The 54,624-nt window shown below is 68.0% G+C and carries 56 protein-coding genes and 3 pseudogenes (1 of these 59 only partly in view); 25 read left to right on the top strand and 34 right to left on the bottom strand.

The features are described from left to right. From AruCF_RS21845 to rsmD, 4 genes are all read right to left on the bottom strand, one after another. Positions 1-193, bottom strand: the 5' end (the start) of a protein-coding gene (locus tag AruCF_RS21845; protein ID WP_049076138.1) for a benzoate/H(+) symporter BenE family transporter. The gene continues 1,028 nt to the left of window position 1, outside the view; only the first 193 of its 1,221 coding nucleotides appear in the window; the start codon lies at positions 191-193; its stop codon lies beyond the left edge, outside the window. After that, the gene (locus AruCF_RS21840; RefSeq protein WP_049076136.1) at positions 190-441 is read right to left on the bottom strand and encodes a YfhL family 4Fe-4S dicluster ferredoxin; all 252 of its coding nucleotides are present in this window, start codon (positions 439-441) and stop codon (positions 190-192) included. The genes AruCF_RS21845 and AruCF_RS21840 overlap by 4 nt, the downstream gene beginning before the upstream one ends. Before the next feature lie 177 nt (positions 442-618). Beyond that, positions 619-1,122, bottom strand: coding sequence for a pantetheine-phosphate adenylyltransferase (coaD, locus tag AruCF_RS21835; protein ID WP_006385942.1), 504 nt, complete (start codon positions 1,120-1,122; stop codon positions 619-621). Between the two features lie 58 nt (positions 1,123-1,180). Then, complete coding sequence (rsmD, locus tag AruCF_RS21830) at positions 1,181-1,747, bottom strand: 16S rRNA (guanine(966)-N(2))-methyltransferase RsmD (protein ID WP_049076134.1); 567 nt, start codon at positions 1,745-1,747, stop codon at positions 1,181-1,183. Between the two features lie 358 nt (positions 1,748-2,105). On the opposite strand from rsmD, the gene ftsY reads away from it, so the two are divergent. Further along, positions 2,106-3,176 carry a signal recognition particle-docking protein FtsY gene (ftsY, locus tag AruCF_RS21825; RefSeq protein WP_416232632.1) on the top strand — a complete coding sequence of 357 codons (1,071 nt, stop codon included), beginning with the start codon at positions 2,106-2,108 and terminating at the stop codon, positions 3,174-3,176. Between the two features lie 133 nt (positions 3,177-3,309). Here the strand turns inward: ftsY and AruCF_RS21820 are convergent, their stop codons facing one another. The 7 genes from AruCF_RS21820 to AruCF_RS21790 all read right to left on the bottom strand — a co-directional run bounded on the left by AruCF_RS21820 (position 3,310) and on the right by AruCF_RS21790 (position 10,667). Then, positions 3,310-4,968 carry a CYTH and CHAD domain-containing protein gene (locus AruCF_RS21820; protein WP_049076132.1) on the bottom strand — a complete coding sequence of 553 codons (1,659 nt, stop codon included), beginning with the start codon at positions 4,966-4,968 and terminating at the stop codon, positions 3,310-3,312. Positions 4,969-5,317: 349 nt separating this feature from the next. After that, on the bottom strand, positions 5,318-6,142 hold the full coding sequence (gene phnE / locus AruCF_RS21815; protein ID WP_049076129.1) for a phosphonate ABC transporter, permease protein PhnE: 825 nt from the start codon (positions 6,140-6,142) through the stop codon (positions 5,318-5,320). Beyond that, entirely contained in the window at positions 6,139-7,038 is a 900-nt protein-coding gene (gene phnE, locus AruCF_RS21810; protein WP_026384726.1) for a phosphonate ABC transporter, permease protein PhnE, read from the bottom strand. The genes phnE (AruCF_RS21815) and phnE (AruCF_RS21810) overlap by 4 nt, the downstream gene beginning before the upstream one ends. Then, entirely contained in the window at positions 7,038-7,808 is a 771-nt protein-coding gene (gene phnC / locus AruCF_RS21805; protein WP_049076126.1) for a phosphonate ABC transporter ATP-binding protein, read from the bottom strand. The genes phnE (AruCF_RS21810) and phnC overlap by 1 nt, the downstream gene beginning before the upstream one ends. Positions 7,809-7,813: 5 nt before the next feature. Then, the gene (gene phnD, locus AruCF_RS21800; protein WP_049076124.1) at positions 7,814-8,821 is read right to left on the bottom strand and encodes a phosphate/phosphite/phosphonate ABC transporter substrate-binding protein; all 1,008 of its coding nucleotides are present in this window, start codon (positions 8,819-8,821) and stop codon (positions 7,814-7,816) included. Positions 8,822-9,034: 213 nt separating this feature from the next. Beyond that, positions 9,035-9,850: an IclR family transcriptional regulator gene (locus AruCF_RS21795; protein ID WP_049076122.1), complete on the bottom strand. Its 816-nt coding sequence runs from the start codon at positions 9,848-9,850 to the stop codon at positions 9,035-9,037. 10 nt (positions 9,851-9,860) lie between these two features. Next, the gene (locus AruCF_RS21790) at positions 9,861-10,667 is read right to left on the bottom strand and encodes an HAD-IIB family hydrolase (RefSeq protein WP_049076120.1); all 807 of its coding nucleotides are present in this window, start codon (positions 10,665-10,667) and stop codon (positions 9,861-9,863) included. Positions 10,668-10,814: 147 nt separating this feature from the next. Between AruCF_RS21790 and ribBA the strand changes: the two genes are divergently transcribed. The 6 genes from ribBA to AruCF_RS21760 all read left to right on the top strand — a co-directional run bounded on the left by ribBA (position 10,815) and on the right by AruCF_RS21760 (position 15,407). After that, the gene (gene ribBA / locus AruCF_RS21785) at positions 10,815-11,990 is read left to right on the top strand and encodes a bifunctional 3,4-dihydroxy-2-butanone-4-phosphate synthase/GTP cyclohydrolase II (RefSeq protein WP_049076118.1); all 1,176 of its coding nucleotides are present in this window, start codon (positions 10,815-10,817) and stop codon (positions 11,988-11,990) included. Positions 11,991-12,000: 10 nt separating this feature from the next. Then, positions 12,001-12,531, top strand: a complete 531-nt coding sequence (gene ribH / locus AruCF_RS21780) for a 6,7-dimethyl-8-ribityllumazine synthase (RefSeq protein WP_006391339.1) — start codon at positions 12,001-12,003, stop codon at positions 12,529-12,531. Further along, positions 12,500-12,991: a transcription antitermination factor NusB gene (nusB, locus tag AruCF_RS21775; protein WP_049076116.1), complete on the top strand. Its 492-nt coding sequence runs from the start codon at positions 12,500-12,502 to the stop codon at positions 12,989-12,991. Before ribH ends, nusB begins: the two co-directional genes overlap by 32 nt. A gap of 235 nt (positions 12,992-13,226) precedes the next feature. Then, on the top strand, positions 13,227-14,192 hold the full coding sequence (gene thiL / locus AruCF_RS21770; protein WP_049076111.1) for a thiamine-phosphate kinase: 966 nt from the start codon (positions 13,227-13,229) through the stop codon (positions 14,190-14,192). A 145-nt stretch (positions 14,193-14,337) separates the two neighbouring features. Then, a complete protein-coding gene (locus AruCF_RS21765) occupies positions 14,338-14,844 on the top strand; it encodes a phosphatidylglycerophosphatase A family protein (protein WP_049076110.1) in 507 nt (168 codons plus the stop codon). After that, positions 14,841-15,407, top strand: a complete 567-nt coding sequence (locus AruCF_RS21760; RefSeq protein ID WP_049076108.1) for a CinA family protein — start codon at positions 14,841-14,843, stop codon at positions 15,405-15,407. Before AruCF_RS21765 ends, AruCF_RS21760 begins: the two co-directional genes overlap by 4 nt. 69 nt (positions 15,408-15,476) lie before the next feature. On the opposite strand, the gene pyrF is transcribed toward AruCF_RS21760, so the two are convergent. Genes pyrF through AruCF_RS21745 form a run of 3 tightly spaced genes read right to left on the bottom strand, consistent with a single transcriptional unit; the run spans position 15,477 to position 18,075 of the window. Continuing rightward, positions 15,477-16,295, bottom strand: coding sequence for an orotidine-5'-phosphate decarboxylase (pyrF, locus tag AruCF_RS21755; RefSeq protein ID WP_049076107.1), 819 nt, complete (start codon positions 16,293-16,295; stop codon positions 15,477-15,479). 8 nt (positions 16,296-16,303) lie between these two features. Then, a complete protein-coding gene (locus AruCF_RS21750; RefSeq protein WP_049076105.1) occupies positions 16,304-17,623 on the bottom strand; it encodes an NAD(P)/FAD-dependent oxidoreductase in 1,320 nt (439 codons plus the stop codon). A 53-nt stretch (positions 17,624-17,676) separates the two neighbouring features. Then, a complete protein-coding gene (locus AruCF_RS21745) occupies positions 17,677-18,075 on the bottom strand; it encodes a diacylglycerol kinase (RefSeq protein ID WP_006385962.1) in 399 nt (132 codons plus the stop codon). Positions 18,076-18,343: 268 nt separating this feature from the next. Here AruCF_RS21745 and AruCF_RS21740 point away from each other — a divergent pair, with 268 nt between their 5' ends. Continuing rightward, positions 18,344-19,972, top strand: a complete 1,629-nt coding sequence (locus AruCF_RS21740) for a mannitol dehydrogenase family protein (RefSeq protein WP_049076103.1) — start codon at positions 18,344-18,346, stop codon at positions 19,970-19,972. A gap of 25 nt (positions 19,973-19,997) precedes the next feature. Here AruCF_RS21740 and AruCF_RS21735 read toward each other — a convergent pair whose 3' ends face one another. The 11 genes and pseudogenes from AruCF_RS21735 to AruCF_RS21690 all read right to left on the bottom strand — a co-directional run bounded on the left by AruCF_RS21735 (position 19,998) and on the right by AruCF_RS21690 (position 29,368). Next, entirely contained in the window at positions 19,998-20,708 is a 711-nt protein-coding gene (locus tag AruCF_RS21735; RefSeq protein ID WP_049076101.1) for an ABC transporter ATP-binding protein, read from the bottom strand. Then, positions 20,705-20,872 carry an ABC transporter ATP-binding protein C-terminal domain-containing protein gene (locus AruCF_RS30255; RefSeq protein WP_369817049.1) on the bottom strand — a complete coding sequence of 56 codons (168 nt, stop codon included), beginning with the start codon at positions 20,870-20,872 and terminating at the stop codon, positions 20,705-20,707. The genes AruCF_RS21735 and AruCF_RS30255 overlap by 4 nt, the downstream gene beginning before the upstream one ends. A 147-nt stretch (positions 20,873-21,019) precedes the next feature. Beyond that, a pseudogene (locus AruCF_RS30250) lies at positions 21,020-21,418 on the bottom strand (ATP-binding cassette domain-containing protein); the annotation flags it as partial. 62 nt (positions 21,419-21,480) lie between these two features. Further along, complete coding sequence (locus AruCF_RS21725; RefSeq protein ID WP_049076098.1) at positions 21,481-22,467, bottom strand: branched-chain amino acid ABC transporter permease; 987 nt, start codon at positions 22,465-22,467, stop codon at positions 21,481-21,483. A gap of 19 nt (positions 22,468-22,486) precedes the next feature. Continuing rightward, positions 22,487-23,407 (bottom strand): branched-chain amino acid ABC transporter permease, encoded by a 921-nt coding sequence (locus AruCF_RS21720; protein WP_049076096.1) that lies wholly within the window; start codon positions 23,405-23,407, stop codon positions 22,487-22,489. A gap of 35 nt (positions 23,408-23,442) precedes the next feature. Further along, the gene (locus tag AruCF_RS21715; RefSeq protein ID WP_049076095.1) at positions 23,443-24,618 is read right to left on the bottom strand and encodes an ABC transporter substrate-binding protein; all 1,176 of its coding nucleotides are present in this window, start codon (positions 24,616-24,618) and stop codon (positions 23,443-23,445) included. 50 nt (positions 24,619-24,668) lie between these two features. Further along, a complete protein-coding gene (locus AruCF_RS21710) occupies positions 24,669-25,670 on the bottom strand; it encodes an amidohydrolase family protein (protein WP_049076094.1) in 1,002 nt (333 codons plus the stop codon). Between the two features lie 28 nt (positions 25,671-25,698). Next, positions 25,699-26,250, bottom strand: a complete 552-nt coding sequence (locus tag AruCF_RS21705) for a 3-hydroxyanthranilate 3,4-dioxygenase (protein ID WP_049076093.1) — start codon at positions 26,248-26,250, stop codon at positions 25,699-25,701. Between the two features lie 152 nt (positions 26,251-26,402). Beyond that, positions 26,403-27,368 (bottom strand): LysR substrate-binding domain-containing protein, encoded by a 966-nt coding sequence (locus tag AruCF_RS21700; protein ID WP_063569904.1) that lies wholly within the window; start codon positions 27,366-27,368, stop codon positions 26,403-26,405. An 84-nt stretch (positions 27,369-27,452) separates the two neighbouring features. Next, positions 27,453-27,884, bottom strand: coding sequence for a RidA family protein (locus AruCF_RS21695; RefSeq protein ID WP_049078098.1), 432 nt, complete (start codon positions 27,882-27,884; stop codon positions 27,453-27,455). A gap of 26 nt (positions 27,885-27,910) precedes the next feature. After that, on the bottom strand, positions 27,911-29,368 hold the full coding sequence (locus tag AruCF_RS21690; RefSeq protein ID WP_083036850.1) for a 2-hydroxymuconic semialdehyde dehydrogenase: 1,458 nt from the start codon (positions 29,366-29,368) through the stop codon (positions 27,911-27,913). Positions 29,369-29,600: 232 nt separating this feature from the next. Between AruCF_RS21690 and AruCF_RS21685 the strand changes: the two genes are divergently transcribed. Further along, entirely contained in the window at positions 29,601-30,086 is a 486-nt protein-coding gene (locus AruCF_RS21685) for a MarR family winged helix-turn-helix transcriptional regulator (RefSeq protein WP_235432701.1), read from the top strand. A 60-nt stretch (positions 30,087-30,146) separates the two neighbouring features. Here the strand turns inward: AruCF_RS21685 and AruCF_RS21680 are convergent, their stop codons facing one another. Together AruCF_RS21680 and AruCF_RS21675 are read right to left on the bottom strand one after the other, a co-directional pair. Then, positions 30,147-31,145, bottom strand: a complete 999-nt coding sequence (locus AruCF_RS21680) for a YihY/virulence factor BrkB family protein (protein WP_049076086.1) — start codon at positions 31,143-31,145, stop codon at positions 30,147-30,149. 113 nt (positions 31,146-31,258) lie between these two features. After that, on the bottom strand, positions 31,259-32,518 hold the full coding sequence (locus AruCF_RS21675) for a flavin-containing monooxygenase (RefSeq protein ID WP_049076083.1): 1,260 nt from the start codon (positions 32,516-32,518) through the stop codon (positions 31,259-31,261). A 350-nt stretch (positions 32,519-32,868) separates the two neighbouring features. On the opposite strand from AruCF_RS21675, the gene AruCF_RS21670 reads away from it, so the two are divergent. Genes AruCF_RS21670 through AruCF_RS21650 form a run of 5 tightly spaced genes read left to right on the top strand, consistent with a single transcriptional unit; the run spans position 32,869 to position 37,105 of the window. Continuing rightward, complete coding sequence (locus tag AruCF_RS21670; RefSeq protein ID WP_231891659.1) at positions 32,869-33,972, top strand: ABC transporter ATP-binding protein; 1,104 nt, start codon at positions 32,869-32,871, stop codon at positions 33,970-33,972. 5 nt (positions 33,973-33,977) lie between these two features. Further along, complete coding sequence (locus AruCF_RS21665) at positions 33,978-34,976, top strand: NAD(P)H-quinone oxidoreductase (protein WP_049078097.1); 999 nt, start codon at positions 33,978-33,980, stop codon at positions 34,974-34,976. 50 nt (positions 34,977-35,026) lie between these two features. Beyond that, positions 35,027-35,647 (top strand): glutathione S-transferase, encoded by a 621-nt coding sequence (locus tag AruCF_RS21660; RefSeq protein ID WP_080977489.1) that lies wholly within the window; start codon positions 35,027-35,029, stop codon positions 35,645-35,647. Between the two features lie 11 nt (positions 35,648-35,658). Further along, positions 35,659-36,138, top strand: coding sequence for a type II 3-dehydroquinate dehydratase (locus tag AruCF_RS21655; protein ID WP_049076081.1), 480 nt, complete (start codon positions 35,659-35,661; stop codon positions 36,136-36,138). 4 nt (positions 36,139-36,142) lie between these two features. Further along, positions 36,143-37,105 carry a 2-hydroxyacid dehydrogenase gene (locus tag AruCF_RS21650; RefSeq protein ID WP_049076079.1) on the top strand — a complete coding sequence of 321 codons (963 nt, stop codon included), beginning with the start codon at positions 36,143-36,145 and terminating at the stop codon, positions 37,103-37,105. Positions 37,106-37,170: 65 nt separating this feature from the next. Here AruCF_RS21650 and AruCF_RS21645 read toward each other — a convergent pair whose 3' ends face one another. From AruCF_RS21645 to AruCF_RS21635, 3 genes are all read right to left on the bottom strand, one after another. Then, complete coding sequence (locus AruCF_RS21645; RefSeq protein ID WP_049076077.1) at positions 37,171-37,986, bottom strand: ABC transporter permease; 816 nt, start codon at positions 37,984-37,986, stop codon at positions 37,171-37,173. 1 nt (position 37,987) lies between these two features. Beyond that, positions 37,988-38,842: an ABC transporter permease gene (locus AruCF_RS21640; protein ID WP_049076076.1), complete on the bottom strand. Its 855-nt coding sequence runs from the start codon at positions 38,840-38,842 to the stop codon at positions 37,988-37,990. 102 nt (positions 38,843-38,944) lie between these two features. Further along, on the bottom strand, positions 38,945-39,970 hold the full coding sequence (locus tag AruCF_RS21635; protein ID WP_049076075.1) for an ABC transporter substrate-binding protein: 1,026 nt from the start codon (positions 39,968-39,970) through the stop codon (positions 38,945-38,947). Between the two features lie 303 nt (positions 39,971-40,273). Here AruCF_RS21635 and AruCF_RS21630 point away from each other — a divergent pair, with 303 nt between their 5' ends. The 4 genes from AruCF_RS21630 (at position 40,274) to argE (ending at position 43,658) form a co-directional block, all read left to right on the top strand. Continuing rightward, complete coding sequence (locus AruCF_RS21630) at positions 40,274-40,687, top strand: RidA family protein (RefSeq protein WP_049076073.1); 414 nt, start codon at positions 40,274-40,276, stop codon at positions 40,685-40,687. Positions 40,688-40,707: 20 nt separating this feature from the next. After that, positions 40,708-41,379, top strand: coding sequence for a DUF1028 domain-containing protein (locus tag AruCF_RS21625; protein ID WP_049076071.1), 672 nt, complete (start codon positions 40,708-40,710; stop codon positions 41,377-41,379). 115 nt (positions 41,380-41,494) lie between these two features. Continuing rightward, entirely contained in the window at positions 41,495-42,475 is a 981-nt protein-coding gene (locus tag AruCF_RS21620) for a LysR substrate-binding domain-containing protein (protein WP_049076070.1), read from the top strand. A gap of 7 nt (positions 42,476-42,482) precedes the next feature. Next, a complete protein-coding gene (argE, locus tag AruCF_RS21615; RefSeq protein ID WP_049076068.1) occupies positions 42,483-43,658 on the top strand; it encodes an acetylornithine deacetylase in 1,176 nt (391 codons plus the stop codon). A 103-nt stretch (positions 43,659-43,761) separates the two neighbouring features. Here argE and groL read toward each other — a convergent pair whose 3' ends face one another. Then, on the bottom strand, positions 43,762-45,402 hold the full coding sequence (gene groL / locus AruCF_RS21610; protein WP_006385976.1) for a chaperonin GroEL: 1,641 nt from the start codon (positions 45,400-45,402) through the stop codon (positions 43,762-43,764). Between the two features lie 37 nt (positions 45,403-45,439). Beyond that, positions 45,440-45,727: a co-chaperone GroES gene (gene groES / locus AruCF_RS21605; RefSeq protein WP_006385977.1), complete on the bottom strand. Its 288-nt coding sequence runs from the start codon at positions 45,725-45,727 to the stop codon at positions 45,440-45,442. A 251-nt stretch (positions 45,728-45,978) separates the two neighbouring features. Here groES and AruCF_RS21600 point away from each other — a divergent pair. From AruCF_RS21600 to AruCF_RS21590, 3 genes and pseudogenes are all read left to right on the top strand, one after another. Continuing rightward, positions 45,979-46,083 (top strand): annotated as a pseudogene (locus AruCF_RS21600) (O-acetyl-ADP-ribose deacetylase); the annotation flags it as partial. Positions 46,084-46,282: 199 nt separating this feature from the next. Continuing rightward, positions 46,283-47,029, top strand: coding sequence for a lysozyme inhibitor LprI family protein (locus AruCF_RS21595; RefSeq protein ID WP_253827142.1), 747 nt, complete (start codon positions 46,283-46,285; stop codon positions 47,027-47,029). Between the two features lie 115 nt (positions 47,030-47,144). Next, positions 47,145-47,380: pseudogene (locus tag AruCF_RS21590) on the top strand (DUF2000 family protein); the annotation flags it as partial. On the opposite strand, the gene AruCF_RS21585 reads toward AruCF_RS21590, so the two are convergent. Continuing rightward, positions 47,355-48,176: a hypothetical protein gene (locus AruCF_RS21585; RefSeq protein ID WP_174655164.1), complete on the bottom strand. Its 822-nt coding sequence runs from the start codon at positions 48,174-48,176 to the stop codon at positions 47,355-47,357. The pseudogene AruCF_RS21590 and the gene AruCF_RS21585 overlap by 26 nt on opposite strands. Positions 48,177-48,478: 302 nt before the next feature. Here AruCF_RS21585 and AruCF_RS21580 point away from each other — a divergent pair, with 302 nt between their 5' ends. After that, positions 48,479-49,129 carry an imm11 family protein gene (locus AruCF_RS21580; protein ID WP_235432698.1) on the top strand — a complete coding sequence of 217 codons (651 nt, stop codon included), beginning with the start codon at positions 48,479-48,481 and terminating at the stop codon, positions 49,127-49,129. A 168-nt stretch (positions 49,130-49,297) separates the two neighbouring features. Further along, the gene (locus AruCF_RS21575) at positions 49,298-49,879 is read left to right on the top strand and encodes a hypothetical protein (protein WP_049076063.1); all 582 of its coding nucleotides are present in this window, start codon (positions 49,298-49,300) and stop codon (positions 49,877-49,879) included. A gap of 58 nt (positions 49,880-49,937) precedes the next feature. Here AruCF_RS21575 and AruCF_RS21570 read toward each other — a convergent pair whose 3' ends face one another. Then, entirely contained in the window at positions 49,938-53,210 is a 3,273-nt protein-coding gene (locus tag AruCF_RS21570; RefSeq protein ID WP_144419165.1) for a hypothetical protein, read from the bottom strand. 205 nt (positions 53,211-53,415) lie between these two features. Here AruCF_RS21570 and AruCF_RS21565 point away from each other — a divergent pair, with 205 nt between their 5' ends. Beyond that, on the top strand, positions 53,416-53,805 hold the full coding sequence (locus AruCF_RS21565; RefSeq protein ID WP_054415121.1) for a BlaI/MecI/CopY family transcriptional regulator: 390 nt from the start codon (positions 53,416-53,418) through the stop codon (positions 53,803-53,805). Continuing rightward, on the top strand, positions 53,802-54,624 hold an 823-nt coding region (locus AruCF_RS29590), incomplete at its 3' end, for a M56 family metallopeptidase (RefSeq protein WP_167385888.1). The genes AruCF_RS21565 and AruCF_RS29590, both read left to right, overlap by 4 nt.

Genomic DNA, 54,624 nt, shown 5'->3' with positions numbered 1-54,624 from the left:
AACCGATCCAGGAGCCGATGCGGGCGGCGTCCAGGCCGGCGGCATGGCCGGCCTGCACCATCAGCACGGCGGTGCCGCCGAAGCTGACCAGCACGGCGACCAGGCCGGCCGCGATCGCGGAGGCGGACAGGTCGCGGCGGGCGTTGGGGCGGGTGGCGGGGGGATCGAAGACGGGTTGCGCGGTGTCGCTCATGCGGCACCGGTCAGGCGGCGGTACTTGGCCATCAGTTGTTCCTGGCCTTCATTCCATTGCGGGTGCAGCTCGATGCACTCCACCGGGCAGACCACCTTGCATTGCGGCTCGTCGTGATGGCCGACGCATTCCGTGCAGCGGTCAGGGTCGATGACGTAGTATTCCTCGCCCATGGAAATCGCGTCGTTCGGGCACTGGGGCTCGCAAACGTCGCAATTGATGCATTCTTCGGTGATGGTCAGGGCCATGATGGGGAGGCTACGGAATCCGGCAGGGATGATGCAATTGTACTGCCGGGCCCGACGGGCGCCCGGCATGCCCCTGGCGTCGACCTGCCCATCCTGGCGATCGCGGGCCGCCAAAACGCAGGGAGGGCGCGCAAGGCGCCCTCCGGGAGGGTTCGGTGAGGCGGGGAGCCGGGGCGCTCAGCCCGGCCAGGATTGCTCGCGGCGTTCCTTGGCCTTTTCCTGCAGCCAGCGTTCCACCGAGGGGAACACGAACTTGCTGACGTCGCCGCCCAGCTGGGCGATTTCGCGCACGATGGTGCCGGAGATGAACTGGTATTGATCCGACGGCGTCATGAACAGCGTTTCGACGTCGGGCAGCAGATGGCGGTTCATGCCGGCCATCTGGAATTCGTATTCGAAGTCGGACACGGCGCGCAGGCCGCGCACGATGACGCGCCCGCCCTGGTCGCGCACGAAGTCTTTGAGCAGGCCGCCGAAGCTCTGCACTTCCACGTTGGGATAGTGCCCCAGCACTTCGCGCGCGATGTCCACGCGCTCGTCGATGCTGAAGAAGGGCTTCTTGTTGCGGCTGTGCGCGATGCCGACGACGACTTTGTCGAAAAGCGTGGCGGCGCGGCGGACCAGGTCTTCGTGGCCTCTGGTCAGCGGGTCGAAAGTGCCGGGGTAAACAGCGATGATCATGCGAGCTCCGTACCGTTATTAGTGGTGTACACCATCCTCCGAAGCTCGGATTATTGATCTATTTGCGCAATGCAGCAAATTCCAGCAGATGGTAGTGGACCGCGCCTGCCTTGTCCTGGCGCAGGATCTCGAAGCCGTCGGGCGGTTCGATGGGGCTTTCGGCCTCGACGTAGACCAATCCGCCCTCGGCCAGGATGCCGGGCAGGATCGGCCACAGGCGCGGCAGCCAACCCTGGCCGAAGGGCGGATCCAACAGGATGAGGTCAAAGCGGGACGCATCCATTCTTTCGACGACCTGCATCGCATCGCCCACATGGATGCGTATCATGTCGGCTTTGAGCTTGTCGCGCAGTGTCCGCAGCGCGGACGCGGCAGTCTTGTCGCGTTCCACCATCTGCACATGCGCCACGCCGCGCGAGGCCGCCTCGAACCCCAGGGCGCCGCTGCCGGCGAACAGATCCAGCACCTGCTTGTCGGCGAATTCGCCGCCCCACAGGTGATTGAGCCAGTTGAACAGCGTTTCCCGCACCCGGTCGGGCGTCGGGCGGAGCGTCTCCACGTCGGGCACGACGATAGGGGTGCGCCGGTATTGGCCCCCGACGATACGAATATACTTGTTACCCATGTTTAGCCGCTTCTTCAAGAAAAAATCCCCTCCGCCCGCCGCGCCGGCCCAGCCCGCGCCGCCGCCGGAGCAGGTGGACGCCGGGATCGCGCCGCAAGCCGAGGCCGAGGTCCCCGCCCAGCCCGTCGAACCCGCCGTTCCGGCGCGCGAATTCGCGCCCGTCGCGACGCCCGAGGTGACCCTGCCGGTGCCCTCCGCCGAGGTGCCCGCGCCGGCGTCGGCCAGTGTGCCGCAACCGTCGCCGGCCGTGGTGCCGCAGCCGCAGGCCTCGGCGCCCGTGGTCGCGCCTGCCGCCACGCCCGCTTCCACACCTGCTTCCGCCGCACCCGCTTCCGCGCCCGTAGCCGCCGCGCCGGCAGTGACGCCCAGCGCTGCCGCGCCGGCCATTGCCCCGCCGCCGGTTGCTCCCGCGCCGGTGGCACCGCCGCCCGCCGTCACGCCTCCGGCGCCGGTCGCCGCTGCCCCCGCCGCCATCGCGCCGGCGCCCGCCGCGCCCGAGCCGGAAGCGGCGCCCAAGAAGGCGTCCTGGCTGTCGCGGCTCAAGCAGGGCCTGTCGCGCACCGGCCAGAGCATTGGCGGCATCTTCGTCGGCGTCAAGGTCGACGAGAACCTGTTCGAGGAACTCGAATCGGCGCTCATTATGGCCGATGCCGGCCTGGAAGCCACCGAGAAGCTGCTGACCGCGCTGCGCGCGCGGGTCAAGAAAGAGCGCATCGAGGACCCCGCCAAGGTCAAGGCCGCGCTGCGCCAGCTGCTGGCCGATCACCTGCGTCCGCTGGAGCGCGCCTTTGACCTGAAGCGCGCGCAGCCGCTGGTGGTGATGATCGCGGGCGTCAACGGCGCCGGCAAGACCACGTCCATCGGCAAACTGGCGCACACCTTCCAGCGCCAGGGCGCCAGCGTGCTGCTGGCCGCGGGCGACACTTTCCGCGCCGCCGCGCGCGAGCAACTGATCGAGTGGGGCAGCCGCAACAACGTCACCGTGATCTCGCAGGATGGCGGCGACCCGGCGGCGGTGGCGTTCGACTCTGTCAACGCCGGCCGCGCGCGCGGCATGGGCGTGGTGATGGTGGACACGGCCGGCCGCCTGCCGACCCAGCTGCACCTGATGGAAGAACTGAAGAAGATCCGCCGCGTCATCGGCAAGGCCGATCCGGCCGCGCCGCACGAGGTGCTGCTGGTGGTGGACGGCAACACCGGCCAGAACGCGCTGGCGCAGATCCGCGCGTTCGACGCGGCCATCAACCTGACGGGCCTGGTCGTGACCAAGCTGGACGGCACCGCCAAGGGCGGCACGCTGGCGGCGGTGGCGGCGGGCAGCCAGGGCGTGCGGCCGATCCCGGTTTACTGGATCGGCGTGGGCGAAAGCCTGGAAGACCTGCAGCCGTTCGTGGCCGACGAATTCGCCGGGGCCTTGCTGGCCGACTGATCCGTCCCGCTGATACCGGCACGGGCCTCGCGCCCGGCGCTGAAAACACCGCGCCCCACGTCTGCTGCATCGCAGGCGTGGGGCGCGGTGTTTGCGGCGGGCGGAAACGCAATCCGCGAAGGATCGCGCCGCCTTATTTCCAGAACGGCTTGCTGCCGGCCAGGTCGTCGAATGCCTGTTGGGCATCCACCGCCAGCTCTTCCAGGCGCGCGCTGATCCAGCCCAGCGCGAACCAGGCCTGTGGATGCGTGGCCGTACACGACTCGTAGTAGTCCTTGGCCACGGCCAGGTCGTTGATTTCGCCCAGGATGTCCTGCACCCGCGACAGCAGCTTGCGGTAGCCGCGCAGCTTGCTCGGGGGCAGCAGCGATTCGGCGAAGGCCAGGCTATAGCGCAGGCGCTTGCCGCGCTTGCGCAGCTCGTGGCGCGTGGGGATGTCGAGCGTGGCGAACTGGGTGCCCTGGTCGGCCACCTTGCTGTGCCAGCGGTGCAGGCGCCGCGCCAACTGCTTGTGCAGTTGCTGCGGATCGGGCTCGGGCGCCAGCATGGGGATGATGGTGGGCTTGACGCTGGGGCCGGCGATGCCGCCTTCCAGGCGGATGGCCGGTTCGGGCGCCGCGTCGCTGGGCATGCCGTTGGCGACGGGCAGGCCGTCGCTGGTGGGCAGCGCGGGCGGCACGTCCAGGCTCCATTCCAGCAGTTCCAGCAGCCAGGCCTGGAAGGCCTTGCCGCCGGCGATGGCGCGGGCGTCCTGTTCGGGCGGCGCGGCCTCCATCGGGATGACCGGCATGCCGGCGCGCATCAGCGCGGGCGCCACGGTTTCGTTCAGCACGTCCTGGTCGCGGTTGGCGCCGAAGGCGGCGAAGTGGGCGCGCACGCCTTGCATGATGGCCTCGGGGATCGGCCCGATCCAGCCGTCGAACAGCTTCCAGGCCGACCGCAGGCGGCGGATGCCCACGCGCAGCTGGTGCACGTGCTCGGAATTGCCGGCGCGGTACACGCCTTCGGTGTCCACTTCGGCCAGCACGGCCGCGTTGCGGGCAATCTGGTCGAGGCATTCGGCGGCGATGCGGCCCATGGCCTGCGCCGCCGTCATGTCCTCGCGCAGCTTGACGGACGCGGCGCCGCGCGGCGCCCAGAACAGGGCGATGGCCTGGGCGCGGCGGCTGTCGATGTCGTCGCCCGGGACGGCGTCGACATCGGCCAGGCGCTGCGCCAATTGCGCCAGCGCGTCGCCGCGCTCGGACTTGCTGCGCGGATCCAGCACCAGATTGTGGCGCTGCTGCCAGCCGCGCGCGACCGCGAAGATGGCGGCGGGGCGGCCCGAGACCAGTTCGAATTCCAGCTCGGAGATCGGCAGTTCCAGCGCGCCGGCGCGCAGGATGCCGGTGTCGTAGGCCAGTTCGACGGTGCCGTAGCGCGTGCGCACCTTGCGCAGCATGCGCTGCACGTCGGTTTCATAGCGCAGGCCGAGTTCGCCCTTGATGGCGGCCAGCGCGGCCTCGACCTCGGTGCCGGCGTAGACCGACAGGTCGAGCACGGGGCCCGGACGCGGGTGGTTCAGTTCGATGCGGGTGATGGCGTTGATGCCGGGCATCTTCAGCGTCTGCACCCAGTCGCGGCCTTCCTGGCGCAGGCGGATGGCGATGCGCGCGCGGGCCAGTTCACGCTCGGGCGTGTCGAAATACATCGCATGCAGGCGGATGCGCGTCGCCTCGCGTTGCTTGATCTCTCGCAGCACGGCCTGGCGCGAAGCCGTGGGCACGTGCAGTTTCAGTTCCTGTTCCGACATGGCGGCGGGTGTCCAACGGCAAAAGCCGAGATCTTAATCAAACGGGGCGGGCGGTTTGATGACCGGTCATATTTATTTCACAAACGCTCACACGGAGCATAGACGCGGTTGCGGTGCATCAACAATCATCCTCGCGTCAGGCGCCGCACATTTTCCGCTTTGATTGCGTCCGCTCAATGACCCGGGCAGGCAGAGACGCGACCGGGGCGGGCTTTCAAATTGTTAATTCCCGGGCGGGGCGTGCCTCGGCGGGCCGGACGCGCGCGGGGCGGCAGGCTGCCCCGCGCGAGACGGCCAAAAAAAACCGCCCGTTGCCGGGCGGCGCAAAGGAACGTCGGTTGCGGGCGCGTCAGAGGATGCGCTTGCGCGCCTGGGTGATGAGAATCTCGGCCAGCACCACCACCACGAAAATGGCGGCCAGCACCAGCGCGACGCGGTCCCACTGGAACAGGTTGAGGGCGGTGTCCAGCGCCATGCCGATGCCGCCGGCGCCCACCAGGCCGAGCACGGCCGATTCGCGCACGTTGATGTCCCAGCGCAGCAGCACGATGGACCAGAACGCCGGGCGGATCTGCGGCCAGTAGGCGTACCAGATCACCGAGGCCTTGCTGGCGCCGGTGGCGGTGACGGCCTCGATCGGGCCGCGCTGCGCTTCCTCGATCGCTTCGCCCACCAGCTTGCCGACGAAGCCGATGGAACGGAACGCGATGGCCAGCGTGCCGGCCAGCGCGCCGGGGCCGAAGATGGCGATGAACAGCAGCGCCCAGACCAGCGAGTTGACCGAGCGGCTCGACACCAGGACCAGGCGCGCGAGCATGTTGATGGTCTTGCTGGGCGTGAGGTTGTTGGCCGCCAAGAGGCCCACCGGCACCGCCATGACGACCGACAGGATGGTGCCGAGCGTGGCGATGTGCAGGGTCTCGATCAGCGCGTCGTGCACGCCGCCGCGATAGTGGGCCCAGTCCACCGGCCACATGCGCTGGAACAGGTCGGCCATCTGTTCCGGCGCGTCGTACAGGAACTCCGGGATGATCTCGACGCCGCGGATGGCCTGCACGATGGCGGCCACCAGCAGCAGGTAGAGGGCGAAGCGCAGCAGCCGCTGGCCCAGGCTGTAGCGGTGCCAGACGCGCGGCGCGTTGGCGGCGGGCAGGGTGGGGGCGTGCGTGTTCATTGATCCGCCTCCGCCTTGCGCGCGGCCTGGTAGGCCGCCTTCGAGGCGCTCGAACCGATGCCGCGCGCGCCGGCGAAGCGGCCCTGCAGGATGCGGTCGAAGCCCAGGTTGTCCAGGAACACGGCGCGCACGAAGCCCGCCAGGATCTCGCCCAGCATGATGATGGCGATGAGCGTCAGCAGGATGGCGCTGACGAAGTCGTAGTCGAAGCGCTGGAAGGCCGAGAACAGCGTGCCGCCCACGCCGCCGGCGCCGACGATGCCGACCATGGTCGAGTTGCGCAGGTTCGAGTCGAACTGGTAGGTGGCAAAGCCGATGAAGCGCGCGAACACCTGCGGCAGCACGCCAAAGGCGAGCACGTTGGCGAACGAGGCGCCGGTGGCGCGCACCGCTTCGACCTGCTTGAGCGAGATTTCCTCGATGGCCTCGGTGAACAGCTTGCCGATGAAGCCGATCGAGGCCACCGTCAACGCCAGGATGCCGGCCAGCGCGCCAAAGCCCACGGCCTTGACGAACAGGATGGCGACGATCACCGGGTGCAGCGCGCGGCACAGCGCCACGATCGAGCGCGCCGGCCACGAGACCCACGCCGGCATCAGGTTGCGCGCGCCCAGCAGGCCCACGGGCAGCGCGAACAGGATGCCCAGCACCGAGGCCAGCACGGCGATCTCCAGGCTTTCGGCGATGCCCTTCCACAGCGTGGCGGGCTTCTCGAAATTGGGCGGGAACATGCGCGCCAGGAAAGTCGAGGCATGGCCCATGCCGCTTTCGAAGCGGGCCCAGCTGAAGTCCAGCTGCGCGGCCGCGTAGACCGTGTACAGCACCAGCAGCAGCACGCCGGCCTTGGCGCGGCCGGACAGCGCGAAGGGACGCGGGTGGGACGAACGCGGAGTCATTACGCCAGCCAAGACTCGCCTCCGTAGATGGTCTTGAGCATGGCGGCGTCCAGGCCTTGGCCGTTGCCGTCATAGACCACGTGGCCGCCGGACATGCCGACGATGCGGCCGGCGTAGCGCCGCGCCAGTTCGACGTCATGGATGTTGACGATCACGGGGATGCCGCTGGCATCGCCCTGCGCCGCCAGCAGCTCCATGATTTCGACCGAGGTCTTGGGATCGAGCGACGAGGTCGGCTCATCGGCCAGCAGCAACTGCGGGCGCTGCATCAGGGCGCGGGCGATGCCCACGCGCTGGCGCTGGCCGCCCGACAGGGCGTCGGCGCGCTGGTCGGCAAAGCCCGCCAGGCCCACGGTATCGAGCAGTTGGTAGGCGTGCTCGATGTCCTCGGCCTCGAAGCGGCGGGTCCAGGCCTTGAAGGCGCCGGTGTAGCCCAGCCGTCCGGTCAGCAGGTTTTCCATCACGGTCAGGCGTTCGACCAGGTTGTATTCCTGGAACACCATGCCGATGCGCCGGCGCGCGCGCCGCAGCGACGCGCCACGCACCCGGGCCAGGTCGACCGCGCCATCGCCGGACTCCAGCACGATCTCGCCGCGGGTGGGCTCGATCAGCCGGTTGATGCAGCGCAGGAGCGTGCTCTTGCCGGTGCCGGAGGGGCCGATGATGGCGGTCAGGCCGCGTCCCGCGATCTGCAGGTCGATGCCGTTCAGTACCGGCCGGCCGGCCCGGTATTCCTTGACCAGGCCGGAAATGCGTAGCGACGTCGTCATGCTGATTACTTCTTGCTCTTGGCGGATTCGCGGTCGTAGGCGGCGCGGTTGAAGCTTTCGCCGCCGGATTCGGCGACCTGGCGCACGATGGCCCAGTCCTTCTGGTAGGTCACCGGGTAGAAGCGGTCGGCGCCGTCGAAGGCCTTGGACATCTCGGCCGGGAAGCGGTAGTCGTAGAAGCACTTGAGCATCTGGTCGCGGAACTTCGGCTCCAGGTCGTGCGCGTAGGCGAACGACGAGGTGGGGAATTTCTCGCTCTTGTAGATGACGCGGAAATCGGCTTCCTTGACCTGGCCGCGCTCGATCATGCGTTTGAACACGTCCGAGGCCACGGCGGCGGCGTCGTAGTCGCCCGAGTTCACGCCCATGACGGACTGGTCGTGCTTGCCCGAGAACACCACCTTGTAGTCCTTGTCGGGCGTCAGGCCTTCCTTGGGGAACAGCGCCACGGGCGCCATGTGGCCGGAGTTCGACGACGGCGCGGTGTGCGCCAGCTTCTTGCCCTTGAGGTCGGTGAGCTTCTGGTACGGGCTGTCTTTCTTGACGATGACGATCAGGTTGTAGCCCTGGAAGCCGTCGGCGTAGCCCTTGACGGCGAACGGCACCGCGCCGGCGATGTTCACGGCGAAGGCGGTGGGGCCGGTGGAGAAGCCGCCCACGTGCAGGCGGCCCGAGCGCATGGCCTCGATTTCGGCGGCGTTGCTCTGCACCTGGTAGAACACCACGCGCTTGCCGGTGCATTCGGACAGGTGCTTGGTGAACGGCTTGAAGATGTCTTCATACACCGCCGGGTCTTCCACCGGGGTGTAGGTGAACACCAGCGTCGACGGCGTCTTGAGCTTGGCTGGATCGGTGGGCGTGTCGGCCACCAGGTCCTTGTTGGCGTCGCAGTAGTTCTGGTCCAGGTCGCCCCGGTTCGGGCAGGTGTCTGCGGCGTGGGCGGTGGACGCCCCGAACGTTCCGAACACGAGCGCGGCCAGCGAGGCCGCTTGCAGGTGACGCAATGCGCGCATCGTATGTCTCCTCTTATAGGTCTGAATATGACTAGTAACTGAATTCAAACATACAAGCGCCAGGGGCACACTCGGGAAAGTCCCTGTGTTTCTTTTCGGGTTTTGTTCGTTTTGTTCGCTTTGAGTTCGCTTTTGCGCGAACCGCGCGGCGGCCACGCGAGCGGATCGGGAGATCCGTCGCGCGGCTTGCGGGTCAGGCGGGAGGAGGGAAGGTCAGGCGCGGTAGCCCAGCTTGCGCGAGATCTCGTGCGCGCAGGCCAGCAACGGACGGGCGATGGCGCCGTCCCAGGACACGTCGAACAGGCCGGTGGGGCCCAGGCTGGTCAGCGCCAGCACGATGTTGCCGGTGTTGTCGAACACGGGCACCGACAGGGCGTCGACGCCCGGCAGCGGGTTGCCCAGGGCGCGGGCCATGCCGTGCACGCGGATGTCCGCCAGTTGCGCTTCGATGTTGGCGCGGCTGGCCTTGCGCGGCGGCGGCACGCTGGCGATGACGGCGGTGTCGCCTTCCTCGCGGGCGATGTAGTGCTCGCTGACCTTGGGCGGCAGCCAGGCCGCGAACACCAGGCCAGTGGCGGTGTGCAGCATCGACATCACGGTGCCCTTGCGCATGTTCACGTGCACCGGGTAGCTGGCCTCGGTCATGTGGATCATGGTGGGGCCGTGCGAGCCCAGCACCGCGATCCCCAGCGTGTGGCCGATCTCGGATTGCAGTTTGGCGATCTCGGGCATGGCGATGCGCACCGGATCCAGCCGCTGCAGGCTGACCAGGCCCATCTGCAGCGCGAACGGCCCCAGTTCGTACTGGCCGGTGATGCTGTCCTGCTGCACCAGGCCGACGCGGATGAAGCTCACCAGGTAGGGGTGGGCCTTGGCCGAGGTCATGCCGGCGCCGGCGGCCAGATCGCGCAGGGTCAGCGGCTTGGCGGCGTCGACCAGAGCGGCCAGCAGCGGCACGCCCACTTCGATGGACTGGATGCTGCGGCGGCCGTCATTGGCGGCGGGGGCGGCGGGTTTGGGGGTGGCCACGGTGGGTGCCTCAGGCGGTGACGGCGCGGGCGGCCAGCAGGCGGTCGGCCATCTCGGTGAAGCCGGCGCCGCCGTGGAACGCGGCCACGTAGGCGGGGCGGTGCGTCAGGCGGTGCAGTTGCGACTGGATGTTGGCCACGCCGACCGAGACGGGGAAGTAGGCGAACATCGGTTCGTCGTTGGGCGAGTCGCCGATGAACAGGGTGCTGTCGAGCGCGCTGGCCACGTCGATGCCGAATTCGCGCTGGAACAGGGTGCGCGTCATGGTCAGCTTGTCGTAGTCGCCGAACCAGCCGTTGACGTGGATCGAGCTGACCTTGGCCTGGGCGCCGGCGTCTTCGAAGATGCGCACGATGCGGCCGATATCGGCCTCGGGCAGGGGCGGCACGTCCTCGCAGAAGTCGATGGCCAGGTCGGCCACGCGGTAGTCCTGGTCGCTGGCCACGGCGGCGCCGGGCACCTCGGCCAGCACCCGGTCGCGGATCGCGTCGAGCTTTTTGCGGCTGGCCTGGCGCGAGGCCGCGTCGGTCCAGTAGTGCGTGACCATGCGGCGCGCCTGGCGGTCGTAGGCGTAGTAGAACGCCCCGTTCTCGCCGACCACCGCGCGCACCGGCCACATGCGGGCGATGTGGTCGCACCAGCCGGCCGGGCGGCCGGTGATCGGCACCACCTGGATGCCGGCCTGTTCCAGGCGTTCCAGGGCGGCGTAGGCGTCGGCGGGCAGCCGGCCTTCGGTGGTCAGGGTGTCGTCGATGTCGGTGAGCACGACGCGGATCCCCGCCGCGACGGTCAAAGGCATGGCCGCAAGGGCTTGCATGGCGTTTTTCCTTGGTTTTATAGGGTGTTCTCCGGCCGAAAGTTTAACCGGATGGCCCTGTTTGGGCGGGGCGCCGCCCGCCCGGTAGGGGATATGGCGCCGGGGGCGGTAAAATCCGGGCTTTCCCGCCTGGTTTGCGTGCCCGCCATGTCCGTCCAGTTGTCCCCGTTGCCCGGCTCCGAGCCGGAATCCTTCGATATTGCCTCGGTCGCCGAGATCATCGCCGAGCTGCGCGCCGGCCGCATCGTCATCCTGGTTGACGAAGAAGACCGCGAAAATGAAGGCGACCTCGTCATGGCCGCCGAGTTCGTCACGCCAGAGGCCATTAACTTCATGGTGACCCACGGCCGCGGCCTGGTGTGCCTGACCCTGACCGAAGAACGCTGCCGCCAGCTGGATCTGCCGCTGATGGCGGCCCGCAACGGCACGCGATACGGCACCAATTTCACCCAGTCGATCGAGGCCGCCGAAGGCGTCGAGACCGGCATTTCGGCCGCCGACCGCGCCCGCACCATCCAGGTGGCGGTGGCGCGCGACGCCAAGCCGTCCGACCTGGTCCAGCCCGGCCACATCTTCCCGGTGCGCGCCGTGCCCGGCGGCGTGCTGGTGCGCGCCGGCCACACCGAGGCCGGCTGTGACCTGACCGCCATGGCCGGCCTGACCCCGGCCGCGGTGATCTGCGAAATCCTCAAGCCGGACGGCACCATGGCGCGCCTGCCCGACCTGGTGCAGTTCGCCCGCGAGCATGGCCTGAAGATCGGCACCATCGCCGACCTGATCCAATACCGCAGCGAGCACGAATCCATCGTCAAGCGCGTCGGCAAGCGCAGCATGCAGACCGCCTGGGGCACCTTCGAGGCCGTGGCCTATGAAGACGCCGCCACCGGCTCGGCCCACCTGGCGCTGGTGCATGGTACCGTGGCGCCAGACGTCGAGACCCTGGTGCGCGTGCACGAGCCGGCCTCGGTGCTGGACGTGCTGGATACCGGCGCCAGCCCGCACAGCTGGGGCGTGGCGCAGGCCCTGCAGGCCATTTCGCAGGCGCCGGCCGGCGTGCTGGTGCTGATGAACTGCCAGTCGTCCACCGAACACCTGTTCGCGCAGATCGCCGGCTGGAGCGACCCCAAGGCCAATGCCAACCCCGCCAACGCCGACCGTTTCGGCCTGCGCACCTATGGCATCGGCGCCCAGATCCTGCGCGACCTGAACGTGGGCCAGATGAAGCTGCTGGCCCGGCCGCGCAAGATGCCCAGCATGGCGGGCTTCTCGCTCACCATTACGGGTTACGATTGCGACCCTCCGAACACTCCCGCAACACACTGAAGGCCGACACATGAACCCTTACATCCTCACCCCCGACCTGAACGGCGAAGGGCTGCACATCGGCATCGTACGCGCCCGCTTCAACGAAGAGATCGGCCAGGCCGAACTCGAAGCGTGCCTGAAGGAACTGGCCGAACTCGGCGTGGACGAGCGCGACGTGATGGTCGCCACCGTGCCCGGCGCCCTGGAACTGGGCGTGGCCCTGTCGCACATGGCCGAGACGTTCGAGTTCGACGCCCTGATCGCGCTGGGCGCGGTCATCCGCGGCGAGACCTATCACTTTGAAGTGGTCAGCAATGAAATGGCCACTGCTATCACCCGCATCTCCCTCGAGACCGGCATCCCGGTCGCCAACGGCGTGCTGACCGTGGACACCGACGAGCAGGCGCAAGCCCGCGCCGCCGGCAAGGGCCGCGACTGCGCCCAGGTGGCCGTCGAAATGGCCAACCTGGTGGCGGCCCTGGAGCCCGAGGAAGAAGACGAAGACGACGAAGACGAGGACGAAGATTTTGACGACGAAGAAGACGACGACCAGCGCTGATAGCGCGGCGCAAGCCCGCGCCAACGCCCGCAGCGCGCGCCGCCGTGCGCGCGAATTCGCGCTGCAGGGCGTGTACGCGTGGCTGCTGCGCGGCGGCGAAGGCACGCAGGACGCCGGCGAGATCGACGCCCATCTGCGCGACACCGAGGACTTCTCCGAGGCCGACGCGCAGTGGTTCAAGACCTTGCTGCATGGCGTCCTGCGCGAAGCGCCCGCGCTGCGCGAGCGTTTCACGCCCTACGTCGACCGTCCGCTGGCCGAGCTGTCGCCGGTCGAGCATGGCATCCTGCTGATCGGCAGCTTCGAACTGATCCATCACGTCGAAGTGCCGTACAAGGTCGCCATCAACGAAGCCGTGGAACTGGCCAAGTCGTTCGGCGGCACCGACGGCTTCAAGTTCGTCAACGGCGTGCTCGACAAGCTGGCGGCGGACGTACGCTCGCATGAAATGAAGAAGTAGATACCCCCCGAAGCGCTGCGCGCTTCCCCCCCAGGGGGGCGCCGCTGCGGACCGGCGGAGCCGGATCCGCGCGGCCCGGGTCTGGGGAGGCCAATTTTTTTGGATCGGTCTCCTTTCTTTCGGAGCTACCTTTCCGTTCCTTTGGTGCGGGCCTCTCTTTGGAGCGATCCTTCCCTTGGAGCGTCGCTCCTGCCGGGGAGTCAATACCGGCCCTGTGCCGGACTGCGGAGTTGTCGTGGCGTCCGAATTCGATCTGATCGCGCGCTATTTCACGCGCGCCGCGCCGGCGGGGCTGTTGGGCGTGGGGGATGACTGCGCGTTGTTTCCGGTGCCGCCCGGCGAACAGGTGGCCACCAGCACGGATCTGCTGCTGGAAGGCCGGCATTTCTTTCCCGATGTCGATCCGAAGGCGCTGGGGCACAAGGCCCTGGCCGTGAACCTGTCGGACCTGGCCGCCATGGGCGCGCGGCCCATTGGTTGCGTGCTGGGGCTGGCGCTGCCGCGGCTCGATGAGGCGTGGCTGGCGGCGTTTGCCGAGGGATTCCATGCGCTGGCGCAGGTCCATGGCTGCCCGTTGATCGGCGGCGACACCACCCGCAGCGTCCATGACCTGGCCATCAGCGTGACCGTGTTCGGCGCCGTGCCGGCGGACGCCGCGCTGCGCCGCGACGGCGCGCGGGCGGATGACGATATCTGGGTGTCCGGCGAACTGGGCGCGGCCGACGTGGCCTACCGCCTGCTCGACGGGCAGTATCCGGCCGACGCGGCGCGGCTGGCCGCGACCCGCGGCGCGCTGGAGTGGCCCGAGCCGCAAGTGGCGCTGGGCCTGGCGTTGCGCGGCATCGCGCATGCCGCCATCGATATTTCCGACGGCTTGTTGCAGGACCTCGGCCACATCCTGGCGGCCAGCCGGGTGGGGGCGTTGCTGCATGAAGACCGCATGCCCGTGGCCGCCGCGCTGGCCGGCATGCCCGCTGACGTCGTGCGCCAAGCGGTGCTGGGCGGCGGCGACGTGTACCAACTCTGCTTCACCGCGCCGCCCGCCCGCCGCGACGCCGTGCGGGCGGCCGCGCAGGCGGCCGGCGTCCGCGTGACGCAAGTGGGCAATATCGTGGCCGAGCCGGGATTGGTGCTGCGGGACGCCGCCGGGCAGCCGTTGCCACGATTGCCCGCCGGCTTCGATCACTTTCCCTCGGTCTGAGAGCGCCGGCCTTGCGCCGGACGCAGGCAAACCCTGTCACAATCGCTGCCACGGTTGTTTCCTGAACGCCATCCTTCCCATCGGCCTTATCCCCGCCACTCCCGGGCCCTTATCCATGTCGTCCTCTTCCCCTCATTCCCCGTCCATGCGCGAACGCTCGCGCGCGGTCTATCCCGCGCTGTCCTGGGTGTGCCGCGATCCGGGCCGCCTGATCGCCTTCGGTTTCGGCAGCGGCCTGATCCGCCCCGCCTCGGGCACCTGGGGCACGCTGCTGGCCTGGCTCATCTGGGTCGCCGCCGCGCCGGCCGCGTCGGACCTGGCCATCGGCATCTTCCTGGCGCTGGCCTTCCTGTACGGCTGCTGGGCCTGCGACCGCGTCGGCCGCGAACTCCAGCAGCCCGATCATGTCGGAATGGTGTGGGACGAGATGGTGGCGTTCTGGCTGGTGCTGTGGCTGACGCCGGCCGGCTGGTTGTCGCAGGCGCTGGCGTTCGTGCTGTTCCGCACGTTCGACATCGTCAAGCCGCCGCCCATCAAGTTCTTCGATGCCCGCCTGAAGGGCGGTTTCGGGGTAATGTGGGACGATATCGTCGCGGCCGGATACGCCTTGCTGATCATGGCGCTGGCCGTGCGCACAGGAGTCTTGGGATGAACCAGCAACACGAAAACCCGCAGTCCAATCTGTCGGCTGAACAACTGGCGCAGGCCACCGTATACGGGCTGGCCGAGAGGCTGGGCGACACGCTGCGGCGCCTGGGGTTGGTGCTGGGCACCGCCGAATCCTGCACCGGCGGGCTGTTGGCGGGCGCCGTGACGGCGGTGGCCGGATCCAGCGAGTGGTTCGACCGTGGCTTCGTCACCTACAGCAACGACGCCAAGGTCAGCGAACTGGATGTGTCGCCGGACGCCTTGCATCACTTCGGCGCGGTCAGCGAGCCGGTGGCGCTGGAAATGGCCAACGGCGTGCTGCTGGCATCGCCGGCGGCGCAAGTGGCGGTGTCCACCACCGGCATCGCCGGTCCGGGCGGCGCCACGCCGGGCAAGCCGGTGGGCATGGTGTGCTTCGGCTTCGCGCAGCGGGTCGGCGACGGCATCAGCAGCCGCGCCGTCACCCATGTCTTCAGCGGCGACCGCGCGCAGGTGCGCCAGCAGGCGGTCGAATTCGCGCTGCGCGGGGTGCTGGAATTGCTGGGGGCGCCGGTCAACCGGCGTTGAGGAAGACCGCGCGCGCAATGGCGCGGTCCAGGGATACCGCGGGAGCCGCCTGGCCCCCGCGAGCGGCGCTCAGCGCACCGCGTTGATCGCGTCGCGCAGGCCGCGCGCGGCCTCGCCGGCGGCCTGGCGCCAGTCATCGCCGCCGCTGGCGTAGATGATGGCGCGCGACGAGTTGATCATCATGCCGCTGCGCGCGGCGTTGGCGCCGGCATTGACGGTGGCGGTGATGTCGCCGCCCTGGGCGCCGATGCCCGGCACCAGCAGCGGCACCGCGTCGCCGATGCGCTGGCGCACCGCGGCCAGCTCGTTCGGGAAGGTCGCGCCCACCACCAGGCCGCACTGGCCGTTGGCATTCCATTTGTCGGCCACCAGCCCCGCCACGTGCAGGTACAGGGGCTCGCCGTTATCCATTTTGAGGAACTGCAGGTCCGACCCGCCGGGGTTGGAGGTGCGGCACAGCACGATCACGCCGCGGTCGCGCCAAGCCAGGTAGGGCTCGACCGAGTCCAGGCCCATGTAAGGGCTGACCGTCAGCGCGTGCGCCTGGTAGCGCTCGTAGGCTTCGCGGGCGTAGTTTTCGGCGGTGGAGCCGATGTCGCCGCGCTTGGCGTCCAGCACGATGGGCAGGTCGGGATGCTTGTCGCGGATGTGCTGGCACAGCGCTTCGAGCTGGTCTTCGGCGCGGTGCGCGGCGAAGTAGGCGATCTGCGGCTTGAAGCTGCAGGCGTAGGGCGCGGTGGCGTCGACGATGTCGCGGCAGAACTGGAAGATCGCATCCGGCTTGCCCTGCAGTTCGCGCGGAAAGCGCTGCGGGTCGGGGTCGAGCCCGACTTGCAGGAGTGAGTTGCTGGTGGTCCAGGCGTGTTCGAGTCTTTGGAGGAAATTCATGGGGGAGTTCAGTGCAGTTTGACCCGGGGGCGCGTGCGCCGCATGAGCAGGCGGGCCAGGGCCAGGGAGGCGGTGCGTGAGATGCCCAGCACCGCTTTGTGGTGCATCAGGTGCAGGCTCATGTACATCAGGCGCGCCAGTGTACCGCTTACGAACAGTCCGCGTCCGGCCAGCTTGCCCATCAGGCTGCCCACGCCGGCGTCCTGGCCCAGCGAGACCAGCGAGCCGTGGTCTTCGTAGACATAGGGGGCGGTGGGCTCGGCCGCGCGGCGCAGGCGCGCGGTGAGTTTCTTGCACAGGTAGTCGGCCTGCTGGTGCGCGGCCTGGGCGCGCGCCGGCACGGTGCGGCCGTCGCGCCAGGGCGCGGCGCAGCAGTCGCCCAGCGCCAGGATGTGCGGATCGGCGGTTTCGAGCCGTTCGTTGACCTCGACCTGGCCCAGCTTGTTCAGCGGCAGGTCCAGCTCGGCCAGCAGGGCCGGGCCCTTGATGCCGGCGGCCCACATGCACAGCCGCGCGGGGAATTCGCGGCCATCGGCGGTCTTGACCGAATCGGCCGTGACTTCCGAGACCCGGCAGGCGGTTTCGACGCGGATGCCGAGCTCGGTGAGCCGCGCGGTGGCGGCGGTGGAGATCTTCTCGGGCAGCGCCGACAGGATGCGCGGCGCGCCCTCGACCAGCGTGATCGCCAGATCGCGCTCGGCGCGGAAATTCGGCAGGCCGTAGGCGCTGACCACGTGGCTGGCCTCGACCAGTTCCACCGCCAGCTCGACGCCGGTGGCGCCGCCGCCGACGATCACCAGGTCCAGCCGCGCCGACGGGTCGCGCACCTTGGCCTGGTCGACCAGCGCCATGGCCTTGAGCATGGTCAGGCGGAACTGCTCGGCGTTCTCGGTGGTGTCGAGCGTGACGGCGTGCTCGGCCGCGCCCGGGGTATTGAAGAAGTTGGAGGTGCTGCCCAGCGCCAGCGCCAGCGTGTCGTAGGCCAGTTCGCGGCGCGGCAGCACTTCCTGGCCCTGGCTGTCGGCCACGGCGTCCACGGTGACTTGGCGGCGCTCGCGGTCGACGCCGACCAGTTGGCCCTGCGCGAAGGAAAACCCGTTCAGGTGGGCCAGCATCAGGTAGGACAGGCCTTCCTGGTGGATGTCCAACGTGCCCGCCGCCGCTTCATGCAGCGACGGCTTCCAGATGTGGAACGGCCGGCTGTCGACCAGGGTGACGTGCTGGCGGCCGTGGATGCGGCCGAGCTTGGCGGCCAGTTCAAGGCCGCCGGCACCCCCGCCGACGATGACGATACGTTCCGAGGTGGCTGGCGTCGAATTGGGCATCATGGCTCCCAGTATAGAGGCGCGGGCCCCTGGACGGGCAAGCCTCGCGCCGGGATTCAGTGCATCACGAAGCGACTGACCGCCACGCCCACCCAGACCGCCACGGTGAACAGCAGCAGCAGCATGACGGCGGCGCTGCCCAGGTCCTTGGCCCGGCCCAGCAGCGGATGAGTGTCGACCGACAGCGCGTCGGCCAGCGCCTCGACCGCCGAATTCAGCAGTTCCACCGCCAGCACCAGCACCACGGTGCCGATCAGGAAAAACACCTCGACCGTGGTGCGCCCCAGGAAGAACGCGGCCGGGATCAGCAGCACGGCCAGCGCCAGTTCCTGGCGGAAGGCGGCCTCGTACTTGATGGCGGCCTGCAGGCCCTGCAGCGAATAGCGCAGCGCGTTCAGGATGCGGCGCAGGCCGCCGGTGCTTTTGTAGGGCGAGTGGTGCGGATTGGTCGACATGGGAAGCGTAATAAGGCCGGGTGTGGCGGCTTTTTAACAGATATGGATTGCCGGCGTGATGCGACATGAGGCAGGTCAAGCATGCGCCAGGTTCTGCCGGTAATACTACGTTACTTTTTGCCTTCGCCGCGGCCATGCGATACCCTGGCGGCGCGCGGCTTCGCGGCGTTGGCTTTCGCCCACGCCCGCCGTGTGCAATTCCCTACCAACGCGCCTCTGCGCCCGTCTCGGGGCGGATGCATCACGGCGCCCTGAGACACAGCAATCCATGCTCGAACGCTTGAATACGGAGTCCTTGTCGCGCCTGCCCGCAGACGTGGAGAAACCCGCCTATGACCGCGGCCGATTGACGCCGGGTATCGTGCATCTGGGACTGGGCGCCTTCCATCGCGCGCACCAGGCGTTGGCCACCGACCTGGCCATGGCCGCCAGCCAGGATCTGACCTGGGGCATCCTGGGGGTGTCGCTGCGCAGTCCGGCCACGCGCGATGCGCTGACGCCCCAGGATGGCCTGTACACCCTGTCGCTGCGCGACGGCGACGAGGCAGGCGGCGCGCGGGAATCGCTGCGCGTGGTCGGGTCGGTGCTGCGCGTGATGGTGGCCCAGGAGGATCCGCAAGCGGTGCTCGAGCGCATCGCCTATCCGCAGACGCGCATCATCAGCCTGACCATCACCGAGAAGGGCTACTGCCACGAACCGGCCACTGGCCACCTGCGCTGGGACGACCCGGACATCCTGCATGATCTGGAGAACCCGGTGCGCCCGCGCAGCGCCATCGGCATGCTGGTGCATGGCCTGGCGCTGCGCCGCGAGCGCGGCCTGCCGCCCTTGACACTGCTGTCCTGCGACAACCTGCAGGCCAATGGCGACACGCTGCGCAGCCTGGTGCTGGCCTTTGCGCTGCGGCTGGACGTGGCGCTGACCGGCTGGATCGATGCGCACTGCACCTTTCCCAATTCCATGGTCGACCGCACCGTGCCGGCCACCCGCGACGAAGACCGCGCGCGCATCACGCAGCGCCTGGGGGTGGAAGACGCCTGGCCGGTGGTGGCCGAGCCCTACCTGAACTGGGTGATCGAAGACAAGTTCGCGGCCGGACGCCCCGCCTGGGAAGCCGCGGGCGTGACCTTCGTGGCCAATGCCACGCCCTATGAGCGGCTGAAGCTGCGCATGGTCAACGGCCCGCATTCGGCGCTGGCCTGCCTGGGGACGTTGCTGGGCGCGGCCACCATGCATGAGGCGGCCGCGGTGCCGGCGTTGCGCGGCTTCGTGGACGACCTGATGCGCCACGAGATCGCGCCCACGCTCAAGGGCATTCCGGATGCCGGCCTGGAAGGCTACCGCCAGCGCTTCCTGGCGCGCGTCGACAACGCGGCGCTGTCGCATCCGACGCGGCAGGTGGCGATGGACAGTTCGTACAAGCTGCCCCCGCGCCTGCTGGCCACCATCCGCGACCGCCTGCGCGGCGGCGACGATATTCGTCGCCTGGCGCTGGCGGTGGCGGCTTGGCTGCACTATCTGCGGGGCGAAGACGAAAACGGCGCGCGCTATCCGATCGAGGATCCGCTGGCCGCGCCCCTGGCCAGACTGTTGGCGCGTGCCGATGTGGCGGCGCGGGCGGCGGCGCCCAAGCAGGCGGCCCATCGCCGCGCCCTGGTGCTGGCCGGCTATCGCCCCGTGTTCGGCGACCTGGGCGAGAAACCGGTGTTCGTCGCGGCGCTGGCGGCGCAGTTGGAGACCCTGCGCGAACATGGCGTCCTGCATGCGCTGCAAGCCGTGGCGCGTGACCCCGAGCTTATTGTTCCGGCCGACAGCGAGGGCGTGGCGGAGGCGGCTGAAGCGACGGCCGCCGCGGCCGCGCCGCCTGCACGGGAAGCGGCCGGCCTGGGTATGTGAGCCCGCGCCGGCCACGACGCTGCCCCTATACGCCCAGGTAGTGCAGCAGGCGCGCTTCGTCGTCGATGAAGGCCTGCGAGGTGCCGCTCCAGGCTACCCGGCCCTTTTCGATGATGGCGTGGCGGTCGGCGGTGGCCAGCAGGGGCTCCAGGTTCTTGTCGATGCACAGCACTGCCAGTCCGGTGCGCTTGAGGCTTTCCAGCGCCTGCCAGATCTCTTCGCGCACCACCGGCGCCAGCCCTTCCGTGGCTTCGTCCAGGATCAGCAGGCGTGGATTGGTCAGCAGCGCGCGGCCGATGGCCAGCATCTGCTGCTCGCCGCCCGACAGATGGCTGCCCAGGTGGCGCGCGCGTTCGGCCAGGCGCGGGAACAGCGCGTAGACGCGTTCCAGGGTCCAGGGCTGCGCCAACCCCTGGCGGTTGTGCGCGGTGGCCACCAGGTTCTCGCGCACCGACAGGTTCGGGAACACGTGCCGGCCCTCGGGCACCAGGCCGATGCCGCACTGCGCCACCTTATAGGCCGGCAGGGCGGCGATGTCGCCGCCGTCGAATGTGATGGCGCCGCGGCTGGCGCGGTTCAGGCCCATGATGGCCTTGACCGTGGTCGACTTGCCCATGCCGTTGCGGCCCAGCAGCGTCACGAACTCGCCCGGGCCGATATCCAGATCGATGCCGAACAGCGCCTGGCTGGCGCCGTAGTGCGCGGTCACGCCGCGCAGCGACAGCAGCGCGCTCATGCCGGCGCTCCCTGCGCGCGGCGGCCGGCGTGGCCGCGTTCGCTGCCCAGATAGCACTCGCGCACCTGCGGATCGTTGCGGATCTGGTCGGCATCGCCGCAGGCCAGGGCGCGGCCATACACCAGCACCGTGATGCGGTCGGAGAGCGCGAACACCGCCTGCATGTCGTGCTCCACCAGCAGGATGGTGTATTGCCCGCGCAGCTGTTGCAGCAGCCGTGTCATGGCCTCGGATTCGTGCTGGCTCATGCCGGCCATGGGTTCGTCCAGCAGCAGCAGGGTCGGCTGGCAGGCCAGCACCATGGCCAGCTCCAGTTGCCGCAGCTCGCCATGCGCCAGCGCGGCGGCGGGGGTGTCGGCGCGCGCGTCCAGGCCGGCCAGCGCCAGCGCCTCCCGCGCCGGCTCGCGCAGCGCCGGCGTGGCCAGCAGCGGCCGCCAGAAGCGGAAGCCGTGGCCGCGCCGCGCCTGCACCGCCATGGCCACGTTCTCCAGCGCGGTGAACGGCTTGAACACCGAGGTGATCTGGTACGAACGCGCCAGCCCGCGGCGCACGCGCCGTTCGACCGGCAGGCGCGTCACGTCCTCGCCATCGAGCAGCACGCGGCCGCCGTCGGGCCGCAGCTCGCCGCTCAACTGGCCGATCAGCGTGGTCTTGCCGGCGCCGTTGGGGCCGATCACGGCATGCAGTTCGCCCGGCCGGATGTCCAGCGACAGGTCGTCGGTGACGGTCAGGCCGCCGTAGCGCTTGACCAGGTGTTCGACGCGCAGCGCGCTCATCGCGGTTCTCCGGTGGGGTGGGGCAGGGGACGCGCGGCGCGCAGCCGCAGCGGCGCGTCCGGCAGCCCGCCATAGAGGCCGCGGCGCGACACCAGCACCACGCCCACGATCAGCAGGCCCATCACCAGCATCCAATGGTCGGTCAGCAGCTTCAGGCCTTCTTCCAGCAACAGGAAGGCCAGGGCCCCGGCAACCGGGCCGACCACCGTGCCCAACCCGCCCAGCGCCACCATCACGATCAGCTCGCCGGAGGTGGTCCAGGCCAGGTACGAGGGCGACACATACAGCGTCAGGTTGGCCAGCAGCACCCCGGCCACGCCGCACACCATGGCCGACAGCACGTAGGCCGCCAGGCGATAGCGCAGCGTCGCGAAGCCCAGCGCGCGCATGCGCCGCTCGTTGGCCTGGCAGCCGCGCAGCACCATGCCGAACGGCGCGTGCACCAGCCGGCGCAGCGCGGTCAGCGCCAGCAGCAGCACGCCGAATGCGGTGTAGTACAGCGCCAGCGGCGTATCGAGCCGGAACAGGCCGAAGTCGCTGCCGGCGAACAGCGACATGCCGTCGTCGCCGCCGAAGCCCTCCAGCCCCGTGGCCAGGAAATAGAACATCTGCGCGAACGCCAGCGTGATCATGATGAAGGCGATGCCGGACGTGCGCATCACCACGTAGCCGCTGACCAGGCCGACCACGGCGCAGGCGCCCAGCGCGGCAAGCAGGTGCAGCCAGCCGTTCTCGATGCCGTAGTGGTTCAGCACGCCGACCGCGTAGGCGCCCAGGCCCAGGTACAGCGCGTGGCCGAAGCTGACCATGCCGCCGTAGCCCAGCAGCAGGTTCAGCGCCAGCGCGGCGATGCCGTACACCAGCACGCGGCCGAACAGCGCCAGCAGGAACGGTTCGCCCTGCCATTGCGCGTACAGCGGCACCAGCGCCAGGAGCAGCAACAGCGCGCCGGCGGCGAGCGCGCGGGGAGAGAGTCGAAGCATGTCGGGGCCTCCTTGGGCGCTATCCATGCCGCACGGGAAACAGGCCCTGCGGCCGCAGCGCCAGCACCAGCGCCATGACGATGTAGATCAGCATCGAGGCGATCGCCGGGCCGGCCGCGTTGGCGGCGGCCGGCGGCAGCGCGGCGCGCAGCAAGGCGGGCAGCAGCGCCCGGCCGAGCGTGTCGACCAGTCCCACCATCAGCGCCGCCAGGAAGGCGCCGCGCACCGAGCCGATGCCGCCGATGACGATCACCACCAGCGTCAGGATCAGGATCGGTTCGCCCATGCCGGTCTGCGCCGACAGGATCGGCCCGGCCATCAGGCCGGCCACGCCGGCCAGCACCGCGCCCAGCACGAACAGCAGTGTGTTCAGGCGCGCGATGTTCACGCCCAGCGCGCCCACCATCATGCGGTCGGTGGAGCCGGCGCGGATCAGCATGCCCAGCCGCGTGCGGTGGATCAGCGCGTAACAGCCCGCCGCCACCGCGAGCCCCGCCACGATGATGAGAAAGCGGTATAGCGGGTAGGTGACTCCCAGCAGGTCGATGGTGCCCGACAGCCACGACGGCAGGCCCATGCTGATCGGCGCCGGGCCCCAGATGATGCGGGTCAGCTCGTTGAAGAACAGGATGAAACCGAAGGTGGCGAGCACCTGGTCCAGGTGCTCGCGCGGATACAGCCGCGCCAGCGCGATGCGGTCCAGCAACAGGCCCAGCAGCGCCATGCCCGCCACCACGGCGGCCGCGGCCAGCAGGAACGAGCCGCTGTGGCGGAACACGGTGGCCGCGATGAAGGCGCCCATCATGTACAGCGAGCCGTGCGCCAGGTTGATGAAGTTCATGATGCCGAACACCAGCGTCAGGCCGGCGGCCAGCAGGAAAAGCAGGATACCCAGTTGCAGGCCGTTCAGGGCCTGCACCAGCAGCAATGTCGCGGACATGGCGCCTTACCTCGTTATTGCCCGGCAGGCCGGCGTCATTTCATGGCGCACTGGGCGGCGTACTGGTCCGAGACCTTGGACAGGTCGGCGAAGATCGGGCCCTTGTTGACGAAGCCGACCTTGCCGTCCGCGCCCGCCGCCACGTCGGCGCGGAAGAAGCCGGCCGCCGGGAAGTGGTTCGGCTGGTAGCGGAATTCGCCGCGCACCGACTGGAAATCGGCCGCCTCCAGCGCCTTGCGCAAGGCTTCCTTGTCGTCGGTCTTGCCGCCGGTGCGCTTGAGCGCCGAGCCGATGAGTTGCGCCGCGTCCCACGACTGGGCCGCGTAACTGGACGGCTCGCGGCCGTACTTCTGGCGGAAAGCGGCGGCGAAGGCCTTGTTGGCGGCGTTGTCCAGGTCGGGCGAGTACGGCACGTTGGTGACCGCGCCGAGCGCGTCCTTCTGCAGCGCGGGCAGGGTGGCGCCGTCGATGGTGTCGACCGACAGCAGGGGGATCTTGTCGAACAGGCCCGCCTGGCGGTACTGCTTGATGAAGTTCACGCCCATGCCGCCGGGAAAGAACACATAGGCGGCATCAGGCCTGGCGTCGGCCAGCGCGGCCAGCTCGACCGAGTAGTCGGGCTGGTTGACCTGGGTGAAGACCTCGTTGACCACCTCGCCCTTGAAGAAGCGCTTGAAGCCGGCCATGGCGTCCTTGCCGGCCTGGTAGTTGGGCGCCAGCAGGTAGACCTTCCTGAAGCCCATCTGGTTGGCCATCTCGCCGCTGCCTTCGTGGCGCTGGGTGTTGTTCCACGAGGTCGAGAAGAAGAACGGCGAACAGTCCTTGCCGGCCAGGTTGGTGGGGCCGGCGTTCGAGCCCACCAGGAACACGCCGGCGCCGGTGACCGGCCGCGCCACCGCCAGCATCACGTTGGAATACACCACGCCGGTGATGATCGGCACCTTGTCGCTCTGCACCAGCTTGCGCGCGGCCTGCACGCCGACCTCGGGCTTGAACTGGTCGTCTTCCTTGATGACCTGCACCGGCACGCCGCCGAGCTTGCCGCCGCCCTGTTCGACGGCCAGCATGAAGCCGTCGAGCTGGTCCTGTCCCAGCACCGAGCCGGGCCCGGTCAGGGTGGTCAACAGGCCGATCTTCACATCGGCCCAGGCGGCGGCGCCGGGCGCCAGGGCGACGGCCGCGGCGGCGGCCAGCAGATGGATGCGTTTCATGGTGAATCCCCTTGCGTTGCCGTGTCTCACGGTCATGGTTGGCGGGCGGCTCAGCGGTCCAGCCCGAAGAACGTCTGCGTGTTGGCCGACAGGATCTTGTGGCGCACCGCGGGCAGCAGGTCGGAATTCGACACCAGCCGGCCGACCTCCTGCTCGCCCAGCGGATACGGATAGTCGGAACCGAGCAGCACGCGGTCCTCGCCCATCACGTCGATCAACAGCCGCAGCGAGCGCGGATCGAACACGGCGCTGTCGACGTAGAAGCGGTCGGTGTACGACGAGGGCGGCTGCGGACAGTCCTGGCGCACGATGTCGCGGTGGCGCCAGGCGTTGTCCACGCGTCCCAGCAGGAAGGCGAAGCTGCCGCCGCCGTGGGCGAAGCACAGCTTCAGGCTGCGCGGAATGCGCTCGAACGCGCCGGACAGGATCAGCGACAGGATGCCCAACTGGGTTTCGGCGGGCATGGCGACCAGCCACGGCAGCATCCACCGCTTCATGCGGCCGTCGGTCATCATGTCCCAGGGGTGCACCAGCACCGGGATGCCTTCGTCGGCGCAATGCACCAGGAACTGCACCAGCGTGTCGTCGTCCAGGTCGCGCGGGCCGACGTGGTTGCCGATCTGCACGCCCAGGTGACCGGCGGCGCGGGCCCGCGAGGCCTCGCGGCAGGCCAGCTCCAGGTCCTGCAGCGGCACCTGCGCCAAGGCCTTGAGGCGGTCGGGCGCGAAGGCGCAGTGCTCCAGCGCCAGGTCGTTCATGCGCGCGGCCCAGTCGGCCGCGGCCCGCGCGGGATAGGCGTAGCCGAACATCACCGGCGTGGCGCACAGGATCTGCAGGTCGACGCCGTGGCGGTCCATCTGTTCGACGCGCAGGGCCGGGTCCCACAACGTGGCATCGACCGGGCGGAAGGGGCGGTCGCCGGCCATGATCTGGCCGGTCGAGCCATCGCCGTCGCGCCGCAGCCAGGGCGCGTCCACCGGGTCCAGCGCCGCTGCTTCCTGCCGCGTGATGGGCGGGAAGAAGTGCGCGTGCATATCGATTTTCAGGGTCATAAAGAGGGCGGATGACAGGTTGGGGGCGTCAGGCGGGCGACGGCTGCGCGGCGGGGGCCTGCGCCTTGCCGGGGTGGAGCGCGCCGCAGCCGGGGCAGGTGCGCTTTTCCTCGCTGGAATAGAAGGCCTGGAACAGCGGCGGCAGGTCTGTCACGATGCTTTTGAGCTGCACCTCGACGCGGTGCACCAGGTGGCCGCAATGCGGGCAATACCATTCGAAGCCGTCCAGCAGCCCCTGCGGACGCTGGCGCTCGATCACCAGACAGGCGCTGCCGGTCTCGGGGCGCTGCGGCGAATGGCGCACGTGCGGCGGCAACAGGAAGATGTCGCCTTCCTTCAGGTCGACCCGTTCGGGCTTGCCGTCGATCCACAGCGAGAGCCAGGCGTTGCCGCGTACCTGGTAGAAGAACTCTTCCAGTGGATCGTCGTGGTAGTCGGTGCGCAGGTTGGGGCCGCCGACCACGGTGACGATGAAATCGGCGTCCTGCCAGATCTGCTGGTTGCCCACCGGCGGTTGCAGCAGGTGGGCATGGTCCTGGATCCAACGCTGGAAATTCAGGGGCGGGCCATAGGCGGGCATGACGGTCTCCGGGAGGCGCTTGCGGACTTCGTTGAAGGCAAGTCTAGGCGGGGGAAGGGGCCGCGGCACAATAGAAATTGCGCGGTTGGATATGCGGGGTATCTATCGCGGGGTTTCCCTGAACGGGATATCCCGGATGCGGTGGCCGGCGCTCAGGCGCCGGCGGGGCGCTGCGCCGCGATCTGCTTCAGGTACTCGACCAGCCGCAGGCAGGCCGGCGTCAACGGCCGGTCGGCGCGGATCGAATAGCCGACGTCGCCAAACGCGCCGAAGGCGTCGGTGGGCAGGCGCGTCAGCACGCCCATGGCCAGGAACTGGGCCGCGGCGTCGTAGGGCATCAGCGCCAGCGCGTCGCTGTGCATCAGGATGCCGATATTGGTCAGCAGCGACAGCGATTCGACGTGGCGCGTGGGCAGCCGCACGCCGGCATCGAAGAAGCTGCGCTCGATCGAGGCGCGCAGCGGCGAGGTGGGCGCGGGCAGGATCCAGATGTGGTCGGCCAGCTCGGCCAGCGTCACGCGCGCCGCGCCCGCCAGCGGATGGCGCGCGCCGGCCACCAGGCACAGGTCCTCGCGGTAGAGCTTGTGGTGGTCGACGGCGACGCCCGAGATCGACGCCATGTCGGCGCCCGGCAGGCGGCCCACCACGATGTCGACGTCGCCGGTGGCCAGTGCCGGCAGCAACTGCGCCGACGGCCCCTCGCGCACCGTGACCTGGATGCCGGGGTGCTCGGTCATCAGCCGCGCGATGGCCTCGGGCAGCAGCTTGGCCGAGGCCGCGATCAGTGTGCCCACCACCACGTGGCCGCTGGCGCCGCCCAGCACCGCGTCGATGTCGTCGGCCATGTAGCGGATCTCGGCCATCATGGCGTGCACGCGGCGGCCCAGCACCAGCGCCAGCTCGGTCGGCGTAACGCCGCGGTTGGAGCGCTCGAACAGCGTCGCGCCGAAGAACGCTTCCAGGTCGTGGATGGCCTTGGTGACGGTGGGCTGGGTCAGGTGCATGTCGCTGGCGGCGCGCGACAGCGAGCGGCGCGCCAGCACGCGCTCGAAGATCTGCAACTGGTGCAGCTTGAGTTTGTGGCTGAGCGCGTTGGGCGTGATGCGGAAGTTCGACATGCGCGCGGCCGTCCCGGCGGGGCGGCGATCCTGTTCCGAAGGCGAAGCCGCAAGGCGGTCAGGCGCCATGGCCGCGCGCGCCGCTCAGCGCGCCTGCGGCTTGTAGGCCACCGCCTTGATCTCAATCAGCAATTGCGGGTGCGGCAACTGATGCACCGCCACGGTGGTGCGCGCCGGTCCATCGGCGTCGAAGAACTCGCCGTAGACCTGATTGTAGCCACCGAAGTCGTTCATGTTGACCAGGAAAGTACTGATCTCGACCACGTCCGCCAGGCCCGCGCCGGCGCTGGCCAGGATGTCGCGGATGTTCTCGATCACCGCGCGCGTCTGCGCGCGGATGTCGAGCGTGGCGGTGCCCATGGCGTCAACCTCGGCGCCGGTGATGCGGTTGTCGGGCAGGCGCGAGCTGGTGCCGGAGACGAACAGGAAGTCGCCGGCGCGCTTGATGTGGGGATACTTGCCGCGCGGCGTGGCCTTGCCGGCGACGACGGTGGCGCGGGTGGAAGATGAGGTCATGGTGGTGTCCTTGAAGGCGCTGTGGCTCACAGTTTGATGCAGACGTTGGTGGGCTCGGTGTAGAAATGCAGCGAATGGCGGCCGCCCTCGCGGCCGATGCCGGACAGGCCGCTGCCGCCGAACGGCGTGCGCAGGTCGCGCAGGAACCAGCAATTGACCCACGCCAGTCCCACCTTCATGGCCTGCGCGACGCGGTGGCCGCGGGTCAAATCCTGCGTCCAGACGGCGGCGGCCAGGCCGTAGCGGGTGTCGTTGGCCAGGCGGATGGCCTCTTCCTCGGTGTCGAACGGCGCCACGTGGCAGACCGGGCCGAACACTTCTTCCTTGATGCAGCGCGCGCTCTCGGGCAGGCCGGTCCAGATGGTCGGCTGCACGTAGGCGCCGGCGTCGCGTGCATCGCCGAACACCGGCACGCCGCCGCCGGTGACCACGGTGGCGCCTTCCTCGCGCGCCAGGGCGAAATACGACAGCACCTTTTCCCGGTGTTCGCGCGACACCAGCGGCCCCATGCCGGTGTCCGCGTCATTGGGCCAGCCGATGCGCAGCGCCCGCGCGCGCTCGGCCAGCGCGGCGACGAAGCGTTCGTAGATCGGGCGCTGCACGTACACGCGTTCGGTGCACAGGCAGACCTGGCCGCAGTTGGCGAACACCGAGCGCGCGGTGCCGTCGACCGCCGCCTCGAAGTCGGCGTCGGCGAACACCAGCGCCGCGTTCTTGCCGCCCAGCTCGAACGACACCGGCTTCACGCCCGGCGCCACGGCGCGCATGATGGCCGCGCCGGTGGCCGATTCGCCGGTGAAGGTGATGCCGTCGATGTCCGGATGCGTGGTGATGAACTCGCCCGCCGAGCCCGGCCCGAAGCCATGCGTCAAGTTCAGCACGCCGGGCGGAAGCCCCGTATCGTGCGCGACCTCGGCCAGCAGCGTGGCGGTGGAGGGCGTGACCTCCGACGGCTTCATGATGACGGTGTTGCCGAACGCCAGCGCCGGCGCCACCTTCCAGGTCAGCAGCAGCAGCGGCAGGTTCCACGGCGAGATCACGCCGACCACGCCCAGCGGCTTGCGGTAGGCGTAGTTCAGCGCCTGGCGGCCGTCGGGCGTGTCGGTCATGTAGCTTTCCATGTCCAGCGTGCGCGCCAGCTCGGCGAAGGTTCGGAAGTTGGCGGCGCCGCGCGGAATGTCGATCTGGCTGGCCCAGGAGACCGGCTTGCCGGTGTCGCCAATCTCGGCCTGCAGGAAATCGTCGAAGCGGCGGCTGATGCCGTCGGCCAGCGCCAGCAGGTGGTCGGTGCGCTGGCCGACCGGCAGCGCGGCCCAGGCGGGCAGGGCGCGGTGGGCGGCGGCGACGGCGCGGTCGACCTGCTCGCGGTTGGCTTCGTGCGCCTGGGCGATCAGCGCGCCATCCACCGGGCTGTGTTTGTCGAAGGTGGACGCGCCGTCTTCGAAGCGGCCATCGATGTAGTTGCGCAACTGGCGGATCGTCATGATCGGGATTCCGGGAAGGGCCGAGAGGTAGGCTGGCGATAATGTACGTATACGTACTATTATGCGGATATTAGGCAGCGCCCGGCGCGAAGTCAATGCAGGGTTTTGCCCCAGGAGGGCCGACGTGGGTGGGCTGGCCGCCTGCCGCGGCGCGGGCTGGCCGCCACGCGGGACCCTCGGGGCAACGAGTGCCTCGGCCTACAATCGCCAGGCCCTCTCCATGGAACGCCCGATGACCGTTTCCCGTTCGACCTCACGTCCGGCCCCGCCCCGCGCCTTGCGCGAATTCGACCTGACCCACGTGGCCTCGCACCTGCTGCGCCGCGCCCATTTCCGGGCCGAGGCGCTGTTCGCGCAGGCGTTTCCCGACGAGGACCTGACGCCGCGCCAGAAGGCCCTGCTGATCACGGTCTACCAGAATCCGGGCGCGACCCAGAACCGGGTCGCCGAGCTGATCGCGCTGGACCGCAATTCCTTCGCCGAAATGATCGCCCGCATGAGCGCCAAGGGGTACGTGCGGCGCACGCGCTCTGCCGAGGACGGCCGCGCCTATGCGCTGGAGATCACGGACGAGGGCATGGCGCTGCTGGCGCGGGTGCTGCCGCGTGATGCGCAGGTGGAGGCGCAGGTGCTGGCGCCGATCCCGGAGGAACTGCGGCCCGTGTTCCTGCGCTGCCTGCGCCTGATGGCGGGGCTGGAATCACCCGAGCCGTCATGAGGAAAAAGGAGCGGGAAAGGCTCGCGTCCAGCGCAGCGGGTGACGGACGCGGCGTCGGGTTCAGGGCGTGTCCGACGGCGGTGATGCCGGCGGCGCCGATGCCGGCACGGACGCCGACGATGTCGGCACGGCGGACGCTGGATCCGCATCCGAAGCCTTGGAGGCGGCGGGCGTCTTGGGCCGAGCCTCGCGCCCGAACCGCAGCGCGAACTGCCGCGTGAACACCGCGCCGAAGAAAAAGATCTGCGCGGAGTAATAGATCCACAGCAGCAGCGCGATCAGCGAGCCGGCCGCGCCGTAAGCCGACACCGCCGCGCCCCGGCTCAGGTATACGCCGATGCCCCACTTGCCCACCAGGAACAGCGCCGCCGTGACGATGGCGCCGGGAATCACGTCGCGCCAGGAGATCCGCGCGCTCGGCAGCAGTTTGAAGATCACCGCGAACAGCGCCACCACCACCGAAAACGAAAACAGGCTCGACGCCCAGTCGGCCGCCGTGGCGAAGGCCGAGGCGGTCCACAGGTCGCCGTAGTACTTGCGCGCGGCGCCCAGGGCCGCGTTCACGGTCAGCGAGACCAACAGGAACAGCGCCAGCACCAGCACCAGGCCGAACGACAGCATCCGGCTGCGCACCATGCCCTGGATGCCGCCCTTCTGGTTGCCGGACACTTCCCACAACTCGTCCAGGCTGGCCTTGAGCTCGGCGAAGGCCGTGGTGGCGCTGAAGATCAGCACGAAGATCGAAATCAGCGCCGCGATCCAGCCGCCGCCGGATTCATGGGCGCTGGCCAGCACCGTCTGGATCACTTCGGCGCCGCGCTCGCCGGTCAGGTCGCGCAACGACGCGAACAGCTCGGACCGTACCGCGTCCTCGCCGAAGAAGGCGCCGGCCACCGCGATCACCAGGATCAGCATCGGCGCCAGCGAGAACACCATATACAGCGCCAGCGCCGCGCCCTTGCTGGAGGCGCGGTGGGTGGACCATTGGTTGGCGGAATCCATCAACAGGCCGCCGATCTCGGACGGACGCAGGGCACGCAGGCTTTGGGGAAGGCGCATGGGTCTGGGTGGTTGCGGGCGAACCCCCATTGTAGGGACTGCGCCGCTCGCTGCCCGCCTGCAAACGTAACAAGTCTGCGCGGCGCCCCTGGCGCCGCCGTCCGCGACCTTGGCTAGCGCGCCTTTTCCTTCTCGTAGGCCAGGTAGTCCAGGTGGATGCCGATGTGATCCGCCAAGTATTTCGCGTCATGCCAGACGCCCCAGATGAAGGACGAGGAGCGGTTGGTCTGGTTGGGCAGGCCGAGGAAGTAAATGCCCTTTTCCGAGGTGATGCCGCGCTTGTGCACCGGATAGCCGTGGTCGTCGAGAATATCGGCCTCGATCCAGCGGTAGTCCACCTTGAAACCGGTGGCCCAGACGATGGACGTGATTCCCGCCTGGGCCAGATCCAGCGCCAGGATGGGGTGCTTGAGGCATTCGGGATCGTCGAGCAGGCGCCAAGCCTCGGGTTCGGGCGGCAGGTCCAGGCCATTCTGCTCGATATAGGCGTCGGCCTCGCGCAGCACCTCGAAGTAGTCGGCGTCGCCTTGCGCGATGTTGCGCGCCAGGCCCTCTTCGAATGTCATCACGCCCTGCTCGAATGCGCGGGTGACGCCGACCAGTTGGATGCCCTCGTGAGCCATGCGGCGAAAGTCGATGGTCTTGCCGTTGTCGTAGCCGCTGACGGCGAAGGCGACGTGTTCGCGCTTGGGCTTTTTCCGGACCTCGTCCCACATGCCCAGCGCGCCCAGCCACCAGCAATAGTCGCGTTCACGGTAGGCGCGCGGCGGACGGTAATGCTCGCCCACCGACAGGTAGACCTGGCGGCCGGCGCGGCGCAGTTCCTCGGCAATCTGCGAGCCCGATGCGCCCGCGCCCACGACCAGCACCGCGCCGTCGACCAGTTGGCCAGGGTTCTTGTAGGCCGACGAGTGGATCTGCTGGATGCCGGCCTGCGCTGGCACGATCTCGGGGTAGTGGGGGATCTGGAAGGCGCCGGTGGCCACGACCACGTGGCGGGCTTCGATCTCGCCGGCCGAGGTGGCGACGGTAAAGCCAGGGCGCTTCTGGTTGCGCCGGACCCGCAGCACCTCCACGCCGGTGCGGACCGGCGCGTTGATCATGCGGGCATAGTCCTCGAAGTAGCGCGCCATGCGCTCCTTGGGCGGGAAGACGTCGGCGCCGACGTCATCGAACTTCAGGTGGGGGAAGCGGTCGTGCCAGGCCGGGCCGTTGGCCACCAGCGAGTCCCAGCGCTCGGAGCGCCAGCGTTCGGCGATGCGCTTGCGTTCCAGCACGATATGGTCGATGCCCATCGCGCCCAAGTGTTCGCTCATTGCGATACCGGCCTGTCCGGCGCCAATCACCAGGGTATTGGTTGTTTCCACTGACATGTTTTCCTGAGAAGTATCGAGGCCGGCGTCGCGGAACGCCGCGGCATCGTCGCCTGGGACATGAGCGCGTTCGCTCATGGATGAGGCGCAGTGTGGGCCAGATGGCCGCGCTTGATAACTTGGTTTTTTGGACGCTGGGCTTAGGAAAAAGCAAATCACTGCCCGCGTGGGCCGGAACCCCGGCGTTTCGTTTTTTCCGATGGCCCGCCTCGGTATCCACAAACGGCCGGCCGCGCCGGCCTCCCGTATGCTGCAAGCCATGCCATCGCCCAGCGCGCCGCCGCCACGCGCGCCGCGCGCCAGGCGCAGTCCCCGTCGAATCCTTCCGAGCCGCCATGCAGAACAGCCCTTTGTCCCCGAAATCCTCCAGCGCGGTCAGCCTGGAAGGCGTGGTCAAGAAATACCGCCAGCAGACCGTGTTGCAGGAACTGTCGCTGAAGATCCGGCGGGGCGAATTCCTGACCTTGCTGGGACCGTCCGGCTGCGGCAAGACCACCCTGCTGAACCTGATCGCGGGCTTTGCCGAGCCCGACAACGGGGAAGTCTTTATCGAAGACCAATTGGTGACTGACCTGCCGCCCTACCAGCGCCAGATCGGCATCGTGTTCCAGAACTATGCGCTCTTCCCCCACATGACGGTGGAGCGCAACATCGGCTATGGCCTGCGCATGCGCCGCCTGCCGGCCGACGAGATCGCCGAGCGGGTGCGGGAAGCCATGGCGCTGGTCAAGCTCGACGGACTGGGCGAGCGCCGACCGCGCGAATTGTCCGGCGGTCAGCAACAGCGCGTGGCGTTGGCGCGGGCGCTGGTGATTCGGCCCAAGGTGTTGCTGCTGGACGAGCCGTTCTCTGCGCTCGACAAAGGCCTGCGCGGCGCCATGCAGGTGGAGATTCGCGAGATCCAGCGCCGCCTGGGCGTCACCACGGTGTTCGTTACGCATGACCAGGGCGAGGCGCTGGCCATGTCGGATCGCATCGCGGTGATGTCCGCGGGCGTGATCCGGCAGATCGCCACGCCCGACGAGCTCTACCGCAATCCCCAGGACCCGTTCGTGGCCTCGTTCCTGGGCGACGTGAACATCCTGCCCGCCCACTATCACGGCGCCGAGTCCGACGGCATCCTGCTGCGGCTCGGGGCTGGCCTGATCCGCGTGCCGCGCGAGCGGTTGGTGGGCGGTTCGCACGAGGGCCGCCGACTGGACATCTACGTGCGGCCGGAACAGATCCGGTTGGAACACCTGCACGGCGAATCGGTGCTCAGCGGCACCGTGGTCAATCACGTGTTCCAGGGGGACCACATCGATTCCTATATCGACGTGGATATCCCCGTGGCGGGCCGCCAGCGGGTCATGGTGCGCAGCGCCGGCCTGGAGGCGCCGCGCCAGTGGCCGGTGGGCGCGGTGACCGGCCTGGCCTTGCCGGGGCAGGGCGTCAGCGTCTTCGACGCGTCGTGACCGCCATGTCGATGCCTCCTTCCGCCATGCGCGCCATCGTCGCGCGCGAACCGGGCGATGCCGATGTCCTGATGTTCGCCACCCGGCCCGTGCCGACGCCCGGGCCGGGTGAAGTGCTGTTGCGCGTGCGTGCCGCCGGCGTCAACCGGCCCGACATCATGCAACGCCAGGGGCTGGCGCGCCCGGCCGAAGGAGTGACCGACGTGCTCGGCCTGGAAGTGTGCGGCGAGGTGGCGGCCTGCGGCGCGGGCGTGCCCGAGGCGCTGCGCGGGCGACGCCTCATGAGCCTGCTGCCGGGAGGCGGTTATGCGCCGTGGTGCGTGGCGCGTCTGGATCATTCGTTGCCAGTGCCTGACGCTGTCGATGATGACGCCGCCGCCGCCTTGCCCGAAGGCCTGTTCACCCTCTGGCACAACCTGTTCGAGCTTGGCCGCCTGCGCACGGGCGAGACCGTGCTGATCCACGGCGCGGCCGGCGGCATCGGCACGCTGGCGATCCGCATGGCGCACGCGGCGGGAGCCCGGGTCATCGCCACCGCTGGCCGCGCCGAGCGCCTGGCCGCCCTGCGCGAGATGGGGGCGGTCGAGGCGGTGTGCTATCGCGATACGGACTTCGTGGCCACCTGTCGCGACCTGACCCAGGGGCGTGGCGTTGACGTGGTGCTGGACGTGGTCGGCGGCGACTATGTCGCGCGCAACCTGCAGGCGCTCGCGTTCGGTGGCCGTCATCTCAGCCTGTCGTTCCTGCAGGGATCCACGGTCACGCTGGACCTGCTGGTGTTGATGCAGAAGCAGTTGAGCCTGCACTCCTCGACACTGCGGCCGCAGAGCGCGACGGAAAAGACGCGCATGGCCCAGGCCATCACTCGCCACGTACTGCCGCTGGTGGCCGATGGCCGCGTGGCGCCACGCGTCTGTGCCCACCTGCCGCTGGCCGAGGCCGCGACCGCGCACCGCCTGCTCGAAAGCGGCGAGGTGTTCGGCAAAGTGGTGCTGCGTCCTTGAGGCCCGCCGCCCGTCCGATTGTTCCGCGACTTCCGATAAGGCTCCCGACCATGTTGAAACTGCTCTACGCCCCGACCTCCCCCTATGTGCGCAAGGTCATGGCCTGCGCCCACCTGGCGGGGCTGGCCGGCCGGATCCAATGGCTCGAAAGCGCGGCGCATCCCGTGCGCCGCGACGACCGTATCGCCGCGCACAACCCGCTGGCCAAGGTCCCGACGCTGATCCTGGAGGACGGTACCGCCCTGTACGACAGCCGCGTCATCTGCGAGTACCTGGCCGACCTGGGCGCCAGCGCCGACCTGTTTCCCGCGGCTGGCGCGCGCCGCTGGCAGGCCTTGACCCGCCAGGCGTTGGGCGATGGCCTGCTCGACGCCGCCCTGCTGGCGCGCTACGAACACACGGCACGGCCAGCAGAATTCCAATGGCCCGCCTGGCGCGAGGCGCAATTGGCCAAGGTGGCGGCCTGTCTGGACGCGATAGAGCAATGCGCGCCGATGCTGGCCACCCGCGCGCCCACCATCGGCGAAGTCACCCTGGGCTGCGCCCTCGGCTATCTGGACTTCCGTTTTCCAGAGTTGGACTGGCGCGCCCGCCATACCGCCGCCGCACGCTGGGAAGAGGCGTTTTCCGCCCTGCCCGCGATGCAGGCCACGCTTCCCCACGACATTTGAGGCAACGCGCCATGACGTCTTCCCCCGCCAATGCCGGCTTCGCGCCGGACTCGACCCTCTGGTTCCTGAACGGCCCCAACGCCAATCTGTATGGGTTGGACGCCAACAAGACCTACGGCAGCGACAGCTTCCCGGTGCTGCGCGAGCGTTGCGAGCGCAAGGCGGCCAGCCTGGGCCTGGGTCTGCGTTTCCTGCAATCCAACCACGAAGGCCAACTGGTCGACTGGATCCAGGAAGCGCGCGGCCAGGCGCCCGGGCTGATCATCAATGCCGCCGGCCTGACCTATTCCTCGGTGCCGATCCTGGACGCGCTACTGGCGTTTCCGGGCCGCATCATCGAGGTGCACATGAGCAACATCTGGCGGCGCGAGTCCTTCCGCCACCATTCGTATGTGTCCAAGGCGGCCGACGGCGTCATCGCGGGCCTGGGCGGCGATGGCTACGAGCTGGCCATCGAAGCCATGGCACGGCTGATCGCGCGCGCGCAATGAGGGCATGGCCATGTGCGAAGATGACGTGACGCCCTCCGGCGCGCTGGTGTTCTACAGCGAGTTCGACGATTTCGCCACCTGGCGCCGGGCGTTGCAGGCCCGCCTGCCGGCCTTGCGCATCCTGCATTCCAGCGAGGTCGGGGATCCGGCCGGCATCCACTATGCACTTGCGTGGAAGCCGCCGGCCGGATTCTTCGCCCGCATGCCCAATCTGCGCCTGATCATCAACCTGGGCGCAGGCGTGGATTCGCTGGTCGGACGTGACGACCTGCCCGCCGGTGTTCCGGTCACGCGCATCACCGACCCGGAGATGGCGCGCATGATGGCGGGCTATGTGCTGTTCGCCACGCTGCGCCACGCCCGCGATATTCCCTGGTTCGAGCAGGCGCAGCGCCGGGGGCAGTGGGCCTACCGCCATCCGCGCGCGCCGGCAGACACCCGCGTCGCGGTGCTCGGCCTGGGTGAACTGGGCGCCTATGCGGCCCGCGAATTGCAGCGCCAGGGCCTGACGGTGCTGGGCTGGTCGCGCAGCCCGCGCGATATCGAAGGTGTGCAGTGCCACGCTGGCATGGAGACGCTCGACGCGGTCATCGCGCAGGCCGATATCCTGGTGGTCATGCTGCCGCTCACCGCGCAGACGCGCGGCCTGCTCGGCCGCCAGCGGCTGATGCGCCTGCCGCGGGGCGCGGCCCTGGTCAACGTGGCGCGCGGGGCGCTGGTCGACCAGGCCGCCATGACCGACCTGCTGCAAAGCGGACATCTTGGCGCGGCCACGCTGGATGTCTTTGAACGGGAACCGCTGCCGGCGGACGACCCGCTGTGGCGGATGGACAATGTGCTGATCACGCCGCACCTGGCGTCGGTCGCCATTCCGGCCTCGGCGGCGGCGCAGATCGCCGACAACATCCTGCGGGTGTCTGGCGGCCAGGCGCCGCTGCAGCAGGTTGATGCGGGACGCGGTTATTGACCGCTATCGCGGCAAGGCAAGAGAAAGCGCGGGAATCCCATCCCGCGCTTTTTTTACGGCCGGGGTCAGCGCGTGTCCTCGATATTGAGGATGCGCCCCAGTCCCAGGAAATAGTTGGCGAAGGCCAGCAGGCCCGCCGTCACCGCGATGTAGACCACCGACAGCGCGGCCAGCGTGGGGTCGGCGAATTCGCGCACATAGTTGTACATGGACACGGGCAGCGTCTGCGTGGCCTGCGTCGTCACGAACAACGATGCGGTGAATTCGCTGAATGACATGATGGCGGCAAACAGCCAGCCGCCGAACAGGCCGGGCGCCAGCAGGGGGATGGTCACCGTGGCCATGACTTTCAACGGCGAAGCCCCCAGGCTGGCGGCGGCCTGTTCCAGCCGTTCATCGATGTTCTCCATCGAGACGTAGACGCTGCGCATGACGAAGGGCAGCACCAGCATCACGTGGCATAGGATCACCAGGGCATAACCGCGATTCACGTCGAGCTGGGCGGCCAGGATCAGCAAACCGAGTCCCAGCGTGAAATGCGGAATCACCAGCGGCGAGAGCAGGATCGCCTGCAGCAGCTCCTTGCCGGGGAACCCCATGCGCTTGACCGCGATGGCCAACGCGGTGCCGATGAACAGGGCCAGGGTCGAGGTCCAGGCCATCACGATCAGGCTGGCGCGAAATCCCTGCTGAAAATCGGGATATGTGAACACCCGCGTGTACCAGCGCAGCGACCAGCTTTGCGGCGGAAAGGTCAACAGCGCCTTGTCGTTGAACGACGCCAGCGTGACCACGAACACAGGCAGCAGCACGAACGCCAGGATCACGCAGATGAGCAGCGGCGCGCCCAGGCGCAGCGGCAAAGGGGGTTTGAAAGCCATGTCAGTGGGCTCCGATTGCCTTGAGGCGCTTGGTGGCGCGGCCGAGCAGCAGCAGCGCCGCGACCGTCAGGGCCAGGCCGCTGATGCTCAGGCTGGCCGCCAGCGGGAAGTTCATTGAGGAGAACCCCAGTTGGTACACCAGGGTGGAAACGGTGGGCACGCGGCCGCCGCCGATCATCTGCGGCGTGGCGAACGCGCTGAAGGTCCAGGCGAAGGCGGTCGTGATGCTGGCGATGATGCCCGGCATGGATAGGGGCAGCGTCACTGTGAGAAAGGTGCGCACCGGCCCCGCGCCCAGGCTTTGGGCCGCTTTTTCATAGTCGCGGTCGATGTGCGAGATGGCGGTGGCCAGCATCAGCACCACCACCGGTATCGTCACGTGCACCAGCGCGATCAATACGCCCAGGTGCGTGAACATCAGGTTCAGCGGCTGCTCGATCAGGCCGAGCTGGCGCAGCAGGGTGTTGAGAAAGCCGTTGTTGCCCAGCACGATGATCCACGAATAGGTGCGGACGATCTCGCCCAGGAACAGCGGCGTGATCGAGATGATCAGGATGCAGGATTTCAGCAGCCGGCGGCGTACGCGCACCAACGCGTAGGCCAGCGGGTACGCCACCAGCAGCGAGCACACGGTGGTCTCGATGCTGAGCAGCAGGGTGTTGAGGAACGCCGACAGGTAGATCGACTTGCCCAGCCCCGAGAAGTTGGCCAGCGTCAAGCCGCCGACTTCCATCGAACCGGGGATGAAGGCGCGCACGCTGAATTGCAGCACGGCGGCCATCGCCACCACGATGCACAATGCGATGAGGCCCGCCGGCGATATCAGCCATCCTCTCAGGCCGGAGCGCGTGTTCATGGATCGTATGACTTCCGTTTGAGGTTGCTTGCGGAAAAGGTTCACGTCCCGGCCGGGTTGGCGGCCGGGACGCGGGCGCGGCGCGCGGCGGCGCCGCGGCCGTCAGTTCATGAGGTTCTCTGTGAACCACTTGCGCCAGGTCGCGGTCTTCTCGGCGCGCAGCTTGTCGTCGATGACGATGGCCTGCTTGTCCCATTGCTCCTTGGTGGTGAACACGCCGGGCAACGCGGCATCCTCGGCCGAGACCTTGGCATTGGTGACGACCGGGCTGGCCTTCTTGTAGGCCACGATCTTGGATTGAACCTCGGGCGAGAGCGCGATGTTCATGAATTTGTAGGCCAGGTCGGTCTTGGCGCTGCCTTTCATGATGCCCATGGTATCGATGCCGAGCACGGCGCCTTCCTTGGGCATCGCGACCTTGATCGGCACGCCCTGGCCGATCATGTAGTAGGCGTTCATCGACAGCAGGATCTGCACCGGCGTTTCACCCGTCGCCATCAACTGCTGGCTGTTGGCGTCGTTGGTGTAGAACGCCTTGAAATTGGGCTTGAGGGCCTTGAGCTTGTCCGTGCCTTTTTCCCACGACGTGGCATCGCCGCCCGATAGCAGGGCGGCCACAGTGATGATGTGGCTGGGGTCGAAATCGGGGGCCGACAGCTTGCCTTTGAGGGCGGGATTCCACAGATCGTTCCAGCTATCGAACTTGATGTCCTTGGGGACCAGGTCGGGCCGGTAGCCGATCGTGTAGACGTACGCCCAGCTGCCCACGTGGTAGGGGCTGACCTTGGCGCGATCCACCAGGTTGGCGTAGTTCGGCAGCTTGGCGGTGTCGAGCTTTTCGAACAGGCCGCCATCGACGTACAGCCAGCCGATGTGCGAGGTGGTGAAGGTGATGTCGCTTTCGGGCGTCTTGGCCAGCTTGGCCTTGTTCAGCCGGTCGATGGTGCCGCCGGTGACGTACTTGACCGGTACGCCCGTCTGGCGCGTGAATTCCTTGCCGATGTTCTCGTCGATCAGGTCGCGGAAGCTGCCGCCCCAGGTGCTGACCACGAGCGCGTCCTCGGCCCAGGCCACGTTGGCCAGCAGGACGGTGGAAAAGAGACCGACTGCCGTAAGTTGTCGAATCATTGCAAACCCCTTGAATGTTTTGTGCCCGCCGAACGCCGCCGACCGGAATCCAGATGATGGGAGAGCCGTGCGGCAGCGGCCAAGTCGCCTTTTCCTTAGGCCTGGCTCGCAATTCCTGAGGCGCCGCGTAAACCCGGATGGCCCGGCCCGGGTCATGGTCCGGGTCGGAATTTCCGAGACCGGCCCCCGGAAAAAACAAATAGGCGCGGTCCGGCGCCGGGTCCGAAGATGGGCATCCCTGCCGTTCCCGCGGGAGCGGCCTTCGCCCGGCGCCATGCGCTGGCCCCATTTTTTCGAGAAGCCATGAAACATAAGCGCATCCGCACCTTCAACACCAAGGCGACCTATCCGGAACAGAACCTGGACAATGATCTTTGCCAGGCAGTGGTCGCCCGCGGCAGCACCGTGTTCCTGCGCGGGCAGATCGGCCAGAACCTGGAGACCTCGGAGAGCGTGTGCATTGGCGACGCCGCCGGCCAGACTGAACAGGCCATGGCCAATATCGCCATGCTGCTCAAGGAAGCGGGGGGCGAACTCGAGGACATCTGCAAGATCACCATCTACATCATCGATCCGCGCTATCGCGAGGCCGTCTACCGGGTGGTGGGACGCTGGCTCAAGGGCGTGTTTCCGGTGTCGACCGGCATCGTGGTGTCGGCGCTGGCCCGGCCCGAGTGGCTGGTCGAGATCGATGCCACCGCCGTGATCCCCGACTGACCGAGCCGGGAGGCCCGACCATGACCTTCTCGATCATTGCCCGTTGTCCGGCATCCGGCCAGTTCGGCGCCGCCGTATCGTCGTCCTCGCCCGCCGTCGCGTCGCGCTGTGTGCGCGTGCGCGCGGGGGTCGGCGCGGCCGTCAGCCAGAACATCACCGATCCGGCGCTCGGGCCCATGGCCCTGGACCTGATGGCGGCCGGGCAGACGCCGGCACAGGCATTGGAGCAACTGCGGCAGCGCCCGTTCATCGACTATCGCCAGTTGATGGCGATCGACGCCAGGCATCCACCCGCCATTTTCACGGGCGCCAGCGCGCTGGGCACGCTGGCCGCCGTGACGGGCGAGCATGCCGCGTGCGCCGGCAACATGCTGGCTTCGCCCGGGGTGCCGGGCGCCATGTTGGCGGCCTTCGAACAGGCCGAGGGCGTGCTCGCCGAACGCTTGATGCAGGCCCTGCTGGCCGGACAGGCCGCCGGCGGAGAGGCTGGGCCAGTGCATTCGGCCGGCCTGCTGGTGTGCCAGGACCTGGACTGGCCGATGGTGGATCTGCGCCTGGACTGGGTGGAGGAGAGGCCGGTCGAGGCCCTGTATGCGGTCTGGAAAGTCTATGAGCCACAGATTCCCGCCTATCTGACCCGCGCCCGCGATCCGCGCGATGCGCCGAGCTTCGGCGTGCCGGGAGACCTCTGAACGGGTCGACGGCGGCGATGGAGGAAATCCTTGCCCGGGGTCGGCGGCTGAGGGGATACTTTACGAGCACCCGCCCGCCCTGGCCGGTTTTCTGAATCCGCTTCCCCACCGCACCATGCTCAATCGCATTTCCCTCCGGCAGATGGAGTACTTCGTGGCGACCGCCAAGCACGGGAGCATCGCCGCCGCCTCCGCGCAGATCCATATCTCGCCGCCCTCGATCTCGGCTGCCATCGCCCACATCGAGGCGGAACTGGGGGTGCAGTTGTTCGTGCGGCATCCCTCCAAAGGGTTGGCGCTCACGCCGCTGGGCACGCAGGTCATGCAGGAATGCGAAGACCTTCTCGAACGCGCTTCCAGACTGTACGAGATCGCCTCCAATTCCAATGACACCATCCAGGGCGTGCTGCGCGTGGGCTGCTTCCAGCCGCTGGCCCCCATGATCGCGCCCGAGGTCATCTTCGGCTTCTCGCGCGCGTTCGAGAAGGTCGAACTGCACATGGCCGAGGGCGACCAGCAGGAGCTCATCAACCGCTTGCATCTGCTGGAAATCGATCTGGCCATCACCTACGACCTGCAACTGGGCGACGAGATCCACTTCGAGACGCTGGCGCACATGCCGCCGCACGTGCTGGTGAGCGAACTGCATCCGCTGGCGCAGCAGATTGCCGTGACGCTGGACGAACTGGCCCAACTGCCGATGGTGTTGCTGGACCTGCCCATGAGCCGCGAATACTTCCTGTCGCTGTTCGCCAAGGCCGGCCTGGAGCCGAACATCGTGGCGCGTTCCCGATCCGAGGACGTGGTGCGCTCGATGGTTGCCAACGGCATCGGCTACGCGCTGTTCAATGTGCGCCCCAAGTCGAGCCAGTCGCTCGACGGCAAGCGCCTGGTCCGGCTGCGGCTGGCGGGCGAGCACCGGCCGATGCTGCTGGGGCTGGCCACCTATCGGCCGATGAAGCCGTCGCGGTTGACGCAGGCCTTCATGCAACGTTGCCGCGCCTACATTTCCGATCAATACATTCCGGGCATGAGTGCGGCCAGCTTCTTCGATCCCTATATCTCCGGCCCGGCCGACGCCCCGCCTTCTTCCTGAGTGTCCCATGAGTCGTCTTCTCCCGCCCGACAGTCTGGCCCTGCTGCGCGAATTGATCGCGTTTCCTTCCGTCACGCTGACTTCCAATGCGAGCCTGATGGACCGCGTGCAGGAGGTGCTGGAGCAAGCCGGCATCGCCTCGATGCGGGTGCCGGATCCACGGGATGCGACGCGCTGCAATCTGTACGCCAGCGTCGGCCCGAGCGATGTGCCCGGGATCCTGTTGTCGGGCCATACCGACGTGGTGCCGGTCGAGGGCCAGCCCTGGACCACGCCGCCTTTCGAAGCGAGCGAGCGCGACGGCCGGCTGTACGGCCGCGGCGCCGCCGACATGAAAGGTTTCGTGGCCTGCGCGGTGATGGCCATGGCGCGCGCCGCGCGACGCCCGTTGAAGCGTCCGTTGTCGCTGGCGCTGTCGTTCGACGAGGAGATCGGCTGTGTCGGCGTGCGGCACCTGCTGCGCGAGCTGGAGGGCCTGGAGCCGCAGCCACTGTTGTGCGTGGTGGGTGAACCCACGCTGATGCAGATCGGGACCGGCCACAAGGGCAAGGCGGCCTATCGCGCGCATTGCTGCGGGCAGGCGGGCCATTCCGGCCTGGCGCCGCGCTTCGTCAATGCCATCCATACCGCCACCGACCTGGTGGGCGCGCTGCGCGACGTGCAGCGTGAGCTGGCCGAGCAGGGCCCGCGCGAGGAGGGCTACGCGATTGCCTACTCGACCGTGCATGCGGGCACCATCCGGGGCGGAACGGCGTTGAATATCGTGCCGGCCGATTGCGAGGTGGATTTCGAGATCCGCAATGTGGCCCAGGACGAGCCGCAGCGCATCCTGGCGCGCGTGCTGGAACGGACCCGGGCGCGGATGCGCGAGGCGCAGCCCCTGGCCGACGCCGCGCTGCCCGATATCGTGCCGGGCAACGCCTATCCGGGCCTGTCTGTGCCGCCGGATTCACCCGCGGTGCGCCTGCTGGCCTCGATGCTGCCGCCGGGCACGCCATGCACCAAGGTCGCCTTCGGCACCGAGGGCGGGCTGTTTGGCCAATTGTGGGCGCGCACGTCGGTGTTGGTGTGCGGCCCCGGCAGTATCGAAGTGGCCCACAAGGCCGATGAATACGTCGAGATTTCGCAGATCGAGGCCTGCGACGCCATGCTGGCGCGCCTGACCGATTACCTCTGCGGCTGACGCGGCCCAAAAAAGAAAAACCCCCGGGGCGAAGGTCCGGGGGTCTTTCGGGGTACTGCATTCCCCGGCCGAAGCCGGGGAGGCCATGCAAGGGAAGCGGGACTTAGAAGTCCATGCCGCCCATGCCGCCCATGCCGCCGGGCATGGCCGGGGCAGCGGGCTTGTCTTCGGCCAGTTCCACAACGGCGGCTTCGGCGGTCAGCAGCAGGCTGGCGACGGAGGCGGCGTTCTGCAGGGCGGTGCGGGTCACCTTGGTGGGATCCAGCACGCCTTGCTCGACCAGGTCGGTGTACTCGCCGGTCGCGGCGTTGTAGCCGTAGTTGCCCTTGCCTTGCAGCACGGTGTTGACCACCACGCTGGCTTCTTCGCCGGCGTTGGTGACGATGGTGCGCAGCGGCTCTTCGACGGCACGCAGGATCAGCTTGATGCCGGCGTTCTGGTCAGGCGTGTCGCCCTTCAGGTCGGTGATGGCTTGCTTGGCGCGCAGCAGGGCCACGCCGCCGCCGGCCACAACGCCTTCTTCCACCGCAGCGCGCGTGGCGTGCAGGGCGTCTTCGACGCGAGCCTTCTTTTCCTTCATTTCGACTTCGGTGGCAGCGCCAACGCGAATCACGGCAACGCCGCCGGCCAGCTTGGCCACGCGTTCTTGCAGCTTTTCACGGTCGTAGTCGGACGTGGCTTCTTCGATCTGGATGCGGATCTGCTTGACGCGCGCTTCGATCGACTTGCTGTCGCCAGCGCCGTCGATGATCGTGGTGTTTTCCTTGCCCACTTCGATGCGCTTGGCCTGACCCAGCTCAGCCAGGGTGGCCTTTTCCAGCGACATGCCGGTTTCTTCGGAGATCACCGTGCCGCCCGTCAGGATGGCGATGTCTTCCAGCATGGCCTTGCGGCGGTCGCCGAAGCCAGGCGCCTTGACGGCGGTGGTCTTCAGGATGCCACGGATGTTGTTGACCACCAGGGTCGCCAGGGCTTCGCCCTCGACGTCTTCGGCGATGATCAGCAGCGGACGGCTCGACTTGGCGACTTGTTCCAGCACCGGCAGCAGGTCACGGATGTTGCTGATCTTCTTGTCGAAGATCAGGACGAACGGGTCTTCCAGCGCGGCGACTTGCTTTTCCGGGCTGTTGATGAAGTAGGGCGACAGGTAGCCGCGGTCGAATTGCATGCCTTCGACGACGTCCAGCTCGTTTTCCAGCGACTTGCCGTCTTCGACGGTGATGACGCCTTCCTTGCCGACCTTGTCCATCGCGTCAGCGATGATCTGGCCGATCGAGGAGTCGCTGTTGGCCGAGATCGAGCCAACCTGGGCGATTTCCTTGCTGGTCGTGACCGGCTTGGATTGCTTCTTCAGTTCGGCGACGGCGGCGGCGACAGCCTTGTCGATGCCGCGCTTCAGGTCGATCGGGTTGAAACCGGCGGCAACGTACTTCAGGCCTTCCTGAACGATGGCCTGGGCCAGCACGGTGGCGGTGGTGGTGCCGTCACCGGCGTTGTCGGAGGTCTTGGAGGCGACGTCCTTGACCAGCTGGGCGCCGATGTTCTCGAACTTGTCCTTCAGTTCGATTTCCTTGGCGACGGAGACGCCGTCCTTGGTCACGGTCGGGGCGCCGAACGAGCGCTCCAGCACGACGTTGCGACCCTTGGGGCCCAGGGTGGTCTTGACGGCGTTGGCGAGGACATTCACGCCACGGACGATGCGCACGCGGGCGTCGTCACCGAACAGTACTTGCTTGGCAGCCATTTGTTAGCTTCCTTCGAAAATTCGTTTGAGGCAGGGTTTACTGGACCACGGCGAGGATTTCGTCCTCGCGGATGACGAGCAGCTCTTCGCCATCGACCTTGACGGCCTGGCCGGCGTACTTGCCGAACAGAACCTTGTCGCCAGCCTTCAGGTCGACCGGCAGGATCTTGCCGTCTTCGGTCTTCTTGCCGGGGCCGACGGCCACGACTTCACCCTGGTCGGGCTTTTCAGCGGCGCTGTCGGGGATGACGATGCCCGACGCAGTCTTGCGCTCGTTTTCGAGGCGTTTGACGATCACGCGATCGCCCAGGGGACGCAAGGCCATGAGGAACTCCTGTTACTAGAGAAGAAAGTGAATGATCGGTTGGGCCCGGGAGGATTGTTAGCACTCACCGGAGTCGAGTGCTAATTATAGGGATGATGTTCCGGGGTTCAAGGGGGAGAGCGGTGGCTGTTACATATGGGGCGGGTGGCAAGGCGCCTTGTGGTGCGTCCCTTTTTTTAGCGGATTCAGCTAAAGGGTCCGGGGGGCGAGAGTCTGCGCAAGAAGTTCTCTCACGCCCAAGGAGCCAATACATGCCCGCCAGCCTGCGCGCAATTCAATCGGATATCACGAAGCTTCGCGTGGACGCCATCGTCAACGCCGCGAATTCCTCATTGCTTGGGGCGGCGAGTGTCGAATTTCGTTCGACTTGAGATTCGGCTCACTGAAGTTGGCACGTGGACGAGTGTAGATTGAGGCGGCGTGTGGATTGAAAGCCCGTTCATTGGCAGGCCGTGCCTTGCTCGATAGGTTATATATCCACTGAAGAGCGACCTGCTAGCATGTGTTGTGCTGTACCAAAGACATCATCGACATACAACTTGAGAAGATAGGATCATGACCCCGCCGCATTCAAGACGCCCACCCGCTGACGTACTGAAGGCACGGTATACACCTGCGATGAAGCTTCTCTTTACGTTGGGCCTCGCAATGCTAGCGACCTACGCCCAAGCCGCCAGTTTTGATTGCAACAAGGCCGCGAGCACGACGGAAAAGTTGATCTGTAGCGATGCCGAGACCTCCGCGCTGGACGGCAAATTGCAGGGGGCCTATAAGGCAGCACTAGCCGCAACCGATGCCTATGGCAAGAAAGCGTTGGCTGAAGAACAGCGCAACTGGATTAAATACGCGCGTGGCATTTGTCAAGACAGCGCCTGCCTGCGGCAAGCATACACAAGCCGCATCGCCCTGCTGGGGCGTAATGAGAAACATATTGCCAATGGCGAGGTGTACTCGGACTGCAAGCTGCCGGGCAACCAAACCGCCAGTGGCGAATGCGTCAATGTTGTGCCGATTCGTGATCCCAACTCCCGTGTGGAATCGTTCAACCAATCGCTGGGGCAGCAGAAGCAAAACGGCCGAATCATCGGTTGTAGCCGGCTGATTGATCTGCCGGTTGGCGTCGCCGGAAGTAATCACAGTTTTGGCGGTTCCTGCGTATTGCAGGAAGGCACGCAGCGCAAGGACGTGAGGATCTGCAACGACGATATGTTCGGTCATTTCCAAGTAGAGCCGTCCACGCCCCAGGATGCCTCGGACAAGCGCTTGGTCGACTTTACTTACGCACAATGCTATGGCGGTTGATGGTAAACGTCCGGCTCTCACCGTGTAGAGGCCATCTTGGCGCTCAGGCAAGGGCTTTGCGCGGTGAGAGCCGGACGTTTACCTCACCCAGCCAGCCTCCCCATCACTTCTTCTTATCCCGGTGTTCGAGGGGGACCGCGCCGGCCTGCAGGCGGCGTACCGGATCGCGCGCGACCGCGAGCTGACGCTGGCGCCGTTCGTCCATGCCGTGTTCGCCACCGGCCACGACGAGGCCAACCGCGCGGTGTTCCGCGCCCAGCCGGCCGACGATCTGGACCTGGTCGGCATCGCCCTGCGCGGTCCGAAAAGGCGGTGGACAAGGCGGTCAAGGGGCTGTCGCTGCATCCTTGATGCTGTCGCTGTCGCTGTCGCTGTCGCTGTCGCTGTCGCTGTCGGACGCGGGACGCGCCGGCGCGCCGTCCCGGTAGGCCACCGAGACCATGGCGCCGACGACGAACGTCATCACGATGAAGAGCGTCAGATAGGCCACGATCCAATACGGTCCGCCGTCCACGGCATAGCCCAGGTACTGGTATAGCGCGCTGTGGGCCAGGCCGCCCGCGCTCACCAGGATGCCCAGGGCCAGCATCAGCGGCCAGCGCGGGTAGGGCATGGCGGCGCGCACGCCGCGCAAGCCGGTTGCGCCGGTCACGGCGGCGCGCGGCAGAGCGGGCGTCAGCAGCGCCAACCCGTACAGGATCGGCAGCCAGAGCACCAGCGCCACGGGCACCAGCGCCGCGAAGAACAGGCCCGATTCCGGGCCGTTCATCAGCGCGAACAACACGTAGGGCAGGTCGCCGGTGGCGCGCGCCAGCATCGTCACGACCACCGCCAGAAGGCCCAGCATCACCAGGTGCCAGGCTTGCGCCGTACTGCCGGGGGCATCGATCCGCGTATCGTCCGCGCGCGCGATGACCCGGTGCCAGGCGTACGTCATGCGCGAGAATGCAATCAGGTTGACCAGCGCGAACAGCAGGAACAGGCCGCCCTTAAGCCAGTACAGCGACGCGGCCAGAATGGCGAACGGCAGCGACAATAGGAACACCGCCAGCGACCACGGCGCGGCCGCCAGCATCGCGCGGCCATGGCGCCGGATGGCGCCAGCCGTTGCGTTGAAGAATGAAAGCGCTCCGCGTGCGTTCGACAAGTCGTTCCTCTGTGTGCAATCGACAGGGCCTTGTTTATACCGCAGCCGGGCCGCCCGGACATCAGCGTTTGCAAGCCTTTACCAAAAGAGGGGAGACCCGATGGAAGTGACCTTGAGCGGCAGGATGCGGGCCCGAGGCTATGGCGGTTTGGTAAACGTCCGGCTCTCACCGTGTAGACGCCATCCTGGCGCTCAGCCAAGGGCTTTGCGCGGTGCGGGCCTTTTGGCTGCGCTCAAATCCGGCTAGCATCGGTTGAACCGCTGTTCTATTCCGCCTCCCCGCATCCATGATGGAAGCCGCCGTGACCGAACCGACCGCCATTGCACTTTCAGCCGAAGCCGCATCGCATAAGGGCAAGTTTTTCCTGATCGACGCCGGCTTCCTGGGAGACGGCAGGGTGCCCGGCTTGGAAATCGCCAACGAAGAGACGCTGATCGATCCGGGGATGAACGTCATCTCGCGCCCTGATGGAATGCCAGATCAGTATCCGGCGCGTCCCCACCTGGTCCATGTTCCGCAAAAGGGCGCAATGCCCCGCGATCTGGAAGAGCTCGCTGGCATATGGATTGTGTCGGAGCCGTTGAAGCAGTTGTTTGAGCAGTTGGACGCCGAGGCGTTTGCGTTTGTGGCATGCGACTTCAGCCTTGCCGACGGCAGCCCCGGTCCTCGGTACTACCTGGGCAATGTGCTGCGCAGACTCGATGCCCTGGATGAAGCCTCTTCTCGCGTGAGAATCAAGCTCGACCACAATTATCAGACCGGCGAAGACGAGAAGCTTTATAGCCTCGTCGGCGGCGCCAGTTTGGTATTCAAACCGGAGGTTGTGGGAGGCGCCCATATCTTCCGCCAGGATCGTATGGGAGTGCCTCCCATCTGTGACCGCGCGATGTTTGACGCATTGCGCTCGGCCGGCTTCTCTGGTGTGCGGCTGCGCGATGTCGCCGATATTTGAGGATGTTCTGCACGACCCGCCGTGGACCGCTCCGCGCAGCCAACCGCCATCGACCGTCGAACCGGAGCCACGGACCATGCGGCCGCGCTCGCGTCTATAGTGTTGCGTCATTCCGGCCTCCCGTCCTGGCGGCGGGCCGGGACTTGTCTTTTGATTCAGGAAGCTTGCATGACCATGACCGCCGAACAGTTCCACAAACGCATCTGGGAGATCCTGGACCCCGTGGACACCGCGTATTTCGAGGTGGTGGCCGCGCCCGCGCCCGACGCGGCCGCGATCGCGAGCCTGGAGGCGGCTGTCGGGTTCCCGCTGCCGGCGGCGTTCGCGGCCTTCTGCCAGCGCACCAATGGCCTGTGCGTGATGGCGCGCGAGGAAGTCTGGCCGCGCGCCAAGGAGTTCGACGTCGGCCCCGCCTGGACCTTCTGGCGCGGCGTGGTGCTGTTGGGCATCGATGCGCCGGAGTTGCCCGAATGGGCCAGCATTTCGGCGCAGCAGCGCCAGCTTGCCGAGGCCGGTCTGCCTGGCATCCTGCCGGTGCTGAAGATCGTGGGCGACGGCAGCCGGATCTGGGGCGTGGACCAGGCGGGGGCCGTCGTGGCGATCGACGACTGGGCCGATCCGGAGCCGGTGAGCGGCGATCTCATCGATCTTTATGCCGAGCAGATCGCCGACCTGATGCGGCGCCAGCAGGACATGGCGCTGCGGCTGGCCGAACGCGCCAAGGGAAAACTCGGCAAGCTGCCGGAATAGCGGGCAGCGGGGCGCGGGCGGATCCGGTTGCCGGCACGCCGCCCGCCGGGAATGCGCGTCATCCGCCGGCGCGCGGGGAAAACGCATCCGGATACGTGACCAGGTCGGCGGCGTCGGAAACCCAGCCATCCTTGTCGTGCCGATACAAATCCAGCCGCTCGCGCATTTCTGGCGTCCAGCCGGTCCGGGCCGACATTGCGCACAGCAAGCCCAGGCCGATGCGCCGCATGCCGGCATTGCCTTCGGCGCCCAACCACGCTTCGACCTGGGTAAGCTGATCCAGGCGCGCGCCAGCCACCGTATCCGCGAGCGCATCCAGGATGTCGCCAACGACGCCGGGATGCAGCAAGTCCGAGGCCGCGGATTGCCGCGCGAGCGCCAGCGCCGCCTCTGGACGCAACACCGAGAACGCCAGTCGTAGCGCCAGTCCCGGATGCCAGCGTCTGGCCAGCAGGGCCGCGGCCAGCATGTCCGCCGACGCGGCCAGTTCCAGCTGGCCACGCTGCCGTTGCTGCTGGTACGCGGCGACAACCGCGGCCAATGCATGCGCCCGCGTCAGGCCCGCGAAACTGTCCGCCAGTTCGCGCGGCAGGCTTCCCGCATAAATGCCCAGCAGCGCGCCTGCCGCGAGTTCGACCAGTGACAAATCGACATCTCCGAGCCGCGCGGCCAGCGCCTGGTACAACGCGGGTGCGCCTTGCCCCGGAGGCATCGCGATCAGTCGTTCCAGCGTTTCCTTGCGGATCTGGGCATCGGAATGCCCGAGCAGCAAGGCGAGATGCTGGCTCAGGGCGCGCTGGCCATCCGGAGAAAGGCCCGTTGGCGGAATGCGGATGGTTGCGCGCGCCAGGGCCGGCGGCCCGCTGCGCGCGGCGGCGTGCAATCTGGGCCAGACCTCGGGACGGTCGAGGAAGTTCCAGTACGCTCGCGCCAAGGCGATCGCCACGTCCTGATGCAGCTTGGGCTCGGCTTCGATCCGGGCGAGAAATGCGAAGGCGCCATCCGTTCTCAGGTCGCCGGCAAGGCGGACGATCTCCTTGGCGACGGTGATCTTGCTTCGCGGCGCGCGGTCCAGCAGTTCCAGCACCTGCGCGGGGCGCAGGTTCATCAAGGATCGCCGCAAGGCATAGATGGCGACCCGGGCCCGGGCGTCATCCAGTGCCTGTATCAGCGCCGCCACCCCGCGTCCGGCGTCGGCGCGTCCGAGCGCTTCCAGCGCCTTGTCACGCAGCGCCTGGTCGGGCGTGTCGAGGCGCGCCAGGTCGACCAGCGGCGCCAGGTCGATGGATGGCATGGCCGCATAGCGCTGGACGCAGCCGTAGAGTTCCCAGGCGTTGCGCTGCGTGCTGGTGAGGATATCGAGCAGTTCGGCGGCATAGCATTGCTGCTGGGCCGCCGTCCACCGGAAGAATCCGTCTTCGTAGGCGGGGAGAAATGCCGCCTTGCCGCTGGGAAACCGCCCCTTGTAGACGCGGGCGGTCAGAAACGGCGTCAGCAGGTCTTGCCTGCGACGATGCAGATGCGAGGAGACCGCGGACACCTGGATCCAGCTCGGATCGGCCCCCAGCAGTTGGGGAATCAATTCCGCCGCGCGCTTGCGCAGTCCGAGCCGCACCAGCGCGTCCAGCCCGGAACGCGCCACATGGCCGCGTTTGTCGCGGGCCAGGTCGGAGATCATGTCGACAAACAGGTCCACGGCCTTCGCCCGGCATCCGAAGCCAAAGACGAGTTGCAGCGCCACCTGGGCGCGATCGCGCCGGATCCAGGTCTCGAGCAGTCCCATCAGGTGCGGGGCGATCCGGCGCAGTTCGCCATCGCTCATGCGGGATTCCCAGTGCCCCTGGCGCAGGTTGCCCATGCCGCCCATGCGCTCGACAAGGCCGGGCAGCGCGGCCACGACAAATGCGGTGTGGGGGGTGATGATGGACATCAACCATTGCATGGCCGCCAGCATGGTCTGGTGCGAGCAGTCGCGGGCGCGCAATGCGGCATCGATGAGCGCGGTGAACCCGGGCAGGTGCCCGGCTTCCCAGCGCGAAGGCGGCAGCGCCGCCAGGGCCGTCAGCATGGCAAGTCGCACAGGGTCCTGCTCGTTCTCGCGGGCCCGGCAGAAATCCAGAATGGCGGCCAGGCTCGATGCCTCGTATCGTCCTGTCCCTGCCACCGCCGCAACGGCCTGCGCGCGCAGCTCGCCATCGGGCTGCGACAGGAACGGCTGGGCCAGGGCCAGCGCTTCCTGGAATGGCAGGCAGGACAGGTACGGCAGCCGGACCAGCGGCTCGGCGGCGAGGCGTGGCGACGAGAACGCGCGGCGCGCTTCGGCCTGCCGGGCAGCGCTGGATAGTTCCCGCACGAACTCGAACGGCAAGGCCCCGCTGTCCTCGCGCCAGGCTTCGCCGCCCTGGCGATAGAGCGCGTCCCGCTGGTTTGCATGCAGTTGCTGGAAGACCGCGTGCAAGTCGGGGAGCGCGTCAACCGACCACAGTTTGCAGAGCGCGGACGCCTCCAGGCGCCGCAGGGTCTGCAGGGTGAAGGGAATGCGCTGTCTGCCGCCCAGGTCCTCGACGATGGCGGCGATCTGCGCCGGGAAGAAAGAGGCATAGCGCGCCAGCGGCAAATCCTGGACGGGAATGCGGGCGACCGCCACGCGCAACAGGCTCAACCCGGCCGCTCGGTCGCTGCGCAGCATGCGATAGAGCGCCGCCCTGATGGCAACGCGCAATGCATAGGAGGGATTGCCGGACTGCTCCAGTTCGTGCGCCAGCCTGTCGCGCACGAGCCCCGGCAAGCGCTGCGCCAGCGCCGCCCACTGCGGCGCCTCCAGCAACGCAACCTGTTCGGCATCCAGGCTGGCGCCGATGAATGCATCCGTCGTCCAAGGCAGCAGATGGCGGCGCGCCGCGCCTTCGAGTGTCGGATAGACGGCATCGTTGACCTGCCCGCGTCCGGCTCGCCAGAGCTGGCGGGCGAGCTCCCGGCGGCACGGCTTTGTCATGTCGGGCATCAGGCGGACCAGGATCTCGTCTGGCACCACACGCGCCGCCAGTCGGGCGGCACGCAACACCAGCATGGGCGATGGGTCGGCGAGCAGCGTGACGATCAGATCCGTCGCGCGCGAGCCGCTGGCCGACATCAGCGCCAGCAGCCGCTCGTAGTGGATCTCCGATTGCGCCAGCGACTTCAGGTCTTCGGCAAGCTGCGCATCCGCGATGGACTCACGACCGAGCGCCACCATCCGCCCGTAACGTTGATCATGGCCGAGGAGGGCGACCTCCGCGAGGATGCGCCGCGTGGACGGGCGGTGTTCTTTCCGTGGGGGCGTCATGGTCATGGGCAGGCAGTCGTAGGGTGGGCAGGGCGCCATTCGCACGGCGCGGCGGGAATCCGTTACGGGGATAGTAAATCGATTCTGCCCGCTGGCTTTCCGATGGGACCCCGCCCCTGGCCCGCGCGTGCGGGTATTGGATTCGCTGTAAGTAGACAAACTTTTCTAGAACGTTTATTCTAGTTTCAACGTTTGCCGACCCCCTTGCTTCATGATTTCCCGCACCTCCGCCATCGCCAAGCCGACCAGCGCCGAACTCGACGTGCTGCAGGCGCTCTGGGAAACCGGCCCCGCCACCGTCAAGCAGGTCCACGCCGCCATGGCCGCCGGGCGCGACAGCCTCACCTACGCCAACGTGCTGCGGCTGATGCAGATCATGCACGGCAAGGGCCTGCTGACGCGCGATGAAAGCCAGCGCTCGCACGTCTATGCCGCGGCCCAGAGCCAGAAGGCGACGCAGGGCGGGCTGGTCAGGGACCTGATCGGCAAGGCCTTCGCCGGGTCCGGCAAGGCACTGGTGCTGGCCGCCCTGCGCGAAGGCCGCGTCAGCAAGAAGGAACGCGCTGAAATCGAAGCCCTGCTGCGCGACGACAAGCTGTGACCGACTTCCTGCTCGCCACGGCCTGGACCCTCGGCGGCAGCCTGCCGGCGGTGGCCTGGAAAATCCTGTGCCTGCACGCCGCCACGCTGGCGTTGCTGGCATTGACGCGCCCCGAGGATGCCCGGCTGCGCTATGCGCTGCTGGGCGCAGCGTTGGCCGCTGGCGTGGCCATCGCGGTGACCGGGGTGGCGTTCGCCTGGCGCGGCCTGCCCGCCGCGGCCGTGTCGCCAGCGGCGGCGGCCGCCACGGCCTGGCCGCTGTGGCTGGCGCTGGCCTGGTTGGCCGGCAGCGCGCTCGCGGCGCTGCGGGTGTTGCTGGGGCTGGGTTGGCTGCGCCGCGCGTTGCGCGCCAGCGAACCGTGGCACGATCCCGCCTGGCAGGCGCGCGTGGCGGACATGGCCCGCCACCTGCGGCTGTCGCGCGCCGTCGGCCTGCGCCTGGCGCGCACCCTGTCCACGCCAGTCACCGCCGGCTGGTTCAAGCCGGTGATCCTGGTGCCGGCCTCGCTGGTCACCGGCATGCCGGCGGACCTGCTGGCGGCGCTCCTGGCGCATGAACTGGCGCACGTGCGGCGCCACGATTACCTGTTCAACCTGCTGCAGCACGCCGCCGAGGTGCTGCTGTTCTTTCACCCGTCTATCTGGTGGCTGTCGCGCCGCTTGAGGATCGAGCGCGAACGCATCGCCGACCAGATCGCCGCGGACGTGATCGGCGGCCCCATGCCGCTGGCGCGCGCGTTGCACGCCCTGGAGCGTGTCGCCGCCGCCACGCCACCGGCGCCGGTGGCGCCCGCCGCGCGGGACGGCGACCTGCTCGACC

Origin of the sequence: Achromobacter ruhlandii, assembly GCF_002082135.1 — a bacterium.
Classification (GTDB): domain Bacteria; phylum Pseudomonadota; class Gammaproteobacteria; order Burkholderiales; family Burkholderiaceae_B; genus Achromobacter; species Achromobacter ruhlandii.
Note: the sequence above shows the minus strand (reverse complement) of the source record. Positions and strands in the feature narration are given on the sequence as shown.

Bases quoted from the DNA above. Each gene is read 5' to 3' on its own strand.
- AruCF_RS21700 (WP_063569904.1), bottom strand. From the start codon at position 27,368: ATGTCGAACTTCCGCATCACGCCCAACGCGCTCAGCCACAAACTCAAG.
- AruCF_RS21665 (WP_049078097.1), top strand. From the start codon at position 33,978: ATGTCGATGCCTCCTTCCGCCATGCGCGCCATCGTCGCGCGCGAACCG.
- AruCF_RS21740 (WP_049076103.1), top strand. From the start codon at position 18,344: ATGCTCGAACGCTTGAATACGGAGTCCTTGTCGCGCCTGCCCGCAGAC.
- AruCF_RS21725 (WP_049076098.1), bottom strand. From the start codon at position 22,467: ATGCTTCGACTCTCTCCCCGCGCGCTCGCCGCCGGCGCGCTGTTGCTG.
- argE (WP_049076068.1), top strand. From the start codon at position 42,483: ATGAGTCGTCTTCTCCCGCCCGACAGTCTGGCCCTGCTGCGCGAATTG.
- AruCF_RS21650 (WP_049076079.1), top strand. From the start codon at position 36,143: ATGGCCATGTGCGAAGATGACGTGACGCCCTCCGGCGCGCTGGTGTTC.
- AruCF_RS21695 (WP_049078098.1), bottom strand. From the start codon at position 27,884: ATGACCTCATCTTCCACCCGCGCCACCGTCGTCGCCGGCAAGGCCACG.
- AruCF_RS21750 (WP_049076105.1), bottom strand. From the start codon at position 17,623: ATGATGCCCAATTCGACGCCAGCCACCTCGGAACGTATCGTCATCGTC.
- AruCF_RS30255 (WP_369817049.1), bottom strand. From the start codon at position 20,872: ATGCAGGCGGTGTTCGCGCTCTCCGACCGCATCACGGTGCTGGTGTAT.
- AruCF_RS21575 (WP_049076063.1), top strand. From the start codon at position 49,298: ATGACCATGACCGCCGAACAGTTCCACAAACGCATCTGGGAGATCCTG.
- AruCF_RS21720 (WP_049076096.1), bottom strand. From the start codon at position 23,407: ATGTCCGCGACATTGCTGCTGGTGCAGGCCCTGAACGGCCTGCAACTG.
- AruCF_RS21620 (WP_049076070.1), top strand. From the start codon at position 41,495: ATGCTCAATCGCATTTCCCTCCGGCAGATGGAGTACTTCGTGGCGACC.
- AruCF_RS21570 (WP_144419165.1), bottom strand. From the start codon at position 53,210: ATGACCATGACGCCCCCACGGAAAGAACACCGCCCGTCCACGCGGCGC.
- pyrF (WP_049076107.1), bottom strand. From the start codon at position 16,295: ATGAATTTCCTCCAAAGACTCGAACACGCCTGGACCACCAGCAACTCA.
- AruCF_RS21760 (WP_049076108.1), top strand. From the start codon at position 14,841: ATGAACCAGCAACACGAAAACCCGCAGTCCAATCTGTCGGCTGAACAA.
- phnC (WP_049076126.1), bottom strand. From the start codon at position 7,808: ATGACGACGTCGCTACGCATTTCCGGCCTGGTCAAGGAATACCGGGCC.
- AruCF_RS21705 (WP_049076093.1), bottom strand. From the start codon at position 26,250: ATGCCCGCCTATGGCCCGCCCCTGAATTTCCAGCGTTGGATCCAGGAC.
- AruCF_RS21655 (WP_049076081.1), top strand. From the start codon at position 35,659: ATGACGTCTTCCCCCGCCAATGCCGGCTTCGCGCCGGACTCGACCCTC.
- AruCF_RS21595 (WP_253827142.1), top strand. From the start codon at position 46,283: ATGACCCCGCCGCATTCAAGACGCCCACCCGCTGACGTACTGAAGGCA.
- AruCF_RS21685 (WP_235432701.1), top strand. From the start codon at position 29,601: ATGACCGTTTCCCGTTCGACCTCACGTCCGGCCCCGCCCCGCGCCTTG.
- AruCF_RS21745 (WP_006385962.1), bottom strand. From the start codon at position 18,075: ATGTCGACCAATCCGCACCACTCGCCCTACAAAAGCACCGGCGGCCTG.
- groL (WP_006385976.1), bottom strand. From the start codon at position 45,402: ATGGCTGCCAAGCAAGTACTGTTCGGTGACGACGCCCGCGTGCGCATC.
- AruCF_RS21690 (WP_083036850.1), bottom strand. From the start codon at position 29,368: ATGACGATCCGCCAGTTGCGCAACTACATCGATGGCCGCTTCGAAGAC.
- AruCF_RS21645 (WP_049076077.1), bottom strand. From the start codon at position 37,986: ATGGCTTTCAAACCCCCTTTGCCGCTGCGCCTGGGCGCGCCGCTGCTC.
- AruCF_RS21680 (WP_049076086.1), bottom strand. From the start codon at position 31,145: ATGCGCCTTCCCCAAAGCCTGCGTGCCCTGCGTCCGTCCGAGATCGGC.
- ribBA (WP_049076118.1), top strand. From the start codon at position 10,815: ATGTCCGTCCAGTTGTCCCCGTTGCCCGGCTCCGAGCCGGAATCCTTC.
- AruCF_RS21765 (WP_049076110.1), top strand. From the start codon at position 14,338: ATGCGCGAACGCTCGCGCGCGGTCTATCCCGCGCTGTCCTGGGTGTGC.
- phnE (WP_026384726.1), bottom strand. From the start codon at position 7,038: ATGACTCCGCGTTCGTCCCACCCGCGTCCCTTCGCGCTGTCCGGCCGC.
- phnE (WP_049076129.1), bottom strand. From the start codon at position 6,142: ATGAACACGCACGCCCCCACCCTGCCCGCCGCCAACGCGCCGCGCGTC.
- AruCF_RS21625 (WP_049076071.1), top strand. From the start codon at position 40,708: ATGACCTTCTCGATCATTGCCCGTTGTCCGGCATCCGGCCAGTTCGGC.
- AruCF_RS21820 (WP_049076132.1), bottom strand. From the start codon at position 4,968: ATGTCGGAACAGGAACTGAAACTGCACGTGCCCACGGCTTCGCGCCAG.
- coaD (WP_006385942.1), bottom strand. From the start codon at position 1,122: ATGATCATCGCTGTTTACCCCGGCACTTTCGACCCGCTGACCAGAGGC.
- groES (WP_006385977.1), bottom strand. From the start codon at position 45,727: ATGGCCTTGCGTCCCCTGGGCGATCGCGTGATCGTCAAACGCCTCGAA.
- AruCF_RS21565 (WP_054415121.1), top strand. From the start codon at position 53,416: ATGATTTCCCGCACCTCCGCCATCGCCAAGCCGACCAGCGCCGAACTC.
- AruCF_RS21840 (WP_049076136.1), bottom strand. From the start codon at position 441: ATGGCCCTGACCATCACCGAAGAATGCATCAATTGCGACGTTTGCGAG.
- AruCF_RS21675 (WP_049076083.1), bottom strand. From the start codon at position 32,518: ATGTCAGTGGAAACAACCAATACCCTGGTGATTGGCGCCGGACAGGCC.
- AruCF_RS21660 (WP_080977489.1), top strand. From the start codon at position 35,027: ATGTTGAAACTGCTCTACGCCCCGACCTCCCCCTATGTGCGCAAGGTC.
- AruCF_RS21630 (WP_049076073.1), top strand. From the start codon at position 40,274: ATGAAACATAAGCGCATCCGCACCTTCAACACCAAGGCGACCTATCCG.
- phnD (WP_049076124.1), bottom strand. From the start codon at position 8,821: ATGCGCGCATTGCGTCACCTGCAAGCGGCCTCGCTGGCCGCGCTCGTG.
- ribH (WP_006391339.1), top strand. From the start codon at position 12,001: ATGAACCCTTACATCCTCACCCCCGACCTGAACGGCGAAGGGCTGCAC.
- AruCF_RS21735 (WP_049076101.1), bottom strand. From the start codon at position 20,708: ATGAGCGCGCTGCTGTCGCTGCGCGGCGTGACCGCGCACTACGGCGCC.
- AruCF_RS21640 (WP_049076076.1), bottom strand. From the start codon at position 38,842: ATGAACACGCGCTCCGGCCTGAGAGGATGGCTGATATCGCCGGCGGGC.
- AruCF_RS21710 (WP_049076094.1), bottom strand. From the start codon at position 25,670: ATGACCCTGAAAATCGATATGCACGCGCACTTCTTCCCGCCCATCACG.
- AruCF_RS21635 (WP_049076075.1), bottom strand. From the start codon at position 39,970: ATGATTCGACAACTTACGGCAGTCGGTCTCTTTTCCACCGTCCTGCTG.
- AruCF_RS21715 (WP_049076095.1), bottom strand. From the start codon at position 24,618: ATGAAACGCATCCATCTGCTGGCCGCCGCCGCGGCCGTCGCCCTGGCG.
- AruCF_RS21790 (WP_049076120.1), bottom strand. From the start codon at position 10,667: ATGCAAGCCCTTGCGGCCATGCCTTTGACCGTCGCGGCGGGGATCCGC.
- rsmD (WP_049076134.1), bottom strand. From the start codon at position 1,747: ATGGGTAACAAGTATATTCGTATCGTCGGGGGCCAATACCGGCGCACC.